The organism is Gordonia sp. 852002-50395_SCH5434458 (assembly GCF_001665905.1).
GTDB classification, from domain to species: Bacteria; Actinomycetota; Actinomycetes; order Mycobacteriales; family Mycobacteriaceae; genus Gordonia; species Gordonia jacobaea.
On sequence record NZ_LZTC01000098.1, the window covers coordinates 56689 to 113589 of the forward strand.

At 64.5% G+C, this 56901-nt stretch carries 59 protein-coding genes (2 of these 59 cut by a window edge); 28 read left to right on the forward strand and 31 right to left on the reverse strand.

Going from position 1 to position 56901, the window contains the following annotated elements; translation table 11 throughout:
• The 6 genes in view from A5785_RS21120 to A5785_RS21145 are tightly spaced (at most 44 nt apart) and all read left to right on the forward strand, a layout consistent with a single transcriptional unit that may run on beyond the window.
• On the forward strand, positions 1-556 hold the 3' portion of the coding sequence (locus A5785_RS21120) for a PDR/VanB family oxidoreductase (RefSeq protein WP_064869118.1). The gene continues 377 nt to the left of window position 1, outside the view; the window shows 556 of its 933 coding nt (coding positions 378-933); its start codon lies off the left edge, out of view; its stop codon occupies positions 554-556.
• Positions 557-600: 44 nt separating this feature from the next.
• Positions 601-2130 (forward strand): AMP-binding protein, encoded by a 1530-nt coding sequence (locus A5785_RS21125; RefSeq protein ID WP_064869115.1) that lies wholly within the window; start codon positions 601-603, stop codon positions 2128-2130.
• A gap of 44 nt (positions 2131-2174) precedes the next feature.
• Positions 2175-2933, forward strand: a complete 759-nt coding sequence (locus A5785_RS21130) for an enoyl-CoA hydratase-related protein (RefSeq protein WP_064869112.1) — start codon at positions 2175-2177, stop codon at positions 2931-2933.
• 3 nt (positions 2934-2936) lie between these two features.
• Positions 2937-4133: an FAD-dependent monooxygenase gene (locus A5785_RS21135; protein WP_064869109.1), complete on the forward strand. Its 1197-nt coding sequence runs from the start codon at positions 2937-2939 to the stop codon at positions 4131-4133.
• The gene (locus A5785_RS21140) at positions 4133-4447 is read left to right on the forward strand and encodes a hypothetical protein (protein WP_064869105.1); all 315 of its coding nucleotides are present in this window, start codon (positions 4133-4135) and stop codon (positions 4445-4447) included. Before A5785_RS21135 ends, A5785_RS21140 begins: the two co-directional genes overlap by 1 nt.
• Positions 4440-5567 (forward strand): thiolase family protein, encoded by a 1128-nt coding sequence (locus tag A5785_RS21145; protein ID WP_197494479.1) that lies wholly within the window; start codon positions 4440-4442, stop codon positions 5565-5567. The genes A5785_RS21140 and A5785_RS21145 overlap by 8 nt, the downstream gene beginning before the upstream one ends.
• A gap of 95 nt (positions 5568-5662) precedes the next feature.
• Here A5785_RS21145 and A5785_RS21150 read toward each other — a convergent pair whose 3' ends face one another.
• From A5785_RS21150 to A5785_RS21185, 8 genes are all read right to left on the reverse strand, one after another.
• Positions 5663-6298, reverse strand: a complete 636-nt coding sequence (locus A5785_RS21150; RefSeq protein WP_064869102.1) for a CoA transferase subunit B — start codon at positions 6296-6298, stop codon at positions 5663-5665.
• The gene (locus tag A5785_RS21155; RefSeq protein WP_064869182.1) at positions 6295-7059 is read right to left on the reverse strand and encodes a CoA transferase subunit A; all 765 of its coding nucleotides are present in this window, start codon (positions 7057-7059) and stop codon (positions 6295-6297) included. The genes A5785_RS21150 and A5785_RS21155 overlap by 4 nt, the downstream gene beginning before the upstream one ends.
• A 26-nt stretch (positions 7060-7085) precedes the next feature.
• Positions 7086-8282, reverse strand: coding sequence for a fumarylacetoacetase (fahA, locus tag A5785_RS21160; protein ID WP_064869098.1), 1197 nt, complete (start codon positions 8280-8282; stop codon positions 7086-7088).
• Positions 8279-9100, reverse strand: a complete 822-nt coding sequence (locus A5785_RS21165) for a hypothetical protein (protein WP_156525555.1) — start codon at positions 9098-9100, stop codon at positions 8279-8281. The genes fahA and A5785_RS21165 overlap by 4 nt, the downstream gene beginning before the upstream one ends.
• Before the next feature lie 65 nt (positions 9101-9165).
• Positions 9166-10362 carry a homogentisate 1,2-dioxygenase gene (locus tag A5785_RS21170; RefSeq protein WP_064869095.1) on the reverse strand — a complete coding sequence of 399 codons (1197 nt, stop codon included), beginning with the start codon at positions 10360-10362 and terminating at the stop codon, positions 9166-9168.
• 115 nt (positions 10363-10477) lie between these two features.
• On the reverse strand, positions 10478-11044 hold the full coding sequence (locus A5785_RS21175) for a MarR family winged helix-turn-helix transcriptional regulator (RefSeq protein WP_064869092.1): 567 nt from the start codon (positions 11042-11044) through the stop codon (positions 10478-10480).
• Positions 11045-11069: 25 nt separating this feature from the next.
• Entirely contained in the window at positions 11070-11396 is a 327-nt protein-coding gene (locus tag A5785_RS21180) for a DUF6114 domain-containing protein (RefSeq protein WP_064869089.1), read from the reverse strand.
• Complete coding sequence (locus tag A5785_RS21185; protein ID WP_064869086.1) at positions 11390-11899, reverse strand: DUF6230 family protein; 510 nt, start codon at positions 11897-11899, stop codon at positions 11390-11392. The genes A5785_RS21180 and A5785_RS21185 overlap by 7 nt, the downstream gene beginning before the upstream one ends.
• Before the next feature lie 245 nt (positions 11900-12144).
• Here A5785_RS21185 and A5785_RS21190 point away from each other — a divergent pair, with 245 nt between their 5' ends.
• The gene (locus tag A5785_RS21190) at positions 12145-12972 is read left to right on the forward strand and encodes an SDR family oxidoreductase (protein ID WP_064869083.1); all 828 of its coding nucleotides are present in this window, start codon (positions 12145-12147) and stop codon (positions 12970-12972) included.
• 13 nt (positions 12973-12985) lie between these two features.
• Here the strand turns inward: A5785_RS21190 and A5785_RS21195 are convergent, their stop codons facing one another.
• From A5785_RS21195 to A5785_RS21220, 6 genes are all read right to left on the reverse strand, one after another.
• Positions 12986-14569, reverse strand: coding sequence for a polyamine aminopropyltransferase (locus A5785_RS21195; protein WP_064869080.1), 1584 nt, complete (start codon positions 14567-14569; stop codon positions 12986-12988).
• The gene (locus A5785_RS21200) at positions 14566-14997 is read right to left on the reverse strand and encodes a DUF350 domain-containing protein (RefSeq protein ID WP_152929994.1); all 432 of its coding nucleotides are present in this window, start codon (positions 14995-14997) and stop codon (positions 14566-14568) included. Before A5785_RS21200 ends, A5785_RS21195 begins: the two co-directional genes overlap by 4 nt.
• 72 nt (positions 14998-15069) lie before the next feature.
• Positions 15070-15633 (reverse strand): DUF4247 domain-containing protein, encoded by a 564-nt coding sequence (locus A5785_RS21205; RefSeq protein ID WP_082946627.1) that lies wholly within the window; start codon positions 15631-15633, stop codon positions 15070-15072.
• A 34-nt stretch (positions 15634-15667) separates the two neighbouring features.
• Positions 15668-16195 carry a DUF2617 family protein gene (locus A5785_RS21210; protein WP_064869076.1) on the reverse strand — a complete coding sequence of 176 codons (528 nt, stop codon included), beginning with the start codon at positions 16193-16195 and terminating at the stop codon, positions 15668-15670.
• Complete coding sequence (locus A5785_RS21215; RefSeq protein ID WP_049697599.1) at positions 16192-16827, reverse strand: DUF4178 domain-containing protein; 636 nt, start codon at positions 16825-16827, stop codon at positions 16192-16194. The genes A5785_RS21210 and A5785_RS21215 overlap by 4 nt, the downstream gene beginning before the upstream one ends.
• A 131-nt stretch (positions 16828-16958) precedes the next feature.
• Complete coding sequence (locus tag A5785_RS21220) at positions 16959-18161, reverse strand: hypothetical protein (RefSeq protein ID WP_064869073.1); 1203 nt, start codon at positions 18159-18161, stop codon at positions 16959-16961.
• A gap of 328 nt (positions 18162-18489) precedes the next feature.
• Between A5785_RS21220 and A5785_RS21225 the strand changes: the two genes are divergently transcribed.
• The 9 genes from A5785_RS21225 to A5785_RS21265 all read left to right on the forward strand — a co-directional run bounded on the left by A5785_RS21225 (position 18490) and on the right by A5785_RS21265 (position 27895).
• Complete coding sequence (locus A5785_RS21225; protein WP_049697601.1) at positions 18490-19266, forward strand: ABC transporter ATP-binding protein; 777 nt, start codon at positions 18490-18492, stop codon at positions 19264-19266.
• Positions 19266-20162 (forward strand): ABC transporter permease, encoded by an 897-nt coding sequence (locus tag A5785_RS21230; protein WP_442902871.1) that lies wholly within the window; start codon positions 19266-19268, stop codon positions 20160-20162. Before A5785_RS21225 ends, A5785_RS21230 begins: the two co-directional genes overlap by 1 nt.
• Positions 20163-20190: 28 nt before the next feature.
• Positions 20191-21234 (forward strand): isopenicillin N synthase family dioxygenase, encoded by a 1044-nt coding sequence (locus A5785_RS21235; RefSeq protein ID WP_064869071.1) that lies wholly within the window; start codon positions 20191-20193, stop codon positions 21232-21234.
• Between the two features lie 13 nt (positions 21235-21247).
• Positions 21248-21904 carry a GntR family transcriptional regulator gene (locus A5785_RS21240; protein WP_049697604.1) on the forward strand — a complete coding sequence of 219 codons (657 nt, stop codon included), beginning with the start codon at positions 21248-21250 and terminating at the stop codon, positions 21902-21904.
• Between the two features lie 116 nt (positions 21905-22020).
• Positions 22021-23187 (forward strand): alkaline phosphatase family protein, encoded by a 1167-nt coding sequence (locus A5785_RS21245; protein WP_082937888.1) that lies wholly within the window; start codon positions 22021-22023, stop codon positions 23185-23187.
• A gap of 188 nt (positions 23188-23375) precedes the next feature.
• A complete protein-coding gene (groL, locus tag A5785_RS21250; RefSeq protein ID WP_007238086.1) occupies positions 23376-25001 on the forward strand; it encodes a chaperonin GroEL in 1626 nt (541 codons plus the stop codon).
• A 365-nt stretch (positions 25002-25366) separates the two neighbouring features.
• Complete coding sequence (locus tag A5785_RS21255; RefSeq protein WP_082937887.1) at positions 25367-26482, forward strand: linear amide C-N hydrolase; 1116 nt, start codon at positions 25367-25369, stop codon at positions 26480-26482.
• A 97-nt stretch (positions 26483-26579) separates the two neighbouring features.
• Positions 26580-27248, forward strand: a complete 669-nt coding sequence (locus A5785_RS21260; protein ID WP_064869067.1) for a DsbA family oxidoreductase — start codon at positions 26580-26582, stop codon at positions 27246-27248.
• 131 nt (positions 27249-27379) lie between these two features.
• Positions 27380-27895: a hypothetical protein gene (locus A5785_RS21265; protein ID WP_064869065.1), complete on the forward strand. Its 516-nt coding sequence runs from the start codon at positions 27380-27382 to the stop codon at positions 27893-27895.
• 6 nt (positions 27896-27901) lie between these two features.
• Here the strand turns inward: A5785_RS21265 and A5785_RS21270 are convergent, their stop codons facing one another.
• Complete coding sequence (locus A5785_RS21270; RefSeq protein ID WP_064869063.1) at positions 27902-28654, reverse strand: esterase/lipase family protein; 753 nt, start codon at positions 28652-28654, stop codon at positions 27902-27904.
• Positions 28655-28785: 131 nt separating this feature from the next.
• Here A5785_RS21270 and A5785_RS21275 point away from each other — a divergent pair, with 131 nt between their 5' ends.
• Complete coding sequence (locus A5785_RS21275; protein ID WP_064869061.1) at positions 28786-29916, forward strand: DUF4331 family protein; 1131 nt, start codon at positions 28786-28788, stop codon at positions 29914-29916.
• A 32-nt stretch (positions 29917-29948) separates the two neighbouring features.
• On the forward strand, positions 29949-30761 hold the full coding sequence (locus A5785_RS21280) for a tyrosine-protein phosphatase (RefSeq protein ID WP_064869059.1): 813 nt from the start codon (positions 29949-29951) through the stop codon (positions 30759-30761).
• On the opposite strand, the gene A5785_RS21285 is transcribed toward A5785_RS21280, so the two are convergent.
• The gene (locus A5785_RS21285) at positions 30758-31246 is read right to left on the reverse strand and encodes a PaaI family thioesterase (RefSeq protein ID WP_064869057.1); all 489 of its coding nucleotides are present in this window, start codon (positions 31244-31246) and stop codon (positions 30758-30760) included. The genes A5785_RS21280 and A5785_RS21285 overlap by 4 nt on opposite strands.
• A 96-nt stretch (positions 31247-31342) precedes the next feature.
• Between A5785_RS21285 and A5785_RS21290 the strand changes: the two genes are divergently transcribed.
• From A5785_RS21290 to A5785_RS21325, 8 genes are all read left to right on the forward strand, one after another.
• A complete protein-coding gene (locus A5785_RS21290; protein ID WP_231894136.1) occupies positions 31343-31888 on the forward strand; it encodes a TetR/AcrR family transcriptional regulator in 546 nt (181 codons plus the stop codon).
• 142 nt (positions 31889-32030) lie between these two features.
• On the forward strand, positions 32031-32708 hold the full coding sequence (locus A5785_RS21295; protein WP_049697614.1) for a DUF4166 domain-containing protein: 678 nt from the start codon (positions 32031-32033) through the stop codon (positions 32706-32708).
• Positions 32709-32746: 38 nt separating this feature from the next.
• Complete coding sequence (locus tag A5785_RS21300) at positions 32747-33187, forward strand: SRPBCC family protein (RefSeq protein ID WP_049697615.1); 441 nt, start codon at positions 32747-32749, stop codon at positions 33185-33187.
• Positions 33188-33372: 185 nt separating this feature from the next.
• On the forward strand, positions 33373-33891 hold the full coding sequence (locus tag A5785_RS21305; protein WP_064869051.1) for a DUF6764 family protein: 519 nt from the start codon (positions 33373-33375) through the stop codon (positions 33889-33891).
• A gap of 174 nt (positions 33892-34065) precedes the next feature.
• A complete protein-coding gene (gene ppk2, locus A5785_RS21310; protein ID WP_049698008.1) occupies positions 34066-35013 on the forward strand; it encodes a polyphosphate kinase 2 in 948 nt (315 codons plus the stop codon).
• Between the two features lie 52 nt (positions 35014-35065).
• On the forward strand, positions 35066-35878 hold the full coding sequence (locus A5785_RS21315; RefSeq protein WP_064869171.1) for a hypothetical protein: 813 nt from the start codon (positions 35066-35068) through the stop codon (positions 35876-35878).
• Entirely contained in the window at positions 35875-36774 is a 900-nt protein-coding gene (locus A5785_RS21320; protein ID WP_231894127.1) for an alpha/beta fold hydrolase, read from the forward strand. The genes A5785_RS21315 and A5785_RS21320 overlap by 4 nt, the downstream gene beginning before the upstream one ends.
• 74 nt (positions 36775-36848) lie before the next feature.
• A complete protein-coding gene (locus A5785_RS21325; RefSeq protein WP_082937878.1) occupies positions 36849-37583 on the forward strand; it encodes a rhomboid-like protein in 735 nt (244 codons plus the stop codon).
• Between the two features lie 32 nt (positions 37584-37615).
• On the opposite strand, the gene A5785_RS21330 is transcribed toward A5785_RS21325, so the two are convergent.
• Genes A5785_RS21330 through A5785_RS21340 form a run of 3 tightly spaced genes read right to left on the reverse strand, consistent with a single transcriptional unit; the run spans position 37616 to position 39887 of the window.
• Positions 37616-38488: an acyl-CoA thioesterase gene (locus A5785_RS21330; protein WP_064869048.1), complete on the reverse strand. Its 873-nt coding sequence runs from the start codon at positions 38486-38488 to the stop codon at positions 37616-37618.
• Positions 38485-38946 (reverse strand): cupin domain-containing protein, encoded by a 462-nt coding sequence (locus A5785_RS21335; RefSeq protein ID WP_064869046.1) that lies wholly within the window; start codon positions 38944-38946, stop codon positions 38485-38487. Before A5785_RS21335 ends, A5785_RS21330 begins: the two co-directional genes overlap by 4 nt.
• Before the next feature lie 14 nt (positions 38947-38960).
• On the reverse strand, positions 38961-39887 hold the full coding sequence (locus A5785_RS21340; RefSeq protein ID WP_231894126.1) for a fumarylacetoacetate hydrolase family protein: 927 nt from the start codon (positions 39885-39887) through the stop codon (positions 38961-38963).
• Positions 39888-40002: 115 nt separating this feature from the next.
• Here A5785_RS21340 and A5785_RS21345 point away from each other — a divergent pair, with 115 nt between their 5' ends.
• Positions 40003-40401, forward strand: a complete 399-nt coding sequence (locus tag A5785_RS21345; RefSeq protein ID WP_064869043.1) for a RidA family protein — start codon at positions 40003-40005, stop codon at positions 40399-40401.
• Between the two features lie 17 nt (positions 40402-40418).
• Here the strand turns inward: A5785_RS21345 and A5785_RS21350 are convergent, their stop codons facing one another.
• The 11 genes from A5785_RS21350 to A5785_RS21400 all read right to left on the reverse strand — a co-directional run bounded on the left by A5785_RS21350 (position 40419) and on the right by A5785_RS21400 (position 54056).
• On the reverse strand, positions 40419-41258 hold the full coding sequence (locus A5785_RS21350) for a PaaX family transcriptional regulator (protein ID WP_064869162.1): 840 nt from the start codon (positions 41256-41258) through the stop codon (positions 40419-40421).
• Positions 41259-41324: 66 nt separating this feature from the next.
• The gene (locus A5785_RS21355) at positions 41325-42959 is read right to left on the reverse strand and encodes a thiamine pyrophosphate-binding protein (RefSeq protein WP_082937876.1); all 1635 of its coding nucleotides are present in this window, start codon (positions 42957-42959) and stop codon (positions 41325-41327) included.
• Positions 42960-43054: 95 nt separating this feature from the next.
• The gene (locus A5785_RS21360) at positions 43055-44662 is read right to left on the reverse strand and encodes a phytoene desaturase family protein (protein ID WP_064869038.1); all 1608 of its coding nucleotides are present in this window, start codon (positions 44660-44662) and stop codon (positions 43055-43057) included.
• Positions 44659-45468, reverse strand: a complete 810-nt coding sequence (locus tag A5785_RS21365; protein ID WP_064869035.1) for a cyclase family protein — start codon at positions 45466-45468, stop codon at positions 44659-44661. The genes A5785_RS21360 and A5785_RS21365 overlap by 4 nt, the downstream gene beginning before the upstream one ends.
• Before the next feature lie 91 nt (positions 45469-45559).
• Complete coding sequence (locus A5785_RS21370; RefSeq protein WP_064869033.1) at positions 45560-46006, reverse strand: PaaI family thioesterase; 447 nt, start codon at positions 46004-46006, stop codon at positions 45560-45562.
• Positions 46003-48288, reverse strand: a complete 2286-nt coding sequence (locus tag A5785_RS21375) for an oxidoreductase (RefSeq protein ID WP_064869029.1) — start codon at positions 48286-48288, stop codon at positions 46003-46005. Before A5785_RS21375 ends, A5785_RS21370 begins: the two co-directional genes overlap by 4 nt.
• 11 nt (positions 48289-48299) lie before the next feature.
• Complete coding sequence (locus A5785_RS21380) at positions 48300-48539, reverse strand: hypothetical protein (protein WP_064869026.1); 240 nt, start codon at positions 48537-48539, stop codon at positions 48300-48302.
• A 49-nt stretch (positions 48540-48588) separates the two neighbouring features.
• Entirely contained in the window at positions 48589-49914 is a 1326-nt protein-coding gene (locus A5785_RS21385) for a phenylacetate--CoA ligase family protein (protein WP_064869023.1), read from the reverse strand.
• 214 nt (positions 49915-50128) lie between these two features.
• Entirely contained in the window at positions 50129-51928 is a 1800-nt protein-coding gene (locus tag A5785_RS21390; protein ID WP_064869020.1) for a flavin reductase, read from the reverse strand.
• A complete protein-coding gene (locus tag A5785_RS21395) occupies positions 51925-53151 on the reverse strand; it encodes a styrene monooxygenase/indole monooxygenase family protein (protein ID WP_064869017.1) in 1227 nt (408 codons plus the stop codon). Before A5785_RS21395 ends, A5785_RS21390 begins: the two co-directional genes overlap by 4 nt.
• Before the next feature lie 80 nt (positions 53152-53231).
• Complete coding sequence (locus tag A5785_RS21400) at positions 53232-54056, reverse strand: SDR family oxidoreductase (protein WP_231894125.1); 825 nt, start codon at positions 54054-54056, stop codon at positions 53232-53234.
• A gap of 257 nt (positions 54057-54313) precedes the next feature.
• Here A5785_RS21400 and A5785_RS21405 point away from each other — a divergent pair, with 257 nt between their 5' ends.
• On the forward strand, positions 54314-55327 hold the full coding sequence (locus A5785_RS21405; protein ID WP_082937875.1) for an AraC family transcriptional regulator: 1014 nt from the start codon (positions 54314-54316) through the stop codon (positions 55325-55327).
• Positions 55328-55367: 40 nt separating this feature from the next.
• Here A5785_RS21405 and A5785_RS21410 read toward each other — a convergent pair whose 3' ends face one another.
• A protein-coding gene (locus A5785_RS21410; protein WP_064869011.1) for a prolyl oligopeptidase family serine peptidase crosses the window boundary here: on the reverse strand, positions 55368-56901 show its 3' portion. It continues 524 nt past the right edge of the window; only the last 1534 of its 2058 coding nucleotides appear in the window; the start codon falls outside the window, past its right edge — the gene reads right to left on this strand; the stop codon is at positions 55368-55370.

Sequence of the window (56901 nt, forward strand, 5' to 3'; positions counted from 1 at the left end):
ATCCGCCGACCGCGCGTGGGTGCTGCACTACTGCGCCAAGAGTCGCAGTACCGCTGCCTATCTCGACGAGCTTGAGAAGCTGGAGGCGCAACGTCCCGGGCGGGTTCATCTCTATTTCTCCGACGAGGACAAACGTCTGGATATGGCGGCGGTGGTGGCCGGACTCGGACCCAGTGACGGCGCGTATTGCTGTGGTCCCGAACGGATTACCGCGGCCTTCTCGGGATACGCCGACGGACTTGGCGATCGCGCACATGTAGAGGACTTCAGTGTTGCCGAGGTGGCGGCGGGTGGATTCGTGGTCATGCTTGCGCGCTCGGAGATCGAGATCCAGGTGCCCGAGGATTCCACCATCCTCGACGCGGTCCTCGCGGCCGGTGTCGACCCGGACTACTCGTGCATGTCGGGTACCTGCGGGAGCTGCGAAGTGGCGGTGCTCGAAGGAGAACCCGACCATCAGGACTTCGTGCTGACCGATGAGGAGAAGGAGGTCGGTGACCGAATGATGATCTGCTGCTCCGGATGTCGTGGTAACCGACTGGTGATCGACCTCTGACGCCGGGCGTCCATGGAATAGAAGTGATGAGAGTAAGGAACAACATGTCTTCAGGTGGAATGGATTTCCACTCCCTGGGCCGGGTGGTCGACCATCGCGAGTTCGATGACGTGTCGCGTCGTATTGCCGCCGGGTTCGCCGAACTCGGCGTCGGTGACGGCGACGCCGTCGGACTGCTGATGGTCAATGAGATCGAGACCCTTATCTGCGCTGAGGCGCTGGCGTATCTGGGAGCCTTCACCGTGCCACTCAGCTGGCACAGCACTCCGGCGGAATTGGCCTATGTTCAACAGGATTCGTCGTTGAGCGCGCTCGTTGCTCACGATGCGCTGGCACAGACCGCCGTGGCGGGGACCACGTCGGATCTGCCGCTGGTCATCGTTGACCTGCCGGAGCCGACGGCGGCTGCCATGTCGATGTCGCCGTCGGTGATCGGTGAGCGTGGGTCGGTGTATCGATGGTCGGAGATGGTGGCATCGGCGACACCGTGGTCGGGTCCGCGTCGTGCGCCACGTCCGGCCGTCGTCTACACCTCGGGCACCACCGGGAAGCCAAAAGGTGTTGTGCGCGGTCAGCATTCCGATGACGAGGCACGCGCCCGCCAGGCCGCATCAGTCGGCTCGGTATGGGGGAGTGAGGACGGTATGCGGACACTGTTGGTCGCCCCGCTCTATCACTCCGCGCCAACCGCCTACATCCGTTCGGCGATGGGCGCTGCCCGCACTGGTGGCGAGATCCACTTCCTACCCAAGTTTGACGCCGAGACCGCGCTGGCGATGATCAGCGAGCATCGGATCACCCACATGTGGATGGTCCCGACGATGTTCATCAAACTCCTCGCGCTTCCCGACGAGGTACGTGCGAAGTACGACGTCTCATCGATCCGCAACATCGTGCACTCGGGTGCACCATGTCCGATCGGGGTGAAGCTCAGGATGATTGAATGGTTCGGGCCGGTGATCAACGAGTTCTACGGGTCCACCGAGACCGGCCCGGTCACCTATGCCGGTGCCGAGGACTACCTCGCCCATCCGGGTACGGCCGGCCGCGTACTCGACTTGTGCCGGATCGAAATCGTCGACGCCGACGGAAATATCTTGCCGCGCGGTGAGATCGGTGAGATCGCGGCCGCCAACACCACTTATCCCGATTTCACCTACCGCAACCGCGACAGTGAGCGTAACGATCTCGACGTCGCCGGTTTGATCCGGTCGGGCGACATCGGGCTCATCGACGCCGACGGCTTCTTGTTCCTCAAGGACCGCAAGAAGGACATGGTCATCTCCGGTGGCGTCAACCTGTACCCCGCCGAGGTGGAAGATGTCCTGCTGCAACTCGACAACGTTCGCGACGGAGCTGTCTTCGGTCTGCCCGACGAGGTCTTCGGGGAACGTCTGGTCGCGGCGGTGAGTTTGCATCATCCCGAATCCGACGTGGCCGATCGGCTCAAAGAGCAGTTGCGTGAACAGCTCTCGTCCACCAAGGTGCCGCGCGAGATCTTCGTCATCGACGACTTCCCCCGGTCGGAGGCCGGCAAAGTCGCCAAACACAAATTGCGTGCGCTCGTCGGATGAGCGCTGCACCACTGACCAATCAACCACCAGACAGGGAGGGCCCCATGAACGAAGTCCTGATCGAAAAGCCCGCCGACGGAATCGCGTTGGTGCGCATCAATCGTCCCGAGGTCCGCAACGCCCTCAACGCGGCGGTGCGCGCCCAGATCAACGAGGCCTTTAACAGTTTCGACACCGACTCCTCGGTCCTGGCCGTGGTACTGACCAGCACCGGCGACCATTTCGCGGCCGGCGGTGACCTGCGTGAGTTCGGTGCGGCGTCGATGGTCGACCGGATGACCGCGGAATACACCGACGGCATCGCGCGCTGCCGCAAGCCGGTGATCACCGCAGTGAACGGTTATGCGCTCGGCGGCGGGTGCGAGTATGCGATGAACGGCGACATCATCATCGCCGGCCGCGACGCGGTCTTCGGTCAGCCCGAGGTCAAGGTGGGCCTGGTACCCGGACTTGGTGGCACTCAGTACCTTCCGCGTGCCATCGGCATCTATCCGGCGATGCTGATGCTGCTCACCGGTGATCCCATCGACGCCGAGCGCGCCGCGTCACTCGGGTTGGTCAGTGAAGTGGTCGACGGTAGTGCCGAGGACCGCGCCCTCGAGATTGCCAAGAAGATCGCGAAGTTGCCACCGCTGACGGTGCAGACGATCAAGCGGGTGGTCCGCTACGGCACGCAGGTGTCGCTGAACAGCGCGCTGGAGATGGAGAAGATGGCGCATCAGCAGATGTTCGCCACCCAAGACATGCGCGAAGGTGCCACTGCTTTCTTCGAGAAGCGCCGCCCGAGCTTCGAAGGACACTGAACAATGAGTCAACACAACCAGATTGCGATATGTGGAGGCGGGCTCGGCGGTCTGACCGCCGCGCTGGCCCTGACCCGTCGGGGATTCGACGTCACCGTCTACGAACAGACCGAGCGGCTCGCGGAGGTTGGTGCCGGACTTCAACTGGCCGCCAATGCCACCCGGGTGTTCGCCGAACTGGGCGTGCTCGATCGCATTGCGGCACTGGCCTCGGTGCCGCAGGGCAAGCGGGTTCGCTTATGGGACAGTGGAGAATCCTGGAAACTGTTCGACCTGGGCGCCGTATCGCAGGAAAAGTACGGCTCCCCCTATCTGATGGTGCATCGCGCCGACCTGCAATCGGTACTGATCGATGCGTTCGCCGAGATCGCTCCCGGCCGACTGGTTTTGAGTAAGCGGTTGACCGGTATCGACCAGACCGGTGACCGGCCCACTTTGAAGTTCGCCGACGGCACCCAAGCGAGTGCCGATGTGGTGGTCGGCGCCGACGGTGTTCATTCAGTAGTTCGTCGTGAGCTCTTCGGCGCGACCGAGGCCACCTTCTCCGGGTGCATGGCGTGGCGCGGTGTTGTCGATGCCGGCACGCTGCCAGATGCTCTACGAGAACCGCAGGGCACCAATTGGATTGGTCCGCACGGACACGTAATCCAGTATCCACTGCGGGGTGGGAAGCTGGTGAACTTCGTTGGCATCGTCGAACGTGATGACTGGCGCCAGGATTCGTGGAACTCGGCCGGCGACAACGCCGAGTGTGCCCGCGACTTCGCCGGTTGGCATCACGACGTCCAGGCATTGATCACTGGCATCCCGACGCCGATGAAGTGGGCACTCAACCTGCGTCCCACCATGACTCAATGGAGCAAGGGCTCGGTGACCCTGCTCGGTGACGCCTGTCATCCGACGCTGCCGTTCCTTGCCCAGGGCGCCTGTATGGCCGTCGAGGACGGTATGGTGTTGGCTCGCGCGCTGAGCGAGATCGCCGACACTACAGCGGCATTGACCGCCTACGAACAGGCTCGAATCGATCGGACCACCGCGATCGTCGAGGGCTCGACGGCCAATATCGCGCGCTTTCACAATCCGGTTCTCGCCGATCCGGTCGCCGCGCGGGACTATGTGTCCAAGGAATGGGCCTCCGACGAGGTCTCCGACCGGTACGAGTGGCTGTTCCGTTACGACGCGGTGACGGTGGAGATCTGATGGCTGGCGACACGACAGCCACCGACGCCACCGACACCACCCTCGAGGGGTCGCGTGATCCTCGAACCGGCCAATGCTATTGGCCGAAAAGAACATTTAGCGTTGACGGGGAGCTGGTCAGGCTCGACGACGTCGAGCTGCCTTCCACCGGCGAGCTTGCGGCTTTCGTCTCCGCGGGCGATCGATGCTTCGGCTATGTCGATCTCCCCGGTGATGTCCGACTGATCACCGAACTCGGTACCGGACCACATGAGGTGGGCGCGAGTTATCGGGCCGTGGTGACCGAGAGCGGTAGGAGGTTTGATCGTGCGTGAAGTGTATGTACTCGGATCGGCGGTGTCTGCTTTCGGCAAGCATCCGACTGGCAGCGGCCGGCATCTGGCAGCGCAGGTGGCTGCTGATGCGCTCTCAGAAGCGGGAATCGACTTCAGTGCTGTCGACGGCGTGTGGGCCGGCGTCGCACTTGGTGCCAGCCCGCGCGCGGTCTTCGTGGCCAAGGAACTCGGTCTGACCGGAGTGCCGGTACAGCAGGTGGTCAACGCCTCGGCCAGCGGACTGGCCGCGGTGCACGAGGCGAGGATGGCCATCAGATCCGGCGACCACGACGTCGTCCTCGTCCTGGGTTACGATGTGCCCGAATATGATACGTCCGCGCAGGAGGCAATCGCGCGGCAGGGTTTCCTACCGCCGGTTACCCAATTCGCCTTATGGGCAGCCCAGCGCGAACAGGAGTTCGGCACCACGGCCGAGGATCTGGCACGGGTGGCGGCGAAGAACTGGAACTACGCGCGAAGTAACCCGCTCGCCGCGCGCCAGGCCGACGCCGAAGTGACCGTCGACGACATTCTCGCATCGAAAGTAGTTGCTGGACAGCTGCACTCAAAGATGTGTACGCCGTGGGGTGACGGTGCGGGAGCAATCGTGCTCGCCTCGGCCGAGGGAGCACGAGAAATCGGGGTCATTCCGACAACCGAACTCGCCTCGTCGGTGTTGCGCAGCGAGATCCACGGTCGGCACCACACCTTTGAAGGAGCGGTGGTGGGGCCACGTGAGATGACCACGCGCACATCCGAACTGGCTTTCGACGCAGCCGGCGTACGACCCCGTGATGTGGATGTGGTGCAAGTTCATGACGCCTTCGCCAACGAGGAACTCGAATACCTGGAGCTGATGGGGTTCGTGGGCCCTGGTGAGGCCGACAAGCTGTTGCGCGACGGTGCGTTCGGTCCCGGTTCACGCCGCCGCTTCGGCCTGCCTGAGGTGTCCACCGACGGTGGGCTGCTCGCACGCGGGCACGCCAGCGGCGGTACGGGTGTCGCCCAGATCCACGAAACTCGACGACGATTCGCCGAACACGGCGATCGGGTCGGGGTTTGTCATCTGCTCGGCGCCGGATCGGTGTGCGTGATGCAGGTTCTGCGAAGCGTCGACTGACCGCCGGATCGGTCATCGCTCCGGTTCATCGCGAACACGAATAGGGCGGCTCGGCATGATTGCCGAGCCGCCCTGCTGTGGTGTCGCTCTCCTGTTCAGCGAGTTTCGGTGAGGGCTGCCCCGGTGCGGGCTCGCACCTCGTCGACGCCGACACCCGGTGCCGTTTCCAGTAACACGAGTCCAGCGCTGGTGACGTCGATGACGGCGAGATCGGTGATGATGCGATGAACCACGCCACGCCCGGTCAGTGGAAGGCTGCACTCGTCGACGATCTTTGGCGCACCGGATTTGTCGGTGTGCTCCATCACCACGATGACGCGTCGGGCGCCGTGCACGAGATCCATGGCGCCGCCCATGCCTTTGACTATCTTGCCCGGAACCATCCAGTTCGCCAGGTCACCGCAGCGTGAGACCTGCATGCCGCCAAGCACGGCGGTGTCGATGTGCCCGCCGCGGATCATGCCGAAGGAGGTGGCGGAGTCGAAGAAGGACGCGGTCGGTCTGACGGTGACAGTCTCCTTGCCCGCATTGATCAGATCCGGGTCGACGTTGTCGCTGGTGGGGTAGGGCCCGGTGCCGAGAATCCCGTTCTCCGAGTGCAGGATTACCCGTACCCCGTCGGGTAGATGGTTCGGGATCAGGGTGGGCAGCCCGATGCCGAGGTTGACGTACTCACCGTCGCTGAGTTCGGCAGCGGCCCTCGCCGCCATCTGTTCACGTGACCAGCTCATGCCGACGGTTCCCCCTTCGCGCTGATCGTGCGTTTCTCGATGCGCTTCTCGGTGATGGCGGTCGTTACGATGCGCTGCACGTAAATTCCCGGTAGATGGACCTGCGATGGATTGAGTTCACCTGGGGCTACGAGTGTTTCGACCTCGGCGATGGTGATCGTGCCAGCCACCGCGGCGAGTGGGTTGAAGTTCATGGCTGCCTTGTTGAAAACGAGGTTGCCCTCGGTATCGCCGAATTGTGCTCTCACCAGGGCGAAATCGGATCGAATGGCTTCTTCCAGAACGTACTCGTGTCCGGCGAAGATCCGGACCTCCTTGCGTGGCGAGGCGACGGCGACGCTGCCGTCGGGTGCGTACCGGTAGGGCAAGCCCCCCTCGGAGATGGGGGTACCCACACCGGCCGGTGTGTAGAAGGCTGGAATACCCGCCCCGCCGGCCCGCATGCGTTCGGCCAGGGTGCCCTGTGGGGTCAGTTCCACCTCGACCTCACCGGAGAGGTATTGACGTGCGAACTCTTTGTTCTCGCCGACGTAGGAAGCGGTGATACGTCGTATCTGTCCGGCCGACAACAGAATTCCGAGTCCCCAGTCGTCGACGCCGCAGTTGTTGGAATAGATCTCCAGATCGCCGACACCGCGCGAGGCCAGCGCGTCGATCAGGTCGCTCGGGATGCCACACAGTCCGAATCCGCCGACTGACAGCGACGATCCGGCAGCGATGTCAGCGACGGCCGCCGCCGCAGACGGGAACACCTTGCCCATCGGTTCGGTACTCTGCGGGTCGTTGCTCATCGGGTTGGCCCTGATTCGGTCGGCGCCGATGCGCTGATGGTTCCCCGCACTTCACCGAATCCGATGCGGCCGCCGCCGATGCCCAGTGCCGACGCGGTGATCGAAACGGTGTCACCGTCTTCGAGGAAGGTCCGTTTGTGGCCATCCACGGCGATGGGTTCTGCACCGCCCCAGGTGAGCTCGATGAAGGCGCCACGTTGGTCGCGGTCCGGTCCGGAGATGGTGCCCGATCCGAACAGGTCCCCGGTCCGGGCTGCGGCCCCGTTGACTGTAGTGTGGGCGAGCATCTGCGCCGGCGACCAGTACATCTCGCGATATGGGGGATGTGAGACCACATCCCCATTCCATTCGACGGCCAGGTCGATATCGAGGCCCCACTTCTGGTTGCCCTGCAGATAAGGCAAGGGGGCTGGTGTCTGCGTAGGTGTGGCGACCCGGGCCGACTCCAGGGCGTCGAGCGTGACCACCCACGGCGAGATCGACGTCGCGAAACTCTTGCCGAGGTTGGGTCCGAGTGGGACGTACTCCCAGGCCTGGATATCGCGGGCCGACCAGTCGTTGAGAAGGACAACACCGAAGCAGTGATCGGTGAACTCGTCGGGGCTGATCGGGCTGTTCATCGGCGAACCGACGCCGATGATGAAGCCCAGCTCCGCTTCGATGTCGAGCCGGACCGACGGGCCGAACGAGGGCTGATCGTCGCCGGCGATCTTGCGTTGGCCGCGCGGCCGCACGATGTCGGTGCCGGACACCACAATGGTCGACGATCGTCCGTGATATCCGACCGGCAGATGTTTCCAGTTGGGCATCAGCGGTTCTGAGTCCGGACGGAATAATCGCCCCAGGTTGGTTGCGTGGTGTTCGGAGGCGTAGAAGTCGACGTAGTCGGCGACCTCGATGGGCAGATGCATCGTGGTGTGCGCGACATCGGCGAGCGCATCGTCGGCGACGTCGCCGGCCGCGAGCGCGGAGACCTGTTGCCGCACTTCGGTCCATCGTGAACGACCTTGTGCCATGAAGGGGTTCAGGCTGGGGTGGGCGAAGACGTCGTCGTTGAGTGCGCGGGCCAGGTCGATGATGGTGTCGGCGACCCGCACGCCGACCCGCGGTGGTGTGGTGGCGGTGGAGAAGACACCGTACGGCAGATTGTCCAGACCGAACAGTGAATCGTCGGGGATGTCGATAGTGGTCACAGGGTTGCTCCTTGGCGGACGTAGGAGGTCGGCAGCAGGCCGAGAGCGGCGAGGTCGTCGAGAGGCTCGATGACGCTGCAGGTGCCGAATGATCGGAACCGCGAGCGCAGGTTGACGATCTCGTCGGTGGTGAGCGTCGCGATGCGTTCGGCGATGCGGTTCCCGTTGCGGTCACCGAGAACCGCGATGAGTTCGTCGATGCCGGCGGCCTGGCCTGCCAGGTGCACGGCCAGCATCAGGTTCACGAACCCGTGCTGCTCGAAACCGGTTGTCGGATCGGTATTTCGGATTGCATGATGCAGCCCTGCTGTTGCTTTGAACGGGATGTCATGTCCGACCACGGTGCGGACGGCCGCGGCCAGTTCGGCCTCATCGGGATAGGCGTCGGCGTGCACTCCGCCGGTTCGGAACTTGGCTGCGAACGATGTGCCGCTCAGGGCGCGCAGAAATGACTCTCGACGTTCGTCTCGGGGGATCTCGACGAAGATCTCCACATCGGGCCGCGTGGCTGCGATGTCGTCGAGCGCAGTCACCAATGATGCCGGACTGTGGGATTCGTCGACGACGATCTCCAGGGCGCGCAACCGTACCCACCGGATGCTGCTGAGTTGTGCGAACGCCGCGTCGAGGGTGGTCGGTCCGCCGGGTACCGTCAGGCTCATCGAGAGTTCACCGTCGGGATGTAACATATTCGCCAGTTCGGTAAGCCGTGGTGCGGGAAAGATGAAGGGGCCGAGGGTATCTCGATACGATTCACTGCGGTGGGCGGAGTGCGCAGGGATCGCCGCTTCCAATGGGCTATTGCCCGGCGGGAACATCGCGGCGTCGTCGAAGAGTCCGGCGAACAGTTCGGTGGTGATGCCGTCGCGGTATGCGGTGGGTCTCACGTGAGCGCTCCCTGCCGCGCCCAGCTCCACGAGTAGTTGGCGTCCTCGCAGGCCAATGCGCCTTCGCCGAGTTCGAGCGGAGCGAAGGTGTCGACCATGACCGCGAGCTCATCGAAGGTCTCTGCGCCGATGCTGCGTTCGTACGCGCCGGGTTGCGGACCGTGTGCGTGACCGCCGGGATGGATGCTGATCGATCCTTGACCGATGCCGGATCCCTTGCGGGCCTCGTAGTCTCCGCCGCAGTAGAACATGATCTCGTCGGAGTCGACGTTGGAGTGGTAGTAGGGGACCGGGATGGCCAGCGGGTGGTAGTCGACCTTGCGCGGCACGAAGTTACAGATGACGAAGTTGTTGCCTTCGAACACCTGGTGCGCCGGTGGCGGCTGGTGGATTCGCCCGGTGATCGGTTCGAAATCGAAGATGCTGAAGGTGAACGGGTAGAGACACCCATCCCAGCCGACCACGTCGAAGGGGTGGTGGGCGTAGACCATTCGGGTTCCGACGACCCGTCCGCCGGAGCGGTGCTTGACATAGACGTCGACGTCGGTGCCGTCGGCGGTGATGAGTTCGCCGGGGCCGTGCAGGTCGCGTTCGCAGTAGGGGGAGTGTTCGAGGAGCTGACCGTACCGAGAGAGATACCGCTTAGGCGGCACGATGTGGCTGTTGGCCTCGATGGCATACGCGCGCAATGGTTCTACTCCCTCGGGTATCCACCGATGGGTGGTTGACGCCGGGATCAGGACATAGTCTCCTTGCCGCGCGTTCAGTGGGCCGAAGACGGTCTCGACGCGTGCGCTGCCGGACTCGATGTACACGATTTCGTCGCCGGTTGTGTTGCGGTACAACGGCGATGATGATGTGGCCACCACATAGGAGATCCGGACATCGGAGTTGCCGAGGATGAGTCGACGGCCGGTCACCACGTCCACGCCCTGGCCATCGGTCGGGAACAGATCGTGCAGCCGCAGGTGCCGCGGTTTGAGGGGGAGATTGGGGGTGGTGGTTTGGTCGGTGAGCTCCCAAACCTGCGCGTCGACGATGGCCGACGGGATGGTGCGGTGATAGAGCAGCGACGAATCCGAGGCGAATCCCTCCTCTCCCATCAACTCCTCGAAGTAGAGCTCACCAGACGGCGTTCGGTGTTGGGTATGGCGCTTGGGCGGGATGGTGCCCACTTGGCGGTAGAAGGACATGGCGACTACTCCTCGATCGACGTACTCCAGCGTGCTCTGAGTCACACTAGATAGTACATAGATTAACTAGTTTTGCGGCGCGAGACAACTGCCGATCTCGCGGTGGCGCGTCAGGTCAATTGCGGCCGCGAACGTCGAACTGGCGGCGGTTGGTGATGAGCTTGTCGAGCAGGAGGATCAAGATGCGCTGCTCGGCTTCGGTGAGTGCTCCTGCCCAAGCGAATTCGCGTTCGTTGTGCTCGGTGAAGACCTGCTCGATGGTGACCCGACCGTGATCGGTCAGCGACAGCTGGACCGATCGCCCGTCGTGCTCGTCGGGTCGGCGTCGTAGCAGGTCGGCGGACTCCAGCGTCTTGGTCAGATTGGAGACCGCTGCGCGACTCATACCGGTCAGGCGCGCTGCGGTCTTGGGCTCAACGGGTCCGGCGAGCCACACGACGAACATCAACCGGAACGCCGACCAGGACAAACCGTGGGGCCGGTGGACGGCAGACTCCAGATCGTAGGTCACCACGTTGGCCGCGCGATTGAGGGTGAGTAGCACCTGGGTGGCCAGCAGATACTCGGGGCCGACCTCCTCGGAGAGGCGCCGCTGGGCAAGCTCGATGAACGACCAGAAGTCGAGATCATCGGGGCCAGACTCGTGCTCCCGACTGCCCTGCTCTGGTTGGTCCACGGTCATGAGGCCAACTGTAGTGCCAATGTATTTAGTTCATGGATAAATCAGTTGCGGTGTCGTCGACGGCCCGGTCCGGCGTCGACACCAGCGTCAACGCCGCCACACCAGCCGGCACCCGGGCTGCGGCATTGGTCACAACCGATATCGCGCAGACCGCCATCAGCGCCGCCAGTAGTGCTGTGGACACGCCCGCGATCGTCGAAATGGTCACCAGCACATCGCCGATGTGCAGCGAAGTGATTGCGGGCAACGCGAGAAAGGCTGCCGAGAACGCCAACCAGACGCCACCGGCGAAGGGGCGTAGACGTCGCCAAAGCGCAAACCGTTCGCGCCTGGAGCCGGCTGGGATCAGCATGTGCGCTCACCCTTGTCGATCGTGGCGCTAAAGTTGTCCAGCCGCAGCGATGATGCGCGGATGGCAGTCGCGGTGACGTGCGCGGCGACCAGAGCCGACGACTCCGCGATGATGGCCGAGGTGAGCTGCGCGGCGCGCGGATCGGTGGTCGAGACGTCGGCCCCGATGATCAAGTTCTTGATCCCGATCTGACCACCCAGCGAATCGGCGTCGAGGACAAGGTTTTCCGCGTGGGTACTGGGACCGGGTGCACGGATGATGAGCGTCGCATCACCGACGAGGGGGATGTTGTGGGCGGCCATGGCAAGGCAGAGATCGGTGAGAGTGGCGGTGCCGAGCCGGACGGCCATGACGGGTTTGCTGCCGATCGTCGCGGTGAAGGATTGCCCGGAGAGCGCGATATTCATCGGCAGGTCACCGCGGGCGATGCCGGTGCCCAACAGTGCGGCCGCCCCGAACCCGGCCACGAGCACCGTCGCTGCGACGCGTTTGCGAATGCGCACCTCGCGCCTCCCGTCACCCACTGTTGATGTGACTGAAGGTAACGCATACCTGCCGGTGGTGACCCCGGCGGGCCGTCCGGGCTTGCTCACACTGTCGGAGAATGGTGACACGTAACTCACTGAGAACTGGGTATGGCACAATCACGTCGACACGCCGAGTGAACGATCGGTCAATGTTCGGGTCGGCCACGCGGGCGGGCTGTTCATGACGATCACTGAGTTCACCAACATCACAGGAGGTCAGGATGGCTGATCAGGCATTCAAGGGGCGGACCGCCGTCATTTCCGGCGGCAGCCGAGGGATCGGCCTGGCGATCGCCACCGCACTCGGGGCGCGCGGGGCGAACATCGTGTTGCTGGCCAAGACCGATACCCCGCACCCCAAGTTGCCGGGCACCATCCACACTGCAGTCGAGGAGATCGTGGCCGCCGGCGGCGCTGCCACCGGTGTGGTCGGTGACGTCCGCAACGCCGACGACGTGGCGCGCGCGGCGCACATCGCCGCCGACACCTATGGCGGCGTCGACATCTGCATCAACAACGCGAGCGTGTTGAACCTGACGCCGACCGAAGAACTGCCGATAAACCGGTTCGATCTCATGCAGCAGGTCAACGTCCGAGGGACCTTCCTGCTCACCCAGAAGTGTCTTCCGTACCTGCGAAAGTCGCCGAATGCGCACGTGCTCACGCTGTCGCCGCCGCTCAACATGAGCGCAGCGTGGCTCGGCAAGCACCCCGGCTACATGCTGGCCAAGTACGGAATGACGCTTGCGGCAATGGGTTTCGCCGCCGAATATGCCGACGCCGCCGTTGCGAGCAACTGCCTGTGGCCGGAATCGACCATCGCAACCGCCGCGGTCCGCAACCTGCTCGGTGGTGACGAAGCCGTCGCGCACTCCCGATCGCCGCAGATCATGGCCGACGCCGCTGTCGCCGTGTTCTCCAAGGACTCCACGCAGACCGGCCGGTGCTACCTCGACGTCGAGGTACTGGCTGAGGACGGTGTCACCGACTTCTCGATCTACGGCGGGCAGGACCCGATCGAGTACGACATCTTCGTCGACCCGCGGTAGCCGTTCTCCCGGATCAGTAGGTGGCCCACTCGCCCTGGGCGTAGCGCAGGATCCGCGGGTCCATGAGGGTCGACGGTGGCATCTCGAGTGGCTGTCGGTCGAGTGGGAACACCGCGGCCGCAGACAGTTCGGCTTCGCTGAGGAAGCGCATCGGCCCCGGAGCGCGCAGGTGGAGCTTCGGGGGCGTGCCCTCATCGGCGAGAAAGAATCCCCAGTCGCCGAACGACGGGACGTCGACGTGGTACGGCGTCACGGCGAGCCCGGCAGAACGCAGCGTCGACCCGATGCACCAGTACGACTTCGGTGCGAAGTACGGTGAGCCGGACTGCACGACGATCCGCCCGCCCGGTGCGGAGTGGGCCTTCACGAGTGAGTAGAACTCGGTCGAATACAGCTTGGCCGTTGCTGATTCGTCTGCGTCGGGCATGTCGACGATGATCACGTCGTACCGCTCGTGCTGCTGTCGCAACCATGTGAAGGCGTCGGCGGTGACGATGTTCGCGCGCGGATCGTTCATGGAGTTGCGGTTCAACTCGAGCAGTCGGGAATCAGTGCGTGCGAGGTGAATCATCGCGGGATCGAGTTCGACGAGCGTCGGCCGAACACCGGGGTAGCGCAACACTTCTCGTAGGGCGAGGCCGTCGCCGCCACCGAGGACGAGTACCGACGCAGGCGTCGACCCGCCAACGCTGCTGCGGGCCACCGCGTCGGCCATCGCGGGGTGGACGAGTGCTTCGTGATAGCGGTACTCGTCGCTCGATGCGAACTGCAGGTCCCCGTTCAGATACAGCCGCGTATCGCGCCCGGAGCCGATGCGTCGCTCCGTGATCACGATGTCCTGATACTGCGTACGTTCTGCTGCGACGATCGGGTCTCGATACATCGCCTGACGAGCGGTCACCTCAAAACGGTCGGCATAGACCAGCGCGGCAACCAATACCGCGATCACCGCGACAGCGGCCACACTCAGCACAGCGAACCCGGTGCGCGTCAGCGACTTCCGAAACATCACGAAGACCAGGAAGCAGCCGGCGATGGCGTTGACGAGGCCGACGACGATCGCGCCGCGCAACTGTCCGAACACGGGCAGCAGTACGAACGGGAAGCACAGCCCGCCGATGAGTGCTCCGATGTAGTCGGCGGCGAACAGGTCGGCGACCGCAGAACCCGCCTCCTGCTTGCGAATACGCTGCAATAGCACCATCAGCAACGGAATCTCCGCGCCGATGAGCAGACCCAACACGAAAGCGACCACCACAAGGGCCTGGGTGTACAACGACAGATATGCGAACGCCGCGTACAGCGCCAGCACCGACAATCCGCCGAGTAGTGCGAGCGCGAGCTCGATGGCTGCGAACGCCGTGACCGCGTGGCGCTGTAGGGGTTTGGCTGCCAGCGAGCCGATGCCCATCGCGAAGACCATGACCGCCAAGACGATCGACGCCTGTGTTGCTGTGTTGCCGATCAGATACGAGCCGAGTGACACCAGCGCCAACTCGTACACGAGCCCGCATGCCGCGCAGACGAATACGACGGCGAGCAATCCGACACGGGCGAACCGTGATCGGGGAGCGGTGTGTTCGGCCAGCAGTGTCACAGTATGGCAGCGGCGATGATCACTGCGATGCCGACGTGCGAGATGCCGTGGACCCACACCGCGGGATGGCTTTCTGCCCCGATGACGATCTCACCGAGCTTGCCCGGGGTGAACAGGTCGATGACGAAGAACGTCGCGCACATCACCGCCAGACCGATCAGCGTGTAGATGACGGTGTAGGTCAACCCGACCGCGAGACGTCCCTCGCTCGCTGCGATCGCAGCGGTGACGATGATCGCGACGGCAATCAGATTGGAGCCGACGAGGATTCCCGCATTACGGTTCCGGTCGATCCACAGCTGATGACGCAGGTTGCCGGGCGTCAACGCGTCGATGACCGCAAAAGAGATCAGCATCAGCAAGACCCCGACACCCGCGTAGGCGGCGGCGTAGTAGGTGTTGGTGAGAATCGCGTCGGCCGAGATCATGTGTGTACTCCCGTGTCTGATGCTTGCTCTGGTCGGACTTCCGTGTGCTGGCACAAACTGCACCGCGGTGTCTTACTTTCCGGTTCCACTGCCACCGCCGCGGTTGGAGCTTCCCGACCCGGAGAAGTCGGGCGTCGGGACCCAATAGCCGCCGACGTAGCTGTGATAGTGGTTGTAGCCCGACCGGTAGTCGCGGCTGACCATCACCTTGGTTTTGTCTGCGGCATAAGGGAAAAGGCCGATCAGGTAGCCCGGGTACTGCAGAAACTGCGTACCTGCGACGTTGCCCGCCCCAGCAGTGTCGCCCGCGCGCTGGTCGGTGGGATTCTGGGCGGACGCGAGTTGTGCTGACACAGTCGACGGGTCACCATCGGCGATGTATGCGTCGACGTCGGACTCGTCGAGCGAACTGTCGCGCTGATAGTGCGACGTGACGTACGCCCGCGCGTCCCCTCCGCCCGATCCGCGAAATGCGCTGACCGCGCACGAGCCGAGCGCGATCAACGCGACGATCACGATGAGCGCGATGATCGTGTTGCGTATCCGCCGCAGCCTCCGGGTCGGATCAGCCTGGCCCTGTCCCCGTGGCCCGCCGGACCGGCAGGGTCCTTGCGGGCCACCCGGGCGCCAGGCCATTGCCCTCCCGGGTCGTCGCCTCCCGGCGGGTAGGTCATGACCGGACCGCCAGGGCGTCACGGTCGATTCGGCTCGACGTGACCACCACCTCGCCGGCCTGTGGATAGGTGTGCCAGGTGCGCCAGATGAGCGCGTCGTCGTCGGTGTCGGCGGTCACTGCCGTCACCGCGAGCTCGTTGCCGGGGAATCGCCCGAGGAGTGCGGGCAACCCGGCGCGCGCATGTCCTTCGACCTCGGATTCGATCTGCTCGAGCAGGTCGGCCATCGCATCGGAGCTGCACTCGATGATTCGCGACGAGAACACGTAACCGTCGGCCTGAAAGCTGTCCGGCAGTGCGGTGGTGATGTCTGGCAGGCAGGCGACCGTCTCGCACAGTTCGTGCGCGTCGTCGGTGATGACAATCTGATGGCTGGCACCGAGGAGTCGGATGGAGAACGTCAACGCCCCGATCGTGTGATCTGCCGCTGCGAGCGGCTCACGCTGCGCGGCGGTCAGCGAGAATCCGAGCTGACCTGCCCGGGTGTCGGAGAACGCGACGTCGAGGTCGGTGAACGGACTCACCGCTGCTCCGGGCCCGGATTCGACGGGTAGATCCGGTACTCCGAACGATCGAGCACCTGGCCGCGTGCGCATTCCCACCCGCTGCCGTAATCCTCGAAGGACAGCCTGTCGCCACCCGCTTCATAGTCGTGATAGCGCATCCGGCCGACCTGCGCCAGACCTGTCGTACCGAACGACGTGAACTGTGCTGAACCCGCTTCGTCGTTCGTATACCGCCGACCTTCGAGATCGACGTAAGCCGGTCCGGGGGTCACGGTCACGCCGCTGAGCTCCTGCCAGAGAACCACTTCGAGATCCGGATCGTCCTCCACCGAGATCCAGGCCTTCCGGCCGAGACCGGTGTCGAGGAAGTTCTCGGCCCACGAGAAGCCGTCCTGTGAGAGCTTGAGCGCGCCCCGGACCGCGAATGTCTCTCCGCGGATCTCGACGAGGTCGCCCGGTTTGAGCTGGCGAGGATCGCCGCGCACGGCGTCGTCGTCTGCGGTCGAGAAGGGATCACGCGGCTGGTACGTGCGCGAATACAGCGCGTCCCGCTCGGCTTGCTCGCGCTTTCGTTTGCTCAAGACGTTGAACACGAGCACGACGACGATGATCGCCAGCAGAGCGATGACGATGATCAGCAGGAATTCCATTGGTCAGAGGATAGTGCGTCGGGCCGGACATTCGGGGCACCCAGTGTCGGTACCGCGAATGACATCCAGCCCGACGCACCGTCGTTACCGAACCCCTGACCTACTGAACCCAGTTCTGCTGAACACCGGTCTTACTTGACGTTGGTGTCGATGAACTGGGTCGAGTACAGTTCGTTCGCGGGGATCTGCGCGGGCAGATCGGATCCGGAGTTGTTGAGCACCGGGATCAACTGATTGATCGACTCCTGCGCCTTCGCCATGTCGATGCCGCCCCACACACCCGCGGCGTCCGGGCCGATGACACCTTTCTCCTTGAGGATCTTGGCCGAGTACGACGCCTCGCCCTCGCTGTAGGTGCTGAACGAGACGTCCTGCGAAACCCAATCGGTGATGGTCTTGTTGATCGCGTCGGGCGAGTTCACGTAGTTCTTGCCGGTCTGCTGGATCATCGGGATCAGCTTCTGCAGGCAGGGAGTCAGCTTCTCCATCTTGTCGGGCCGCACACTCACATTCGACGCGTAGACGTCGTAACCGGCGTCGCGGACCATCGCGTAGGCGACGGGCTTGTCCCACGACGGGGTCTCATGCTCGTAGGTGTACGGCTCGGAGTTCACGAAGCCCTGCTGCGCGATCGACGGGTCACCGACGAATCGTGCTGGCGCGCCGTCGTATCCGGTGTCGAGCTGGCTCTGCTTCAGTAGCCCCTTGGCCACCAGCCATTGCGGGAACACCTGCTCCTTCGACACGACGACGGTGGCGTCGGACTTGCCGATGTCGGCGATGGTGCGCCAGTCGGGGTGCTTTTCCGGGTCCCACATCAGGATCGACGGGTTGTACTGCAGGAGTGGCGTCAGTGCTACGACCCGCTGCTTCGAGGCAGCTGAGACGAGCTGGTCGCCGTGGACGAGTCCGAGGTCGATGCTGTCGTCGGCGTGCATCACCGAGGGCACCGACTGGAATCCGATCGCGGGACCGCCCGCCCGCAGGGTGATGTCGACGCCGGTGTCCTTGCCGTCGTAGGCGAGCGGGCCGGTGGCCGACTTCTGATTCGCGTCGACGGTGTATCCGGGGCCCATCAGCCCGATCACGCCGGCCATATCCGACTGCGGCTGCCACTGGAGTTGCACCACAACATTTTTCGGGCAGACGGACGCGAGGTTGTATTCGGCCGGTGCGGACGGCAGCGACTGCGCCGAGCTAGACGACGTCGACGACGAGTCGGTGCACCCGGCGAGTGCGGCGACACACGCGGAGGCGGTTGCCGCTACGACGGCTGCGCGTACTGACAGTCTGCGACGTCGCGAGGCGACGTGGGACGGCGAAGCTTTGGACACGGTGGAACTCCTCTTGCGGAAGGGTGAACGAGACCGACGACGCCGGCCCCTGGAGTGGATTACATGTAAATGTAGGGGCTGCTGGTGGATCGCGCGAGTCTGGTGCATGTAGCGCCGATTGGCCGGTCTGGCATCGGAAAACTTCTTCTGACATGCGCTTTGATAGTGTCTCACCTGCGTGTACCGGGTTCGAGCCCGCGGTTCTGTCACATATTGTTTACGTCGGGACACGCGAGCGCAATGCATGTAACCAACAATCAGAAAGCGGAGTAAGTCCGACTCTTACATGTAGGCGCTCCCATGTGCCGTGGCTCTGATGGATGTACACATGAACCTGATCGACACCGTCAACGACACTGACGCGAGGCATCTCACGAAGGGTGTGATGATCTCGGCGTCGGGAGTATCCAAGCAGTTCGATTCCGGCACAATCGCTCTCGCCGACGTCGACCTCGACATCGCGCGTGGCGACTTCGTCGCGATCGTCGGTCCCTCCGGCTGTGGCAAATCGACGCTCCTGCGCATGGCTGCGGGATTGGAGGCGCCGACAACCGGTAGCGTCGCGCTGGCCACCGATTCGGTCGGCGTGATCTTCCAGGAACCCACATTGCTGCCGTGGCGTTCTGTGCAGGCCAACGTCGAACTATGTGCCGAGATCGCGGGTGAGTCACGTTCGGAGCGTCGGGAACGTGCTGCCGCGGCCATCGATGCCGTGGGCCTCGCCGGCTTCGAGAAGCAACTCCCGCGCACGCTCTCGGGCGGCATGAAGATGCGAGTCTCGTTGGCGCGCATGCTCACCAAAGAACCTGAGGTGATGTTGCTCGACGAGCCGTTCGGTGCGCTCGACGAGATGACTCGCCTCGACATGCAGGCAGAACTGTTGCGGCTGTACGGCGATCGGGGATTCACCGCGCTGTTCATCACCCACTCGATGCCCGAGGCGGTGTTCCTCGCCAACCGGGTGATCGTGATGTCGGCCCGACCGGGCCGAATCGCCGCGGACATCCGCATCGACCTTCCTTATCCCCGTCAACCCGACGTGCGCTTCGACCCGGCTTTCACGTCGTACGTCGCCGCGATCTCCGAAACACTCCGAGGTGCCTGATGACCATCATATCGACTGCAATGACACAAGATTCGACGTCGAGCACCGCTGTCACCACAGCGTCGCCCGCTCCCTCGGCCTCGGGAACCGCGCCGGGCGGTAAGGCAACATCGTCGACGAGAACGCGGCTACGCACAGCGGTGCGCATGGTCGCACCGCCCGCGGTGTCTCTCGCTGCGGCGATCGGACTCTGGTACCTGGTCAGCATGGTGATCCTCTCTCCGCAGCGGCGATTCCTCCTTCCGCCGCCGCACGAGGTGTTGACCAACTCGTTGCTCGACAAGGCTCACGTCAACCCGATGCTGGAGGCACTCTGGGTCACCGCGAAGGTGAGCCTCGTCGGGTTCCTCTTCGCCGCTGTCATCGGCATCGCGATCGGCGTGCTGATGAGCCGCGGCTCTCTGATGGAGCGCGCGATCTACCCGTGGGCCGTTGTGCTGCAGGTCATTCCGGTACTCGCGATCGTCCCGCTGATCGGTCTGTGGTTCGGGTACGGCATGGTGGCACGCACCATCGTGTGTGTCATCATCGCGATCTTCCCGATCATCGCCAACACCCACTTCGGGCTCACCTCCGTCGACCGCGGCATGCACGAGCTGTTCACGCTGTCGAAGGCCTCACGCACCCAGCGATTGGTGAAACTCGAGTTCCCCGCGGCACTTCCGGCGATGATGACCGGATTCCGCACGGCGTCGGGGCTCGTGGTGGTCGGCGCGATCATCGGCGACATGTTCTTCGCGAAGGGCGAACCGGGAATCGGGACCCTGCTCGACGTCTACCGCGCGCGACTGCAATCCGACGATCTCATCGCGGCCATCGTGCTCGCGTCGTTGTTCGGCATCGCCGTCTTTGCGGTGTTCAGCATGCTCAACGCCGCCGTCGCACGCCGCCGCTAGCCGCCGACTCTCACAAGGAACTCCAGACATGTTCACCGTTCCCATCATCGACATCTCGCCCTACGCCGACCCGCAGAGCACGCCAGAACAACGAGCACAGGTGGCACGTCAACTCGACGAGGCCTCTGCCACAGTCGGATTCATGCAAATCGTCGGACACGGAATCTCCCAGAGCGTCGTCGACGGTCTCACCGAGGCCCTCGACGCGTTCTATGCACTCCCGCTCGACGTGAAGAAGAACTGCGTGCGGCCGGGTGCCAATCGTGGCTACAGTCCGCCCAAGAGCGAGTCGCTGAGCATGAGTCTCGGTGTGGCAGCGGCGAACCAGATGAACGACTTCTATGAGGCGTTCACGGTCGGCTCGGAGCAATCCTGGTATGCGGCAACGGATCTTCCCGAGTCCAGCTATCCCGACAACACCTGGCCCGATGACGCGGTGGCGAGCTTCCGGCCGGCAGTCGAGGAGTGGTTTTCCCAGGCGCGAGGCGTGTCACGAATCCTGTTGCGTGCCTTCACCGAAGCGCTCGGACTTCCGGATGGCTACTTCGATGCGCTCACCGATCACTCGATCGACGCGTTGAAGATGAACAACTACACGCTGCCCGAAGGCGAGATCGAACTCGCGGGCGAGTTGACCGGGATGGGCGCCCACACCGACTTCGGCATCCTCACCGTGCTCTGGGCCGATCGTGTGCCGGGATTGCAGGTCCTTGATCGCGACGGCATCTGGCACGACGTGCAGCCCGAGCCCGGTGCTCTCATCGTGAACCTCGGCGACGCCATGGCCCTCTGGACCAATGATCGCTGGTTGTCGACCATCCATCGGGTCGATCCGCCCGTCGTCGACGGAAGGATCATCCGACGACGTTCCGCGGCCTTCTTCTTCGACGGCAACTTCGACGCCGTCATCGAAACACTGCCCGGATGCGCGCGCACAGATCAGCCCGGGTACCCGCCGATTACCGTCGCCGACAACATCAACGCCAAATTGGCCGGAATGAAACAGGGGGTCGCGCCACAGGCCGCTGATCGGGAGGCGCAGCGGCTGACGTCGGCGCACACGGCGCGATAGGGCGTTACGCTCGATGACCGTGACGGTTGGAGGCGGTGAGGGCGCATTGCTGACGCAGTCGGTGGTGCGCCGACTCCGCGACGAGATCTTCGCCGGGCAGATGGCCCCCGGCACCCCGCTGAGCGTGCCGGGACTCGCTGCGCGTCTCGAAGTGTCGCGCAGCCCGGTCCGCGAGGCGGTGCAGCAACTCGTCGTCGAAGGACTCGCCGAGTACACACCGCGTGTCGGCGCCAAGGTCGCCGCGCTCGACGAGGCGAGTCTGCGCCACGTCTTCGAGGTTCGCGAGGTGCTCGACGGTCTCGCCGCCCGCCAGGCCGTCGAACGCGTGACTTACGCCGAGATCGACGACCTGTGGGAGCAGGTGCGCACTCAGGAGGCCCTGCTCGCCGAGGCCGCAGATCATCACCGAGACTCCCAACTCGACCTCGACTTCCACACCGCGGTGCGGTCCCTGTCGGGCAACAAACCGCTGTGCGACGCGTTGTTCAAACTCGACACGCAGTCGCACCTGTACCGCTCCGATATGTGGCAGCACGACGTCAACCGACGTCTCGCGGTGGCAGAGCATCATCGAATCGTCAGTGCGCTGGAAGCAGGCGACGCCGCCGGGGCGCAGATCGCGGCACAGGCACACGCCGCCGGGGTCTTGGTTCGGTTGCTCAGATCGTGACGGGCGCAAGCGTGACGGGCGCAAGCGTGACGGGGACAGGCGCGACGGGGGCAGGCGAACTCACCGAGCTGCCGCCGCAGCTGTGGGGCGAGTACCCCGACACGCTCGCCGACGTGATGCCCTGGATCGGGCGGTCCCTCGGCGTCGACGCCCTCGGTGGCGATCTGCCGGCGGCAAGCGAGCGCAGTCGCCTCCCCGAACTCGACGCGGCGTCGGTGGTGCTGCTGCTCGTCGACGGCCTCGGCGAACGGCAACTCGCCGCCCACGCACACCTCGCACCGACACTCACCGGACTGCAGGGCACCGTGCTGCGGGCGGGCTTCCCGTCGACAACGGCGACATCGATCACCAGCCTGATGCGCGGCGAACCGGCAGGCGAGCACGGGATCATCGGCTACAGCTTCGTGCCGGACGACGCGGCCCGCAGTCACGGTCCGGCCCGCACGCTGAACATGCTGCGCTGGACACTCGACAGCGCCGACGGCCCGTCGGCCTACGACGTCTATCCGCCGACCGCACTTGCCCCGGGAGAAGGGGAGGGCGCGGTGGGCGCGCTCGAGCGGTCGGGGGTGCGCGTCTTTCAGGTGATGCCCGGCGAGTTCAAGGACACGGGCTTCACCTCCGTCGCCTCCGGTACCGCGGGCAGACATCTACCCGCCAAGGCTCCGGCCGAGGTTCGAGCAGGCATCACCACCGCGCTGACCAGAACGCTGCCCCGCTCACACCGGCCGCGAGTCGTCTACGCATATCTCGCCGACCTCGACACCGCCGGTCACATCTACGGTCCGGGCTCCGACCCCTGGTGCGATGCACTGCGAACCGTCGATTCCCTTGTCGCCGACGTCCTTACCGACCTTCCGTCCGACGCCACCCTCGTCGTGACCGGCGACCACGGGATGCTGCGCGCGGGAAAGGCCATCGACCTCGACGCCGAGCCTGCGTTGTCGGCGGGCGTCGCACGGATCGCGGGCGAGGCGCGAGTGCGCCACGTCTACGCGATCGACGGGGCCGTCGACGACGTCGCGGATGCCTGGCGCGATCTCCTCGGCGACGACGCGCACGTCGCGCCGCGCGAACAGGTTCTCGCCGAACACTGGTACGGACCCCGCACCGCCGATCGAACCGCTGCGCGAATCGGCGCTCTCGTCGTCGTGGCGAAGGACCGTACGGTGCTCACCCGACCGGCCGCTGAGCCGGGGGAGTCGCGCATGCTCGGGCACCACGGTGGCTGGACCGCCGATGAACTGCTGGTGCCGCTGCTGATCGGCAACGATCCCGCGTAGACCGCTCCTCACCGTTGACCTTGCACTCACCGGGGTCGAGTGCTAAAACGGACGTTGGCACTCACGGATCGTGAGTGCTAGGTCGGGACGGTGAGATCGGTACCGAATGACACACCGGTCGTCCGTCGCGGGCACCGAGTCCGGCCATACAAACCTAGTGTCACCCCCTATCGGAGGATCACTTACCCATGGCCAAGCAAATCGCGTTCGATGAAGAGGCCCGTCGCGGCCTCGAGCGGGGTCTCAACACCCTCGCCGACGCAGTCAAGGTGACTTTGGGACCCAAGGGTCGCAACGTCGTTCTGGAGAAGAAGTGGGGCGCCCCCACGATCACCAACGATGGCGTGTCCATCGCCAAGGAGATCGAGCTCGAGGACCCCTACGAGAAGATCGGTGCCGAGCTCGTCAAGGAGGTCGCCAAGAAGACTGACGACGTCGCTGGCGACGGCACCACCACCGCAACCGTTCTGGCTCAGGCACTCGTGCGTGAGGGTCTGCGCAACGTTGCCGCAGGCGCCAACCCGATGGGCCTCAAGCGCGGCATCGAGCAGGCTGTCGACGCCGTCACCGAGTCGCTGCTGAAGAGCGCCAAGGAGGTCGAGACCAAGGAGCAGATCGCTGCGACCGCTGGTATCTCGGCAGGCGACCCCTCGATCGGCGAGCTCATCGCCGAGGCGATGGACAAGGTCGGCAAGGAAGGCGTCATCACCGTCGAGGAGTCCAACACCTTCGGACTCCAGCTCGAGCTCACCGAGGGCATGCGCTTCGACAAGGGCTACATCTCGGGCTACTTCGTGACCGACCCCGAGCGCCAGGAAGCCGTCCTCGACGACCCGTACATCCTGCTCGTCTCGGGCAAGGTCTCGACCGTCAAGGATCTGCTCCCGCTGCTGGAGAAGGTCATCCAGTCGGGCAAGCCGCTGCTGATCATCGCCGAGGACGTCGAGGGCGAAGCCCTCTCGACCCTGGTGGTCAACAAGATCCGCGGCACCTTCAAGTCTGTTGCCGTCAAGGCTCCCGGCTTCGGTGACCGCCGCAAGGCCATGCTCGCCGACATCGCCATCCTCACCGGTGGCGAGGTCATCAGCGAAGAGGTCGGCCTCTCGCTGGAGGGTGCCGGTCTCGAGCAGCTCGGCCAGGCTCGCAAGGTCGTCGTCACCAAGGACGAGACCACCATCGTCGACGGCGCGGGCGACGCAGACGCCATCGCCGGACGCGTGTCGCAGATCCGCACCGAGATCGAGAACAGCGACTCCGACTACGACCGTGAGAAGCTGCAGGAGCGCCTGGCCAAGCTGGCCGGTGGCGTTGCAGTCATCAAGGCGGGCGCGGCCACCGAGGTCGAGCTCAAGGAGCGCAAGCACCGCATCGAGGACGCCGTCCGCAACGCGAAGGCTGCCGTCGAAGAGGGCATCGTCGCCGGTGGCGGCGTGGCTCTGCTGCAGTCCGAGCCTGCCATCGACTCGCTGACCCTCGAGGGCGACGAGGCGACCGGTACCAACATCGTGCGCGTCGCGCTGTCGGCTCCGGCCAAGCAGATCGCCGTCAACGCAGGGCTCGAGCCCGGCGTCGTCGCCGACAAGATCCTCAACTCGCCGCTGGGCACCGGCCTCAACGCCGCCACCGGCACCTACGAGGATCTCCTCGCCGCAGGCATCAACGACCCGGTCAAGGTCACCCGCTCGGCCCTGCAGAACGCAGCGTCGATCGCGGCTCTGTTCCTCACCACCGAGGCCGTCGTCGCCGACAAGCCCGAGAAGAACCCGGCCCCGGCCATGCCCGGCGCCGACGAGATGGGCGGAATGGGATTCTGATCCCGTCTACGACGGGGATGGGATTCTGATCTCGTCTTCGACGAGGATGGGATTCTGATCCCCACCGCTGCATAGCGAACACACCGAAGGCCGGTCACCCGAAAGGGTGGCCGGCCTTCGGCGTTCCCGTCGACCGGGCGCTGTATCCCGTCGAGTGGGCGCTGTATCCGGTCGAGTGGGCGCCGCATGACTGAATTCGAGACGCCGCGGAATGATTCTGAGACTTATCGCGCGCCGGGCTGATTCACGCGGCTACCGTGAAGTAAGCGACCCACGATTATTCGTGGGATGCTCGGATCGATATTTCGCACGTCGCGGTGAAGTGTCTCGTCGGTGTTGTCAACAACGAACGGAAGTGGATTCCTGTGTGTACACGGGTGATGTGGCCAGAGGCCAACGGTTCTGTGATCGTCGGCCGCAACATGGATTTCCACCAGGATCTCCACACCAATCTCTGGAAGCTCCCACGCGGCGTCGACCGTAATGATCGCGTCGAGGGAAAGCTGAAGTGGACGTCGAAGTACGGCAGTGTGATCGCCGGCGTCTACGACATCCTCTCGACCGACGGGGTCAACGAGAAAGGTCTGGCGGGCCACATCCTGTGGCTGGCCGAATCCGAGTACGGTGACCCCGACCCCGACCGCCCTCAGCTCGCGATGTCGGTGTGGCTGCAGTACTTCCTCGACAACTTCGCGTCGGTGGCAGAAGCCGTCCGGTGGGTAGAAGAAAACAACCCGCAGGTTATCCCCATGACGGACCCGACCGGCGGCAGCAAACCTGCGATCCACCTCGCGATCGATGACGCGACGGGCGATTCGGCGATCTTCGAGTACATCGACGGGAAGCTGGACGTGTATCACAGCGAGGACTACTGGGTGATGACGAATTCGCCCAGCTACGACCAACAACTCGAACTCGTGAAGAAGTATGAGGGTCTCGGCGGCGACCAACCCCTACCGGGTACATGCGCCGCTCCCGACCGTTTCGCGCGCGCCACCTTCTACGTGCACAACCAGCCAGAGCCGAAGTCGCGCGTGCAGGCCACCGCCGCCATGGCGAGCATTATCCGGAATGCTGCGCAGCCGTACCGGATTCCCGAACCCGGCAAGCCAGATGCGTCGACGACGCTGTGGCAGGTCGTCATCGACCTGACCAACCCGCGCTACATCTTCGAGTCCGTGACATGCCCGAACGTCGTGTGGGTCGATTTGAAGGACCTCGACTTCACCGAGGGTTCCGGCGACGCCAAGCTGGATCTGGTCAAAGGTCTCGCGGTCGAGAATGGGCTTTCGGGCAATGTGGCCCACAAGTTCGAAAAGCACAAGTTCCATATCGTTTCCATCGAGCAGGCAAAACTGATCGGCGAAGTAGCCGCCAAGGCAAAAGAAGGCTTGGACTCAACGAAGCCGATCGAGGATCGCATCAAGACGGTCCAGGAAAAGGTGGACGCAAAGCTCGCGGAATTCGTCGACGCGACGTGAGGCGGTGTGACCTGACAGGGTCACACGTTCCGTGCACATTCAGCGGTACCGGCGGCGCCGCGGAATGTGGCACCGACGCCTCGGCGTTGCACAGAACATGAGTACTTTACCCATCGACGTCTGGTCGGATATCGCTTGCCCGTGGTGCTACATCGGCAAGCGGAACCTCGACGCCGCGCTCGCGCTCCTCGACGACTCCGACGACGTCGACCCCAACGTCGTTTCTGTCGACTTCCACAGCTACCTACTCGCTCCCGACACACCGCCGGAGACAGACGCTCCCGAGATCGATTTCCTGGTGCAGAGCAAGGGAATGCCTGCCGATCAGGTCAGGCAGATGTTTGCCCACGTCACCCAGGTCGCTGCCGATGCCGGCCTGCACTACGACTTCGACATCGCGCGCCACGCCAACACCCGCAAGGCCCACGAACTGCTGCACTACGCCAAAAGTGTTGGCCGGCAGGCTGATATGGCCGAGCGTCTGTTCGCCGCACACTTCACCGAAGGAAAGCACATCGGCGGCATCGACGAACTCGCCGACCTTGCGGCCGAGATCGGTCTCGACCGAGACGACGTCGAAAAGGCTTTGCGCGCAGGGACGTACGCGGACGCCGTCGACGCCGACCTCGACCAGGCGAGTGCCTACGGAATCAGCGGTGTGCCGTTCTTCGTGATCGACGGTCGCTACGGCGTCTCGGGTGCTCAACCGCCCGAGGTGCTCGCGCAGGCCATCGGCCAGGTCCTCGCCGAGCGCGCTGAAACCTAGAACTCGTTACATTGATTCACCAATGTAATCCGATCGAATCACTTTGCTGAAGTTTCGTATCTTCGGGTGACACGAGTCGGCGCACGGACTCAATACGGTGGGTGCACAACAACTCTCACCGAAGGGGTTCCATGTCTCTCAACAGGTTTCGACGTTTCGCATTGGTGATCGGGGTTGCCTCGGCGCTGGGTGCGCTGGGCGTACCAGGGGCGGCCGTCGCCGATACCTCGACCGGAAGCAGCGTCGACACGGGGTCGGCCGAGGACCTGCTGAAGGCCGTGCCGCCGGAGGTCATCGAGCAACTCGGGCTCGGGAGCACCGGTGGCGGTTCGCCCAAGGTTCAGCAGTGCAATCAGTCGACGAAGTCGGGTGGGCAGGGCGTGACCGAGACCAAGCACATCATCGGGCGTACCGGTCCGACATCGTTCACCCTCAACTACGACACTCGAATTCAGCCGGACAAGATCGACGTGTTCTACCAGGGCCGGCTCATCCGCAGCACCGGATATGTCGGCGACCGCACCAACAAGGGCAAGGGCAGCATCGTGGTCAACGTGCCGCCGGGTGTCGCCAACTACGTGACGGTCAAGGTCACCGGGCCGGAGAGCGGCACCGTCTGGGATTACACAGTCAATTGCCCGCGCTGAACCAACTCAGCGCTGCGGTCGAAGTGAGTTCTTGGCGGTCAACTGGCCGTCGGGTTGATCGACGAACTGTCCGTCGCAGTGTCCGGCTGCTGCACGCGAAACGGCTTGGAACACTGCGGGATTGACGGCATCGGCCGTGTGCTCGGTGTAGCCGGTCGGTGCGACGAATGCGGGCAACGGCGTGATACGGCACTGGCCGCCGTCGAGGTCGCCGGTCACCCATTCGTAAGCGCTGCGAATGCGGTAGTACCTGGTGGGTCCGGGGGTGTCGTCTCCTGCATTGAGGTCACGCAGGAACGCACTGCCCGGGCACAATTGTCCGTCGGCGCCGGGTTGGTTGCATCCGCCCGGCGAGCCGTATTCCGGTGTGCCGACGGCGATTACGTTGGCCACCTTCGACGCGCCGCCGAGGTTCTTCACGTAGTAGCGCGTCGTCACGCCGCCGACGCTGTGTCCGACGAGCGACACAGGCGTCGACGGTCTGGCCTTCTTCTCTGCGTCGACGGCCCTGCTGATGGCGCGCGAGTCGGAGAGGAGTTGCGTGCCCATGAGGTCGAGGACGCGCACCCGGTAGCCGTCACGGCGCAGCGCGTCGGCCATCAGCGTGTACGGAGCGGCTCCGAACGATTGGCCGGGCACGATGAGGAGTGTTCCGCGCGGCGCAGCGGCATCTGCGGTCGTCGTCGGCGCTGCCAACGCAACCCCGGCGGCAGCGGCGGTGAGGGCGACGATCGCGGCAAGGCGGCGAAGAATTCTCATGCGGGCATTCTAAGCCATGCTTAGCCTTGCCTTACTAACCTGTGCGGTGAACCCGCTCGCAGGGCCGTCGTCGGCGACGGTCGGTAGCGTTGGTCTCCGAAGCCGATTTCGGACCAGCGAGGGGAATTCCCATGTCGCACCACAACTCTGGGCCGCGGGCCCATCAACTTCCCGAAGCCGACATTACCGACATGTACGCGTTCACGGTCCCGGGGGCGCAAGGTCGGCTGGGCCTGGTGCTCAACCTTGTGCCGTGGACGCCCCCGAACGGACGCTTCTCGGATGCTCTGATCTATCGGTTCCGCATCCGCCCGATCACTGCCGACGCGTCCGAGCCCGCGTTCTTCTCGGTGGCCGACGCTGAGGCAGAGGTCACCATCGACTGCACGTTCACCACCCCGGACGTCGCCCAGACCGGCACCTGCACGGTGTCCGTCGGTGGCAACCCCACGGGTACGTCGGTCACGTTCGCGGTCGACGACGAGGCGGGCGGTGCGACCGACGGGCTGCGCGCCTTCGGAGGCCCCCGGTGGGATCCGTTCTTCAGCGACGCAACCGCGCTGGTCAACACCATCTCGACCGGGAAGCTCTCGTTCACCGACCACGGCAGCATCCTCGGTGACGGCAAGAACGTGATGAGCATCGTCGTCGAAGTAGACCTCGGGCCGCTCGTCGGCGACGGCAGCATTGTCGCCGTCGTCGGGGAGAGCGTCATCGGCGGCAAGATCCCGGTCCGGTGGGAGCGATTCGGTCGACCCGAGTTCGAGAACGCGATCCTCGGCATGAAGAACTACGACCCCGTCAATCGCGATCTGGAGATCCGCGACCTGTTCAACGCCGAGGACGCGTTCGCGCTCGGCCCCGACTACCTCGGCGCCTACCACGCGCGACTGAACGCCAACCTCGCCTACTGGGACGGTCTCGACGGCAACGTCGACTGGCCGGTCGACGCCGACGGCAACCACCCGCTCGCCGAGATGCTGCTCGCCGACTTCATGATCGTCGACGCGTGGAAGCCCTTCGGCGACAACACTTTTCTCGAGATCGAACGCGCCGTCCGCGACGGCCGACCGCACGAGACGATGGGCGGACGCTCGCTCAACGACGACTGCATGGACACCCTGTACACCTACCTCGTCAACGCTGCGAAGGGGCCGCGCATCAGCGATCACGTCGACGCCCCGACCCGCCTCGCAAGTGACACGTTCCCGTACCTCGCCCCCGCCAATCCGAATCCGCCGGAGGCGCCCGGGTCTCACTGAATCGCGACAGGTCATCTGGAAGACTCGGTGCCATGCCCTTGAAGCCCGGTGCGCCGAGTCCCGTCTCCAGTCTGCCCAACCTGCGCGACCTCGGCGGCTACCGCGGGCACGGTGGCAGGGTCGTCGTATCCGACCGGCTGTACCGCTCGACGGATTTCCGTTCGATGGCTACGGCCGATCTGCCTACTTTCGAGAGTCTCGGTGTCCGCACGATCTACGACCTGCGTTCGGAGGCCGAGCGGACCGCACTTCCCGATCCGGCGCTTCCCGACGTCGCCGACATCCACCTCGACGTCCTTGCCGATTCGACAACCGCGGTGCCGGCAAATCTGCAGCAGTTCTTCTCCGACCCGGAGACCGTGAAAATGGCCTCGCGCGAACTCGCGGGCGGTAAGGCCGCCGACGCCATCGCTGCCACCTACCGCGGAATGGTCTCGCTACCGAGCGCTGTGCGCTCCTATCGCGGCTACTACCAGGGGCTCCTCGGCGAATACGACGGGCCGTCGCTCTTCCACTGCACCACCGGCAAGGATCGCACCGGCTGGGCCGCGGCGTCGCTGCTGGCGCTTCTCGGCGTCGACAAGGACGACATCTATCACGACTACTTGCTGACCAACGAGCGTCTGATCCCGGCGTTGAAGCCGATCTTCGACGACTTCGCGGCTGCGGGCGGCGACCCGGACGTCCTGCTCCCGGTCCTCGGCGTCGACCCGTCCTACCTCGACGGCGCGTTCGACGAGGTACGGCAGAAGTACTCCGACATCGAGGGTTACTTCGTCGCCGGACTCGGGTTCGACGACGCCGCGCTCACCACGCTGCGCGACACCTATCTCGTCTCGGCCTAGCGAAACACGATGCAGGTGGTGCTGCCGTGCGCGACCAGCCTGCCGTCGGCCGAGAACACCTTGCCCTCGGCGGTGGCGGTGCGCCCGCCGACGTGGATGATCTCGCCGACACCGGTGAGTTCGCCGTCGTCGGTCTGCACAGCTCGGATGTAGTTGACCTTCAGTTCCAGCGTCGTATAGCCCGCGCCCGCGGGGAGTGTGGTGTGGATCGCGCAACCCATCACGGAGTCGAGCAGCGTCGCGCAGATGCCGCCGTGGACGGTGCCGAGCGGATTGGCGAAGTCGGGCTGCGGGGTGACGGCGAAGCTGACCGAACCCTCGTCGACTCGGACGGGGCGCATGCCGAGCAGGCGTCCGATGCTCGGGCGTCCGTCGTCGGGATTGTCGGCCCAGGCGCGAAGCAACTCCAGTCCGGACATGGTTGCGAGCTCGCTTGGTGCTGCTGTATCAGCGGTGGATGGCTCCATGACTATGTATCCTTGCATAGAAGCGATCAACTATGAAGACCTGCATAGTCGAGTTCTGGGAAAGGCGGCGTGACGGTGGCTCACGATGACGGGGAACTCGGCCCGCGAGACCGGATGATCGTGTACGCCGCGGATCTGATCGGACGAGACGGCGTACCGGGAACGTCGATCGGCGACGTTCTCGCGGCCAGCAAGGCGCCACGCGGTTCGATCTATCACCACTTCCCGGGCGGGAAGTCGGAGTTGATGAACGAGGCCGTGCGGTATGCGGGGGAGTTCATCTCGTCGCGAATCGCCGACACCCACGCGGGTTCGGCCGCCGACGCCGTGGTCTCTATCGGAGACGTCTGGCGCAAGATGCTGGTCAGCACCGATTTCCAGCGCGGCTGCCCGGTACTCGCGGGGGGACTCGCGCGGCGGGCCGAGCCGACGACGGCCGACGAGTCAGACGAGATCTTTCGACGCTGGCGCCACCAGATCGCGGCACGTCTCGTCTACGAGGGAGTCGACGACGCGCGCGCAGACTCACTGGCGAATCTGATCATCGCGGGTATCGAGGGGGCCGTCGGACTGTCGATGACCCAGCGCAGCGTCGAACCTCTTGATCTGGTGATCGACGAACTCTCCCGACTGTGCGAATCCGCAGTGGTCGTGGGCTGAAACAGCCCACCGCGTCGACCGTCGCAGGCAATACTGCCCACCTCGGGCCGGAGGTCTCTACACGGTGTTGTGCGCCACATAGTAGGTTCTCCCACAGGCCCGGGCGGATTGTTGCCTCGGGCAAGCTTGGGGGGAGGGAATCGTGACGCCGGTGTATCGGGAGGCGCTGGGTTCCGACTTCGACAAACTGCACCCCAACGTCGCATGGCGGTATTCGATCGACTCGACGTCGGGTGTGGCCCAACTCGGCAGCGGAATCTACGAATCGGTGTACGTGTCGTCGGCGCTGCCGCCACCGCTCGTCTGGTTCTACGCCAAGCGCAACGCGTTCCCGGCGCGGTCGAGCCGAATGGTGCCATTCACCCAGAACCAGTACTGCTACGTCGACGAACTCGGCCGCGAATCGTTGGCCGTGCTGCGCACCTTCTCCTACACCAACGGCGACCGCGCGCTGAACTCGCTTCTGGTCGACGGCAGGTCCGGACTCGTCGACTACTTCGGCGACGGCCCCGACCTGCTGTGGCCCATCGAGCCGTCGGTGACGCGGGCCGGCGAACTGCTTCTCGAGAGCGGGCCGATGCGCTGGCTCGGTCGCGGACCCAAGGTCGGGATGAAGGGCATGTTCGCCACCCAGATGAAGTACATCGAGGGATGGGACGACGAGCATGAGCGCTTCCGCTGCGACGCCACGGTCCGGAATCCGGTCGTCGGCGAGGTCATCCACTTCCGCGGGTGGTTCACCGCCGTCGACGTCGCCTGCGGTCTACGTGATATCCCGGACGAGGCGTGGCCGCTTCGCCTCGTCGACCGCGAGCATTGACGTCATCCTGATCACACGCACAAGGTAGGTTGCTCAGCATGGCCGTCTCAGCAAAGACCGAATTCGATATCGCCGCACCGTTATCGGTGGTGATGGAAGTCCTGATGGACATCGAGTCACTCCCGGAATGGTCCGGCCCCCACAAAGCAGCGCAGATCGTCAGCACCCACGATGACGGCACGCCGGACGAGGTCTCGATGACCGTCAATGCGGCAGGCATCAACGACGATCAGTCGGTGAATTACTCGTGGACCGACACCACCTGCGAGTGGACGCTGATCAAGTCGACGACGCTCTCGGAGCAGCAGGGCAAGTACACGTTGACCGATAACGGTGACAGCACCCACGTCGAATTCGAGTTGCTGGTCGACCTCAAGATCAAACTGCCAGGACTCATCGTGAAGCGGGGGCAGAAGGTCGCCGTCGACACCGCGCGCAAAGGCTTGACCGCCGAGGCGGAGCGTCGCGCAAAGGCTTGAGCCACATAGCTTTTCGTACTTCCTGGCAACGACGCCGGAGTCCCGAGATGGGGGACCCGGCGTCGTTTCCTATCCGTTACCTGAGAACGTGGGTTGCGCGGTATTCCTGATGGCGGTTGCGGGGTACGCTGATCGGGCTGCCCGCGTCTGCGTGACGCCCGATCATCTTCTGGAGGCCAAATAAATTGCGTATCAACACTTTTGCCGTCCGTGTCTTCGCCGTCGTCTGCGGAGGTGCGGGATTAGTTGCCGGGTTCGCGCTCGGTGGCGGTGATGCGCACGCGGGCACAGAATGCAATGCCGCCAACGGCTCTTCGGTACAGCACATCTCGGGCACGAGCGGTTGCGGTGCGCGCGCGGGAGCAGGCAGCTCGGCAAGCGCGACCGACGCGTCGTCGAGCGGCACCGCGGTGGCAGTCGCCGACGGTGGAGGGCATGCCCGCGCACACAATCTGCAGCCGGGATCGACGGCGCTCGCGGGAGCCAACTCGGGCGGTAACGCCTACTCGGTCACCACCGGCCCGGGCGCGATGTCGATCGCTCAGGCGCGTCGCGGGAGCAACTCGGTCGCCGTCGGCGGATGGGGCGGCCAGGCGGTCGCGACGGAGCGGGGCGTCTCGTGCTCCGGCGGGTTCGCGGCGGCAGCCGACTCGGGCAGCGGCAAGGCATGCCTGCGCTCGGGATCGATCAGCCTGCGCAACTGAACGTCTACTTCGACTGAACCCGCGCTACTGAAGTCTTGAGTACCGGGCCGACTGCCGGCGCTCCCAACGGGGGGCGTCGGCAGTCGGCCTTTCGGGACCAACGCCACGTTCTCGCCGAAGCCGAGTTCACCTCATTGCCACGCGGTGTTTGCCGGATACGAATATCTTTGGGTGGTGACCGAGTTACACGATCTCGAAGCCGTCGGCCCCGATTTCAGCAAGTTGAACGGACGTGAGGCCCTCCAGCAGCTCGTCGATCTGAAGGACACCACGCAGTTCACGGTGAACGACGATGACGACGACGACCCGATCCTCCTCACGCTTCCCGAGCGCAATGTGGTGGACACCTGGCGTGAGGACTACCCGTACGACGAGCGCATGAGCCGTCGGGAGTACGAGATCACCAAGCGTCGACTGCAGATCGAACTGTTGAAGATGCAGAAGTGGTCCAAGCAGACCGGCCAACGTCACCTGTGGCTCTTCGAAGGACGCGACGCCGCAGGCAAGGGCGGCACCATCAAACGTTTCAACGAGCACCTCAACCCGCGCGGCGCGCACACCGTCGCGTTGGAGAAGCCGAGCGAGCGCGAATCCACGCAGTGGTATTTCCAGCGTTACGTGCAGCATCTGCCCGCAGGCGGCGAGATCATCTTCTTCGACCGGTCCTGGTACAACAGAGCGGGCGTCGAGCGGGTCATGGGATTCTGCACCGACGAGCAGTACGACGAGTTCATGCGACAGGCCCCCGGATTCGAGAAGATGCTCGTCGACGACGGCATCAGCTTGATCAAGTTCTGGTTCTCGGTCACGCCGCTCGAGCAGCGCACCCGGTTCGCGATCCGACAGATCGACCCCGTCCGGCAGTGGAAGCTCTCGCCTATGGACCTGGCCTCCCTGGACAAGTGGGACGCGTACACCGCGGCCAAGGAGACGATGTTCGAGCGCACCGACACCGACCACGCGCCGTGGACCGTCGTGAAGAGCAACGATAAAAAGCGTGCCCGCATCAACGCGATGCGCTACGTGCTGTCGCTGTTCGACTACGAGGGCAAGGACGAAGAATTCGTGGGCCAGCCCGATCCGCTGATCGTCGGGCGTGCCCGCGACCTGGTCGGGGAGTGACCGCCGCCGAACGCACATCGAGAGGTCAGCATCGACCGGTAGCGTCATAGCCGTGCGAACCTTCCTCAGTGGTCTGGCGACGATCGTCGCGGTCGTAGCCATCGTTCTTGCAGTGCCCGCTGTGTGGATCAGCGAACGAATCGTCAGCGACGACGGCTTCAGCTCACTGATCGAGCCGGTCGGTCACGACCAGGCGGTCAAGGACTACCTCGCAGGCCAGATCACCGACGAGATCGCTTCGCGCACGTCGATTTCGGGAGCCGAGTCCGTCGTGCGGCCGCTCGCAAACGCCTACACCAACAGCTCGCAGTTCCCGGCCGACTTCGCCGACGTCGCGAAGCAGCAGCACCAATGGCTGTTCGACGAGGCGTCGGACCCGAATGCGCCGATGCAACTCGACATCACACCGATGGTCAACCGCGTGCTCGCGAGCGCGCGCGTCGGTGTCACGGTCTCCGGCTCCATCACGATCCCGGTCTCCAGCGGCAACACCGGGCTACACGCGGGCGCATATCACCGGGCGGGCGAGCAGATCACCACGATCGGCAAGGTGTCGGTGATCGTGGGGATCATCGCTGCGGTCATCGCGCTGCTCGTGGCGAGGCGACGTGGAACCGTGATCGCGTGGCTGGGCATCGCGGCGGTCATCGCGGGCGTGGTGTGCTGGGCGGGCGCGAACCTCTACGGGACATATGTGAAAAACGACCTCTCGTCGTCGGAGAACAGCGCCAAACCAGTCGCCGACGTCGTGATCGACACCATCTCGCAAGAACTGCAATGGACAGGCGTGATCTCGATGCTGGTGGGTGCCGGCATCTTCGTGTTCGGCGTCGTGGTGCGTCTGGTCTTCGGCGGAAGGCGTTGACCTTCTCCAATGCGGGTGCCGGCTTCTCCACCCCGCAGCGCGCTCCCGACGTCATCGACGACGTCGTGCTCGCCGACGGCACTCGCACGCCGCTGCGGATCTTCGTCGCAGACTCGGTCGCCCCGACGCCGCTGATCGTTCTCTTTCCCGGACTGGGAACTCCGGCAAGCTACTTCGACCTGTTCGCCACCCGCTGCGCCGCCGCCGGGGTGTCGGTGGCGTGCGCAGACCTGCGCGGGCAGGGGGCAAGCAGGCCGCGCCCGTCACGCGCCAGCGCGTTCGGCCAGCAGGAGATGGTTGTCGACGACGTGCCGTCGGCAATCGCCGTCGCCCGACGACAGGTCCCCGAAGGCCCGCTATTCGTCGCCGGTCACTCGATGGGCGGACACATTGCGTCGCTGTATGCGGCGCGACAGGCGCACCTCGGTGCCTACGACAGTCATCGACTGAGCGGCCTCATTCTCATCGCCTCCGGTGTGCCGTTCCACAGGCTCTACCGCGGCGGCTCGGGTCTGCGGGCCTCGTTGGGGCCGCTCGCGATGTACCGCATTTCGCATGCTGTCGGCTTTTGGCCGGGAACGGTTGTCGAGGGCTACGGCAGGCAGTCCCGCGTGCTCATCCGCGATTGGACGTATCTGAACAGGCACGGCCGATTCAGTCCCCGCGGCGCCGACATCGACTACGAGGCCGCTTTCGGCGAGATCGACATCCCGGTGCTCGCGGTGACGATCGGCGCCGACACCGACGCACCGCCGCAGGTCATGGGCGCCATGACCGCGAAGTTCACCCGCGGCGCCGTCGACCATCGGCACATCGCAGCACCACTCGGGCACAACCGTTGGGCGCGCGATCCGGCCGCGCCTCGCCTGGTCAGCGAGTGGCTGCACGAGCTGTGAGGTTCCTCCGAGGATGACCTCGGTCAGCGTCGATCGCGGGCGCAGCAGCCGTCGGTGCGTCACACTTGAGCACGATGACGCAGGCAACCGGTGACACGACGACGAGCCGGCGACCACGACGTGTGGCCGCCCACCTCGTGTCCTGCCTTCGCAGCGCACCACTGACGTTCCTGTGGCTCGCGGTCTTGTTGGCGACGACCATCGCGCAGCACCTGATGAGCCCGGCCGACCTCGATCGCGTGCTCGGCGCACGCTCGACCAACCTCGAACACCTCACGCACGATCCGATCCACGTCCTATGGACCAGCCTGTTCTGGATCGACGGCGCGTTCTGGCTGCCCTGGGCGGTGGCCTTCTGCATCTTCCATGTGCCGGCCGAGCGGTGGCTTGGCTCGTGGCGCTGGCTCCTCGTCGGAGCATCGGCGCACATCATCGCGACGTTCGTCAGTCAGGGTGTGCTAGGGCTCGCCATCCACGAGGGCGTCCGCAGCGCCGACATGATCCACGTGCAGGATGTCGGCGTCAGCTACTTCTTCGCCGGGGTCGTCGGTGTACTCACCTATCGGATCGCGCGACCCTGGCGATGGATCTACCTCGCGGGAGTGTTCATCTACTACGCCGTTCCGGTGATCACCGACCTCAGTTTCACCAACATCGGCCATCTGAGCGCCGCGCTGATCGGGCTGGCGTGGTATCCGATCACGCGCGGTCGCGGCGAGGCGTGGGACCCCGTCGCCTCGGCCCGTCGGTGGCGTGAGCGTTGGCGTCTACGGCATTCAGACTCAGTCGAACCGGCTGCACCGCAGTAGCTTACGGCGGCAGCGCAGGGGCGTGTCGCCGATCAGTCGCGAGCCGGGAAGGCAACCATGCCCTCCTGGACGACGGTCGCCAGCAGCACGCCGTTCGAATCGAAGATGCGGCCGGTCGCCAGTGCCCGTCCGTTCCCGCTGATCGGTACGTCCTGAACGAGCGCGATCCACTCGTCGGCACGGCCGTCGTTGTGCCACCACATGGCGTGATCGAGACTCGCGGTCACCACGCCGTCGTCGGCCCAGGCAAAGCCGTGGTAGCGCAGTGCGGGTTCGAGGAGGGTGTAGTCGCACAGGTAGGCAAGTGCCTGCCGGTGGACGGCGGTATCGTCCGGCAGTGGTTGAAAAGCTTTGAGCCACACCACCTGTTGGTGTACGCGCGGTCCGGACACGGACGTGTAGACCGCTCCGGGGTGGTGCCGGATGTCGAAATGCCGTTCGTGTGACCAATACTGCGCGTCACGTACCCGGCTTCCGGCCAGTAGTTCGGCAGAGGTGGGCAACGACTCCGGATTCGGTAGGTCCGGCGCCGACAGCTGATGTGATACCGACTCCGAACCGATGTGAAACGACGCCAAGCCGGTGAAGATCTGCTTGCCCTTCTGCGTGCCGGTCACCGCGCGGGCGGAGAAGCCGCGCCCGTCCCGCGTAGCGTCGACGGTCCACGTGGTGGATTCGTTGACGTCGCCCGGCCGGAGGAAATAGCCGTGGAAGGAATGGATAGACCTGTCCTCACCGACGGTCCGTGTCACCGCGGTGACGGCCTGTGCCACCACCTCGCCACCGTACGCACGGCCGGAGGGGATCACCTGGTGTCGCGCCGAAAAGGCGTACTCGCCGGTGTCGGCCCGTTCACCGCCGGTGAGATCGAATGCGTCGAGAAGGCTGAACGTCGAGGTGCTCATGCGCGCGAATACCCTTCTAAGAGAGCATCATCGACGTCGTCGAGGTTGATCACGATGTTGTCGGGCGTGCGTGCGGTCAGCCAGACCAATTCGTCTGTGGTGCTCATGTTTGCCTCGACGTGAGGCATGAACGGGGGCACGAAGACGAAGTCGCCCGCACTCATGTCGATGTAGTCGGAGTAGTTGTCGCCGAAGTAGATTCGAGCGTGTCCGGTCAGCACGTAGCCGCCGGTCTCTGCCTCTCCATGGTGGTGCGGCAGCGAGCGGTAGCCGGGTTCGTTGGAAACCTTGCCGTACCAGATCTTGGTGGCAGGGGTGTGCTGCGGGCTGACCCCGGAGACGCGCACGGCGCCGCCGGATTGTGCTGTCGCCTGGTGCTCTTGGCCGTGCCTGGTGACGACGGGCACGGTGCCGCAGGGGAATTCGGGTGAAGCAGCGAGCTTCTCGGAGGTGGACATGGTAGGTGTGCCTCTCAGTTGGCGGTCGAGTTGAGGACAGTCGAGTTGACGACGATGCGGTTCTCGCACCGTCCCAATCCCTCGATCTCGGTGACCACGACGTCACCGTGGCTCAGCGAGCGTGGCGGCGAGCATGCCGCACCTACGCCTGCGGGTGTGCCGGTCAGAACCACGTCGCCCGGTCGCAGGGTGGTGAAGGTCGAGATGTAGGAGAGGAGGGCCGCCGCATCGAACACGAGATCGGCGACGTCGGACTCCTGCTCGACACCGCCGTTGACCGTGCAGCGGATGTCATGGCCGTCGGCGGGGTCGAAGGCGTCGGCTCCAACCAGTACCGGACCGAGGGGAGTGGTGGCATCAAATGCTTTGCCCGGCAGCCACTGTCCGGTGTGGCGCTGCCACGGTCGGACCGAAATGTCGTTGGCGACCGTGTATCCGGCGATTGCCGTACGCGCGGTCGTGGCGTCGGCGTTGCGGATCGTCGCACCGACGACCACCGCGAGCTCCGCCTCCCAATCGAGTCCCTCGGCAACCGCGGCGTCGAAGACGACGTCGTCACGTGCGCCGGTCAATGTGTCCGCGAACTTTGCGAACAGCGTCGGATGCTCCGGTGTCGGCCTACCCATTTCGGCGATATGGCCCGCGTAGTTGTGACCGCAGCAGAGGATCTTTCCGGGGCTCGTGACCAGCGGCGCGTAGTCGGCCTCGGCGACAGGAATGGACTGGGCGGCAGGTTCTGATAGAGCCTCGCCGGCCAGCTGTGCGCGCCAATCGGGTTCGGCCAGAAGCGCTCCCACATCTGGAGCAGACAGCAGCGTATAGGTGTCACCGGTGCGTACGGCGCAGCGTGTGCTCTCCGAGACACGCAGGGTCGCCAGGATCGTCGGATGTGGTCCGCGCCCGCCGCTTTCCGCATCGCCGTCCGCGCTCGTTCGGGTCACACCGGTCTCCTCGGGTCCTTGTGGAACAGGCAACACATATAGCGTGCAATTGACGCCAGTGACAACTACGATATACGACGTATCGATGTCGCGCACCAATTGAGGAGAAGTAGGCATGACCGTCTCGTTTGTGAATCCCCCTGAGTTGCTGAAGCCCTCCGGCTTCTCGCATGCCACCCGCCACGGCGGTCTGATCTTTCTTGCGGGCCAAACGGCGTTGACCGCGGAGGGGAGGATTGTCGACGGAGGTATCGTCGAGCAGTTTCGCCAGGCGTTCGGCAACGTGCTCGCTGCGTTGGAAGCCGCCGGTGGTGATCCGGCCGGGCTGCTCTCGGTGACCATCTACCTCACCGACATCCCCGACTATCAGGCCCACGGGAAAGAGATTGGACGCATCTGGCGTGAGATGACCGGAGTGAGCGACTATCCCGCGATGGCGGGCATCGGCGTCACCTCGTTGTGGCAGCAGGAAGCGATGATCGAGATCCAGGGGATCGCTGCTGCTGCAAGCTGATTCGGTGCGCCGTTGAGCTAGGAGATGTGCACGATCGACTGCACGTGTTCACGTGCTCTTGGCTGCAGTGATGCGTCGATCTCGCTGAAGAGTTGGGCGGCGTCGACTCCCGGCCATCCTTCGGGAAGCACTTGCAGTGGCAGACCGGGGTCGAGGTAGGGCAGTCGACGCCAGGTGGTCAGCATCGGGACGTATTCGACAAAAGCGCGACGGGTGCCGATCTCGCCCGAGATGTCTTGCGCCAGTGGGGCATAGTGATCGAGAAAGGCGGTGTACTGGTTCGCCAACTCCTCGAGGTTCCACCAGGACGCGACCTTTGCCGCGGCGTCGTCGGTGAGTACGCAGTGATCGAATAGACTTACGTAGGGCTCCATCTCGTTGCGCTGCAACATTTTCCGAACCTCATCGAGGATGACGGCCGGGGCGATCCACACCCCGGGCGCAGCTATCCCGAATCCGAGTCGGGTCAGCGCTGTGCGCAGTGCGTGCCGTTTGTCTCGCTCGGACTCGGGTATCGAGAAAACCGCGATCACCCACCCGTCGTCGAGAGTCGCGCGCCGACGACCGAAAATGCGGTCGTCGCCGTCGTTGATGGTGTCGAGAACTGGCTGCGACAGTGAGTATCCAGCCTGACCATCATGGCGGACGCTGGTCAGAATGTTCTTGCGCTTGAGTCGTGAGATCGACGAACGGACCGACGGTCCGTCGACGCCAAGATCTTCCATCAGCCGGACGACGGAAGCCACCGAGAGCCAATTGTTCTCGGGTCGGGCATACATCGCGAACAGAGTCACGATCAGGTGGCGCGGCGCCGGAGCTGTGAGGTCGGCTCCGTGTGGTGTGGCGACGGTCGTCATATTGACACCATACGACACGCCGGCGGCATGCGGCGCGTCTGTCGATGCGCCGCATTGCCACCGGAGTCAGTGATTGGCGAACGCCTCTTTCAGCCACCACGCGCCACCGTCGGAGGCGATCTTGGCGTCGATGACCAACGGCCCCGTCTGGGTGCCTGACTCGACCGCGGTGATCCACGCGCGGACCGGGTCCAGGTCTGCAATCGAACGTACGGTGACTCCTGTCGCGCCGTATCCTCGCGCGATCGCCGCGATGTCGACGTCGGGAAATGTCACCGTGGACATGTCGGCATCTCCGAAGTGATGGACCTCGGCGCCATACGCGGAATCGTTGTACACGATCACGACGAGCGGAATGTTCAGGCGCACAGCTGTTTCCAGCTCGGCGATGGCCATCAGGAAACCGCCGTCGCCGGTGCCGAGAACGGGGAGCCGATCGGGTTGCGCGGTAGCGGCGCCGATCGCCGTGTACAGCCCCAGTCCGATGGACTGGAAGGCCTGGGTGAAACAGAAACCGAACTCGTCGGGCACCCCCAGATGTGTGGACGGGTACCCCATGAAGTTTCCGGAGTCGATCGAGACGATGCGCTCGGCGGGCAGGATGTCGTCGAGCGCGATGCTCAGCAGTCGGGGATCAACCCGTTCAGGAGTGGAGATGTCGTCGACGGGCACATCCCGCCAGCGCGACGATGCGGCGATGCGCGCCGCGATATCCGGTGTGCGGTAGCCGACAGATGCTGGCGCGCCGGTGATTTCGAGTTCGGTGAGAGCGTCGGCCGCGGTGAGTGCGCAGTCTCCGACCAGGCCGAGTCGGACCGGCCGGTGCGCACCGATGGCGTCGACTTCGACGTCGACCTGCGCGACGACGGTCTCCGGGCCGATCAGCGCACCGTGCCGCATCGTCCAGTTATTGAGTGCGCAACCCCATCCGACGATGAGGTCCGCCTCGGTCAGTAGCTCTGCTGTTGTCGGAGAAGAGAATCCGCCGGAGATGCCCAGTGAGAAGGGATTATCCGTGAACAGGCCGTTGGCCACCGCCGACGTGGCGACGAGTGCACCGGTCTGCTCTGCGAGCGCCGCGATCTGAGCCCCGGCATCTCGCGCGCCGCGTCCGGCGACGAACACGGGACGCTGCGCGGCGTTGATGAGAGATACCAACTCCGCCAGCCCTTCCCGGCTCGGACGTACCCGTTGGGCTGTGATGTCCGCAGTGACCGGGCCGACGACGGTGGCGGGCGTGGCAGCGACGTCGATCGCAACATTGAGGACCACCGTCCGACGCTGTGTGACCGCGGTCCGGACGGCTCGTATCACGTCAGCGACCACGGTTCGCGGGCCGTGCACGCGCATGCTGACGGCTCCTACGCTGGTAACGAGTGCGTCCTGATCGATCCGAAAATTCGAATGCAGATCCGACGCAGGGGCATCCGCGGTGAGCACCAGCATCGGTGTGCGACTCTTCGCGGCCTCGCCGATCCCGGTCATCGCGTTGGTCAGTCCGCACCCCTGGTGCAGCGAGACCACGCCGACGTTGCCGGACATGCGGGTGTAGGCGTCGGCCATGGTCGCCGCACCACCCTCGTGGCGGGCAGCGGTATACCCGACGCCGCCCGCGCGCAGGGCGTTGGTCATGTCGAAATTGCCGCTGCCGACCACACCGAAGACGTGTCCGACGCCGAGGTCGGCGAGGACGCTGCCCACCACCTCGGCGACCGTCGGACCGTAAGTGCGACAGCCAGATTGGGGTTGCTGGCCGGAGTCGTCGGATGGGGTGATGGTGGTCTGGGGTAGTGATGTCACGAGAAGAACCTTGCGATCGGGTTGCGTGAGCGCGGGGCCAGCAACTGTTGGGCGACGAGATGTCCAGACCCGCCGCCGAGCCCAGGGCCTGGATGGGTGGATGCCCCGATATGCCAGAGGTGGTCGATTCCGGTGCGGTGGCGTCCCTGCGAGGTGATCGGTCGCCAGCGAAGATTCTGGTCGAGTTCGGCACTGCCGCAGTAGGGATCACCGTTGACCGCATTGGCATTGTGGCCCGCGAGATCTGTCGGCGAGATGATGTTGCGAGCCACGATGGTCGACGTCAGGTCGGGTGCGAGAGCGGCGATGCGTTCGAGGACGCGGTCGGCGTACGCTTCGGCGACCGCCGATGTCCAGGTGCCGGTGGTCGAGATCTCGCCCGCCGCATCGGCAACCGGTGCAAATGGCAGCTCCTGCAACTGAATCCAGAGGGTGGCAGCCCCGTCCGGGGCGCGCGACGGATCGAGCAGTGACTGCGCTCCGACGACGATCGTCGGTTGGTCCGGCAGCACACCTGCCTGCGCTTGGGCACACGCGATCCCGATCGTCGACGCCCCCTCGGTGACATGAATCAGCGGCACCTCGCGCAACCGTTCGTCTGACCATGCCACCGGCCGATCCAGAGCGAGGTGGATCTGCATGGCCGCTCGCCCGTACCGGTAGCCCCTCGCCTGTTCGAATACCTTTGGCGGCACCATATCTCGGGGCAGTAGCTCGTTGTAGAGCGCCTGCGGCGTGACCCCTGCGACCACAGCATCCCGAGCGAGCCACTCGTCGTCTGCGGTGCGGACTCCCGCCGCGACGCCGTCGCGCATCACGATCTCGGTGACAGGGGTGCTGCGCACCACTGCCACGCCGTGATCGTCGAACAACGCGGTGAAGGCGTCGATGAATTTCTTCGCGCCGCCACGTACCACCGGCAACCCGAATTGGTGCATGGTGCCCGCCATCACGGGAAGCATCACGCCGCCGGTCGCCGAGTCCGGACCCAGGCCGGCGTGCAGCAACCACGGAGACCAGAGTCGGTCGGTTTCCCAACCGTCGAATCGAGAATCCAGATAGCTGCGGCCGCTGGACAATCCGTCGCGTACCAAGGCCTCGGTACCGGCGGCGCGCTGACTGCCGAGGGTGCGCATGGCCAGTCTGGCCATCGACGATGGGTCGAGTTCGGTGCCGAGTGCACCGAAGATGGTGCCTGCTCTGGCTTCGAGATCTCCGAGCATCCCGAGGTAGGCGTCCTTGTCCTCGGGATGCTCGAAAGCAGCCAGCGTGGCGTCGATGTCGCGGTGGGCGACAGCGACGCGGCCGTCGGGCCCTGCGCCTGCGGTCACCGGGCCGTCGGTGTTGTCGTAGACCAGTCCGCGCGCGTGTAGCTCGTCGCCGAGCGCCCCGTAGGCGGCTCCTGATACGAACAGCGGATGCCACGACGAGAAGGTGTCGTGGATGAATCCCGGTGCGGTTCGTTCACCGGACTCGATGAAACCGCCGATCTCCGGGTTGGCCTCGATCAGCGTCACCGAGCGCCCGGCGAGTGCGAGTTCGGCCGTCACGACCAGCCCGTTGATGCCCGAGCCGATCACCACCACATCGCTGATCGAACTCATGCCGACGGCGCTTTCTCGACCAAGGCCAGCACCCGAGCCGGACTTCCGGTGCCGCCGACGATCGGCAGCGGCGCAACGACGATGACCGCACCGGTGGCGGGAAGCCGGCCGAGGTTGCGCAGCGACGTGACGCCGTACTTGTCGTTGCCGAGGAAGTGATAGTGCACGGGGAAGGCGGGTTCGAAACCGCCAGCCATTCCGGCGTCGACACCGACCGTTTCCACGCCGAGTCCGGTGATGGGCCGCTGGGTGGCCAGCCACTCGGCGCATTCGACGGAGACACCCGGTGTGTGCGAACCGGTGTCGTCGACGTTGAGGAACTCGGCTTGCGAGCCGCCGCGTGTCTCCCAGCCGGTGCGCAGCAGCAGCCAGGCGCCCGCGGGCAGGGTCCCGTTCGCAGCCTCCCAATCCTCGACGTCGGCGACGCTGAGTAGGTAGTCGGGGTCGGTGGCCACCTTGTCGGTCAGGTCGATCACCGCGGCGGGTCCGATCAGTCGCTCAACGGGGATCTGCGACACGTCGTGGCCGTCGCGACCGCTGATCCAGTGGATCGGGGCGTCGAGGTGGGTGCCGATGTGCTCACCGGTGTGAATGTTGTTGTGCCGCCAGAAGGGGCCGGGTTCGTTGTAGGCGCTGACCTCCTCCAGACTGAAGTCGATCAGATTCACGAACGGGTCGGGAAGCACCAGGGCGGGCGTCTCGCTGCTCAGCGGAGTTGTGAGGTCGAGTACCGTCACCGAGCCGTCGGTGAGGGTGGCAAGAAATGATGCGAGCGTTGCCGACCCGGTGGTGAGTGACTCGGTCATGGCAGAACCTTTCGTCGGTCAGTGATAAAGGCGCGGTGGTGGATGGACGCCGCGGTCTTTGGATGCGGTGGGGTGGATGGTGGGAGCGAGTCTATGCGGGGGTGGCTGCGGCAGGTTGCCGATCGCTCGTGAGGTAGTTGGTGACGCGAACGGCCGACAACAGTGAGCCGTCGTCTGCGCGCAGCTCCACCTGGTGCACGGTGAGGCGTCTCCCGAGCGAGAGTGCCCGGCAGTCGGCATGGACCTCGCCCGCGTCGGTGCCGCCCACGTGACTGGCGGCGAGCTCGGTGCCCAGCGCGATACGTCCCGGGCCCGCGTGTACCGCCGCCGACAGGGAGGCGATGGTCTCGGCGAGCGCCGCGTACGCGCCGCCGTGTACCCGTCCGCTGACCTGGGTGTTGCCCGCAGCGGGCATCACCGCCCGAGAATGCTCAGCCGAGAGTTCGACGACGCGGATGCCCAGGGTGCGGTCGAGCGCCCCCTGGCGGTAGCCCAGGGCGTCGAGGACGATGTCGCCATCCGCCTGCTCCGTGGTCACGGCGTCTGCTCTCGTCGACGGGCGCTGCGGCCGGACCGATACTGCGTGGGCATGGGACCCGCCCGATAGCCCTGGTCCAGTGCGGCATTCAGCGTCCAATAGGGATCGACCAGGTGCGGTCGGGCGATGGCACATAGGTCCGCTCGACCCGAGAGCACGATGGTGTTGACATCGTCGACAGACGCGACAGCACCGACGGTGATCGTTGGAATGCCCAGCACGTTGCGGATGCGGTCGGAGAACGGCGTCTGATAGAGACGACCGTAGGCGGGCTTGGCGTCGACCGAGGTCTGGCCCGTGGATACGTCGATCAGATCGGCGCCGTGCTCGGCGAAGATCGTCGACATGGTCATCACATCGTCGTCGGTGATGCCACCGTCGACCCAGTCGGTTGCGCTGATACGCACGCTGATCGGGCCGTCGAACACCTCTCGGACGGCGTCGAGTATCAGTGCACCGAAGCGTGCGCGGTTGGCGATGGAACCGCCGTATTCATCGGTGCGCGTGTTGGTCAGCGGAGACAAGAACGCCGAGAGCAGATAGCCATGGGCATAGTGCAATTCGATCATGTCGAAGCCTGCGGATACCGCCAACCGCGCAGACTCCCGGTAGGCGTCGACCATGGCGAGAATATCGTCGACGCTCATCTCCCGAGGTACCTGACTGTCGCTGCGATACGGTTGCGGTGAGGGGGCGATGATCTCCCACGCACCCTCCTCCAGCGGGTCGTCGATGCCCTCCCACATCACCTTGGTCGCACCCTTGGGTCCGGAATGACCAAGCTGCAGAGCGATTTTCGCGTCTGATGACTGGTGTACAAAGTCGACGATCCCTGCCCACGCGTCGCGTTGCGGCTCGTTCCACAGGCCAGGACATCCCGGCGTGATCCGACCATCGGGTGTGGGTGCGGTCATCTCGGTGATGACCAGGCCCGCCCCGCCGACCGCACGTGATCCCAAGTGCACGAGGTGCCAGTTGTTCGGGACGCCGTCGATGGCGCTGTACTGCGCCATCGGGGAGACCACAACCCGGTTGGGCAGGGTCAGTCCACGAATGGTGAACGGATAGAACATCGGTGGCGTCGACGCCGGTACCCCGACGCCTGCGCGATTGTCGGACTGAGCGAACCACTCGTCAAGGCGCCCAACGAACTTCGGATCGCGCATCTTGAGGTTGTCGTAGGTGACGCGTTGGCTGCGGGTGAGTAGCTGGAACACGAATTGCTCGGCCGGGATCGAGCGGTAGCGATCGATGTCCTCGAACCACTCCATCGACGTCTGTGCTGACCGCTGCAACGACGCGGCGACGGGCATACGTTCGCGCTCGTAGGTGTCGAACGCATCGGTGACCTGGTCGGGTTCGGTGACCCCACGCAGGGCGGTGGTCAGCGCGATGGCGTCCTCCATCGCCATCTTGGTGCCGGAGCCGATCGAGAAATGGGCGGTGTGGGCTGCGTCGCCGATCAAGACGGTGTTGCCGTCGTGCCAGGACTCGTTACGCACCACGGTGAAGTTCAACCAGCCGGAGTTGTTGCCCAGCAGCGGATGTCCGTTCAGATAGTCGGCAAATACCTCCTCGCAGAACTTCAGCGACGCCTCGTCGGTCTCGCCGGGACGGCGTGGCTGCTCGGCGTACACGTCGAGTCCCGCGTTACGCCATGTCTGCGGAGAACACTCGACGATGAACGTCGAGGTGTGCTCGTCGAACGGGTAGATGTGGGCCCAGAACAAACCATGTGGGGTGTCACGAAAGACAAAACGGAAGCAGTCGACTGGTGCGGTGGTGGCAAACCACGCGTACTTCGACGGACGTCGATCGAGACTCGGCTCCAGCGACTCGGCGATCGCGGTGCGCGTGGTCGAGTTCACTCCGTCGGAGGCGATTACGACGTCGCTCGTCGAACGCAACTCCTCGAGCGGGGGTGCGGTGGTGGAGAACCGCAGGTCGACCTTCAGCTCGGCCGCGCGCTCGGCGAGCAGCAGCAGCAGTTGCTTGCGGGCCATCGCCGCAAACGAATGTCCCTCGGAGCGTTCGTGATAGCCGCGATAGTCGACGTCGATGGGTGACCAATACCGGTAGTACGTGCGCATCCGGTCGAGCAATACCGCGTCGGCCGCCTCGAGGTTGGCCAGCGTGTCGTCGGAGAACACCACACCGAAGCCGAATGTGCTGTCAGGTGCGTTGCGTTCGTAGACGGTGACCTCATGCGAGGGGTCGTCGAGTTTCAGCAGGATGGCCGAGAGCAGCCCGCCTGGGCCGCCGCCGATGATGGAGTACTTCATTTCGGCTCCGTTCAGCAGCTCAGGTCGGTGAGGGGTTCGAACTCGACGGCGAGATCGGTGAGTGCCACACCGACTGCACTCAGCGCGACCCGCGCGTTGGACGCCACGCAGGGTGCCAGTGAGTCGTCGGAGACGAGGTGTTTGAGCTTCGCGTAGACGTTGAGAAGCGTGTCTTCGGCGAGATCGAGCGGCGTACCGAGCAAATCGAGGGATCTCGATTCGCCGGTGATCGCGGTGACATTGGGGGACATGGATTTTGCCTTTCTCAACAGGCGAGGTGGTAGGCGATGAGTCGGCGACTCAGCGGTTGTCGACGAGACGTTTGGCCTTGAGTTCGAAGCGCGGCAGGCTACCTGTATTGGCGCGTTCGAACTGAAAGCGCAGCCCTTCGTGGGCGTCGGCGAGCTCGCGGCTCAATTGTGTGGCCACGCTGTTCCACTCGTCGTCGGTGACAGCGACGAACGGCTCTGCGGCAAGGGTGATCTCGTCGCGGATGTCGCGGCGTTCGATCCGGATCTGGAACTCGTCGATCTCGGTGTAGCCGCGCACGATGCTCTCCACCGCACGTGGATACACATTGGTGCCGCGCACCAGCTTCATGTCGTCGACTCTGCCGAGGATTCCTCCCTCGTAGATATCCCATGTGCGGCCGGTGCCTGCACGTGTATGGGGCACCTTGACCACCAGATCTGCACTGCGATAACGGATCAGCGGAATCGTGCTGCGGCCGAACGAGGTACACACGCGTTCGCCGCGCTCTCCGTAGCCGACCTCCTCGCCGGTCTCTGGATCGATGACCTGCTCGATGAAGTGGTCCTCGATGATGTGACAGCCACCGGGCTGATCGATGGGCTCGAACATGAAGATCGTCGACACCTCGGTCATACCCGCTGTGTCGAAACACTTGGCTCCCCATTGGCTTTCGATCAATGCCTTGGTCTCGGGAATCGAACCTGCAGGCTCCCCGGACAGGATCACGGTGTGCACCTTGCTGGCGGGCAGGTCGATTCCCAGGGCCTGGGCTTCCTGTGCCAGCCGGAGTGCGTAGGTCGGCGTCGAGGCCACAACAGTGCAGTCGAAGTCGATGATCTGTCTAATGCGCTGGGTGGTAATCTGTGCGCCTCCGGGGATGGTGAGCGCGCCCAGCTTCTCCAGTCCGTTGTGCAGGCCCCAGAAGCCGATGAAGGTGCCGTAACCGAAAGCGACATAACCGATGTCGTGAGGACGTATGCCCGCACCCCACAGGGCGTAGCACCACATTTCGGCTGACCACGCCCAATCCTTGCGGCTGTCGAGCGCGCGGAGCGGGGTCTTGCCGCTGGTCCCGCTGGTGGTGTGCATCCGGATCGCACGAGTGTGATCGGCGACCGGCAATTCTCCGTAGGGCGGACACTGTTCCTGGCTGTGCATCCAGTCCTCACGTGTGAGGAACGGGATTCGATTGATGTCGGCTCTGGTCTTCAGCTGCTCGGGCGCGAAACCCGCTGCGGCAAAACTGCGTTGATAGAAGGGGCTGCGTGCTGCGGCCCATTCGGTCAGGCGGCGCAGCTTGGTCAGTTGCAAGGAGTCGAGCTCGGAGCGGTCGAGCTGCTCAGTCTTCGGATTCCAGAAGGGTTGGTCGTTCACTGTGGCTCATTCCCGTCAGGTGTGCTGATCAGACTGGGGACAGAAGGTGGATGGGTGGACGCCGGCAACGATGACGGATCGGCTTATTCGATATTGCGTCAAATTGACTGCCGTCGCAATACCGATATACGAGCTTTTACCGGCCCGTAACGCATCCCGTCGGTGGTATGAGGCGCCCGAGGCACGTCGTAATCGAATCGGCGATACTCCATGGTCAGGCGTGGTCGGGATGTGTTGCGACGAGTCGGTAGCTGCCTGAGTGGAACACCAGAGGTTCTCCGCCGGGTGCGCTGAACTCCTCGACCTCTCCGAGGAAGATCACATGGTCTCCCGCGTCCACGCGCTGCACGGTTCGGCACTGGAACTGCGCGACAACGCGATCGAGTAGCGGTGTGCCGTCGATGCCCTCGGTGTGTTCCACACCTGCGAACTTGTCTTCTGCGGGTGTCGCGAACTGACGGGACAGGTCGTGCTGGTCTGCGGCGAGGATGTTGACCGCGAACCTGCCGGCCGCACTGAGATCCACCAGACTCGGCGCGTTTCTGGCAGGACAGAAGGAGACAAGGGGTGGGTCGAGCGACACCGACGTGAATGAGTTGGCGGTGAGCCCGATCTTTCGACCGTCCGGCGATCTGGCGGTGATGACGGTGACTCCCGTGGCGTAGTGCCCGAGCGCGCGCCGGAGTTCGCGACGATTGTGCACGGACTTGGCCTCGCGGCGGGCGGTGTCGAGTAGACGCTGCGCTTGTGCGGGGGCGAACCACCAGTCCGAGACGGTGCGGGGGTCGTCGAATCCGCGGACCACGGCATCGGCGACGGTCGGCCACTGTGTCGCTTCGGCGAATACCGTCTCCACATGGTCGGGGATACCGGCGAGCATGCTGTTCGTCCAGGAGACCGACCATTGCCCCCAGCCTCGCCAATACTTCTCGAAAGTTCTTCGCATCCAAGCGGAGTCGAAGGGGCGATCGCCATGCGAGGTGATTGCCTGGTGGTAGACATGCGCCGAGTGCACGGCATTGTTGCTGCCCTGCCCTGTCACCGGATCATTGAGGACCACAACGTCGGCCATGCCGAGAACATGCCGTCCGTTGCACAAGGTGGCCACAGGGTGGCGCACCCGCGGGACCACCGCACCGTGCAGCGTCGCGTTCATGTCGGTGAGTGCGATATCGCCTGCGCGGCGGGCGATGTCGGGAAAATGCCCTGTCAAGGCGGCGCGGATGTACTCGAGACGCTGCCCAGGGGAATCGAGCCCTGGGGCGTCCGGGGCGCCTCGCGGGTCGAGCGGTCCGCCGGGAACCGCTTCGATCAAGATGATCTGGCAGGTTCCGCTGGTGGACAGCGCAGGCATCGTGAGGCACTCGCCGACGCCCGCCACCGACGTCATCGTCAGTTCGGCGCTCGGATCGGAGGACATGCCGGTCACATAGGCCATCGTGGATATGCGCTGTGGCGCATCGTAAATCGTGCGCGATCGGTCGATCTCAAAGACCTCCGACAACGCGCCCTTTCCGCTGGCCACGATCGTCAGATCGTGTGTGGCGGTCAGCTCTTGAAGGTCAACGGTACCGACCTCGCCCAGCCGAATCCTGCCGTCGAGGGCAACGAAGTCATCGATCCAGCGCGCGCACTTGAGTCGCTGATCCACCGATGCGGCGGGGGAATCGAGGTGACCCACGAATGACGTCGTCGAATTCGCTGGATCAATGCAGTTGGCGGAATCGCCTGTGCCCGTGTCATCGCCTGTGCCCCTGTCGATCGCGCCCTCGCTGACAGTGATTGCCATGCGCTCGATGGTGGGGATCTCGCCCGACCAGTGATCGAGGCCGAGGTCTGATTCGACGGCCAGGGCCGAGGAGAACATGCACTGACTCGACAACACCGGACCGGTGCGGATTTCTGCGGCGGTGCGATCGGTGGCCAGCGTGACGTCGTATCCGTCGCGGCGTAGCGCAAGTGCCAGCAGCGCGCCGGACTGCCCTGCGCCGACGATGGCGATACGTCGACTCATGACGCGACCGGAGTGAGGTACTCCGAGGCTGCCAGTGCGGGATCCATGAACCAGTTGAAGAAGTCTCGCGGGTCGTCGAATCCGTTGACGAATCGGCGAGTTATCCGATTGTCGGCCGCCGCTCCACCGAGGAGTGCCAGGACGTGCTCGGGGGGAGGTGCAAGCAGCGCGTTGGTCCAGTCGACCACGTATTTGGCGTAGTCCCAATAACGTTCGAAGGTGTCCTGCATGAAGGTCGCGTCGAATGGCGCGTCGCCGTGCTCGAGGATGCTCGCGAGATACGACGCCGCGCACTTGCTGGCGTTGTTGCTTCCCTGTCCGGTGATCGGATCGTTGAGCACCACGACGTCTGCCATTCCCAACACCGGGGCGCCCGAGGGCAATGTGGCGACCGGGTGCCGGACAGCAGGCGTGAATCGGCCGGCGAGAGTGCCGTTGGGATCGGTCAGCTCGATGCCCGCTGAGCGCTCGGACTCCCACGGAGTGAACGTGTCGACAACCCACTTGGCGCGCGCGAGATGCTCGTCGGGACCGGTGATATCGGACCAACAGTCCATCGGGCCCCCCGGAATCCCCTCCATCACCATGATTTCGCAGGGTCCGCTGGTCGTCAGCGCCGGGAAGACGAAATACTCGCCGACACCGGGGATCAGATTGAACGCGACCGACGAGTACGGGGTGCGCGGCGTCATCCCGGTGACGTACGTCAGGGCAAGGGCGCGCGCGGGTGCGGTGTGGACGGAGCGGATGTCGTCGCGCGAGAACAGCTTCGCGATCTCACCCTTGCCCGCGGCCACAATCACAAGATCGCTTGTAGAGGAGTACTTTTCGAGGTCGTCCAGGTCGGCGGAATCGATGACAAGCGTGCCTCCGCGACGGGTGAACTCGTCCATGAACTTCGGCATCTTGACGCGCTGGTCGACCGACTGGGCGGGCAGGTCGAGTCGTGAAGACCAACTGAAGGCCGGTGTGCCGTCCGGGCCGGGCACAGCGAAGCCGACACCTTCGACCGGTGGACACTCTTTGCTCCAGAAGTCCAACCCCAGTGCTGCTTCGCGAGCCAACGCGGAGCCGAACATGCATTGGCTGGAACTGACTCGTCCGGCCGCGATCTGATCCGGAGTGCGATCGGAGACGATGGTGACGTCGTATCCGTTGTCCAGCAGCCCGATTCCGAGCTGCAGGCCGGACTGTCCGGCGCCGATGATGGTGATTGTCGACATGGTGTCTTCCTTCGTGATGATTGTGGTGCGGATGGTTGTGGTGAGATCGGGTGGTTTCGCCAGATGGGTTGGCGCGAAGACTATTCGGCGAGCAGAGGGATGGCGGGTTCCGAGCGCTCGGGACCGATGGCCGAGTATCCGCCGTCGGCGGCCCAGTCGGCACCGGTGACGACCGATGCGGCGTCGGAGGCGAGAAAGCTTATGACGTCGCCGATTTCAGATGGGTTGCCCACTCTGCGAGTCAGGTGAAAAGGTGCAGCGACCGCGTCTGTCTTCGCGCGGTCGTTTCCGGACATCTCGCGCATGATCTTCGACCAGGTCCAACCGGGACTCACCGAGTTCACGCGAATGCCGTCGGCGGCATAGTCCATCGCCATCGAGCGGGTCAGTTGTACGACGGCAGCCTTGCTGGCGGGGTAGACCCAGCGTCCGGTTTGCGCGACTGTGGAGGAGATCGACCCGAAGTTGACGATGGCGCCGCCGCCGCGCTTGCTCATATGTGGGCGCACGGCTTCTGACAGCAGAGCGGCACTGACCAGGTTGACATCAAGTGCGCGTAGCCAATCGGCGCGTGTGGTCGCCATGCCGTCGTCGACGTAGCTGCACGCCAGGTTGACCAGAATGTCGATCCCGCCGAATTTCCCGACGGTGGTCGCGACCAACTCTGCAAGCGAATCGTCCTCGGTGAGATCGGTTTCGACGAAATCGATACCGGGGTCGGTATCCGCTAGCTGCTTGCCGCGATCGACGTCGATATCCGCGACGACGACCGTGGCCCCGGCGGCGCGCAGGCTGTGTGTCACTCCCCAGCCGAGGTCGGTGGCACCCCCGGACACGATGGCTATGCGGTTGGACAGCGGGCGTGCCGTGCGATCGGCGTCGGTAGGCAGTGGGGCTGATGTCACGGGATTCTCCGATTCCTTGGACGAGCGGTGGCGGGCAGACTGCGCGGGCCACGTGGGGTGTCCGGCGCTGCGGTGACCACCAAGCTAGGAATGCGGGGGCCGGGCGTCTATGCGCCGTGCGCAGGTGTTATCCGCTTCGCGCACGGCCGCGACAAGTTGACGGCGATGAATCTCAGGTGGAACGCAGAGTTAACACGATTCCGTGACGCCAGTCAGAAAATCGCAGTAGCCTTGCGCTACGAGCAGGGAGAAGTGCCATGACAATCACCACGGACGCCGCGCCTGCGGCTGAAATGTCCTGGGTCCCGCTACGTCGATTCGAGCTGGCGTCGTCTGCGGACGTCGATAACGCGAGATCAACTGTGGCCGAGGCCTTCTGTCGGCATCAGCTCTCACCGATCGATACCTCCGACGGGTTCGCGGCTCAGTTCAATGGCGTGCAATTGGGCAGCGTCGGGCTCTACTACCTCGATTACGGAAGTACCGTACGGATCGATCCCAGAGAACTCGACGACTTCTATCTCGTACAGATCCCACTCGCGGGGTACGCAAGCATCCACGGTGGTGGGTGGGAGGTGGAATCGGGACCGGGTGTCGCGTCGATACTCCAACCGACGCAGCAGGTATCGATGCGCTGGCGAACGGGCAACCGACAGCTTCTCGTGCACATCGACAGCGACGCTCTGCACGACCGGCTACGTCGACGCCTCGGCTATATTCCGCGCGAATCGGTCCGATTCGACTCGGCCATGCGACTCGACGGCGATGCCGAACGCGCGTGGGTTCGGCTCGTTCGGACACTCGTCGACAACGTCGATCTCATCGGCGCGGATCAGGGACACCTCGCCGTCGGCGAACTCGGCGACGCGGTCATGAACCAGTTGCTGCTCAGCCACCACAACAACTACTCCGACCGCCTGCACGAGCAACGTACCGACGTGGTGGTTCCACGCCCTGTGCGCCGCGCTGCGGATCTGTTGGAGGCGCGGATGTCCGCGCCGGTGAGCATCCCCGATATCGCCGGCGAGGTCGGACTGAGCGTGCGCTCGTTGCAGTTGGGATTCCGCACGCACTTCGGGACGACGCCGTCCGAGCATCTCCGGTCCCTCCGCCTGGCGCGCGTTCACGCCGAACTCCGGGCTGCAGATGCCACGGAGACAACGGTGTCCGACGTCGCGCTGCGATGGGGCTTCACACATTTGGGGCGCTTCGCCGCCGCATATCGCAGTGAGTTCGGTGAGACACCCGCCTCGACGTTGAGGCGCTGGTGACCCTGGCTACGCAGAAGCTCCGTACGGCCCCGACGGGGTATCAGGACACCGGTGGCTCGGCCTCACCCAACGTCTCCCAGAGAAACTCGTAGGCCAGCGCCGACTTGTATGCCGCCTGCTTGTTGTCGGCGGCGCCGCCGTGGCCGCCCTCGATGTTCTCGTAGTAGTCGACGGTGTGGCCGTTTTCTTCAAGCCGCGCAACGAGTTTGCGCGCGTGACCCGGGTGTACACGGTCGTCGCGAGTCGAGGTCGTCACAAGGATCGGCGGGTAGTCGACCTCGCGTCGGATGTTCTGATAGGGCGAGAACGGCTCCATGAACGCCCACTCCTCGGGGTCTTCCGGATTGCCGTACTCGGCAACCCACGACGCTCCCGCGAGCAGAAGGTGGTAGCGGTACATGTCGATCAGCGGCACCTGGCAGACGAGTGCACCGAACAGCTCGGGGTAGCGGGTGAGCATGACGCCCATCAGTAGTCCGCCATTCGAACCACCCTGTGCACCAAGCTGTTCCGGGGTCGTGATGCGTCGAACGACCAGATCCTTCGCGACGCTGGAGAAGTCCTCGTAGACCAGATGGCGCCCCGCCTTCTGTGCCACGGTGTGCCATGCGGGGCCGTACTCGCCGCCGCCGCGGATGTTGGCGATCACGTAGATGCCGCCGCGTTCGATCCATGCCCTCCCGGCAACCGTCAAATAGCCTGGGGTGAGAGCATTTTCGAAGCCGCCGTACCCGTAGAGCAGCGTCGGTCCGCTCGTGACGTCGGTACGTCGAACGACGAAGTAGGGGATGAGCGTGCCGTCGTCGGAGGTCGCGAAGTACTGTTCGGTGGTCACTGCCGATGCGTCGAAGAACTCGGGGCTGTGCTTGATCACGGTGGCGTCGTCGGAGCCGATCGTGCCGTGCAGCAGGCTGGGCGGTTCGGTGAACGACGTGGCCGACCAGAACACTTCGTCGCTGTGATCGGGATCGGTGTCGAGCACGGAAATCGTTGCCAGGCCCGGTAATCCGGCTACCTCGACGGGCGACCACTCGCCTACGGTCAGCACCGTGATCGACGTGTGTACGTCGTGCAGCGTCGTGATGATCAGGTAGTTCTTGGTGAACGTGAAGTCGACGAGGCTGGTGTGGCCATCCGGCTCGAAGAGCACTGTGGCGTCGCGGTTGCCGTCGAGGTAGGCCTGATAGTCGAAAGTGAGGAGTGTGCCGGGCGCGTACGTCGGACCGTCGGGACCCGTCGGCGACCATTCCGAGCGCGTCATGACCAACAGCCAGTCGCGTCGTACGCCCGCGTACGCGTCGGTGGGGACGTCGATGAGGACGAGCTCGCCGTCACGGTTCTCGAAGAGCAGAGAGTTGAAGAAATCCGTTGCGCGAGAGACAAAATGACGTTCGAAGCCGGGGGTGTCGTCGTAGACGGCTCGAATCGAGATGTCTGACGGTTCGCCGGTGAAGACGGTGACGGCGTCATCGAGAGGGGTGCCGCGAGTCCAGCGTTTCGCGATGCGCGGGTATCCCGATTCGGTCAGCGAGCTGTGCCCGTCGGGTGCGGTACCGAAGTCGGTGCCGACGTAG

Excerpts from the sequence above, each read along its gene's own strand:
- A5785_RS21260 (WP_064869067.1), top strand. The coding sequence starts at position 26,580 with ATGAGTACTTTACCCATCGACGTCTGGTCGGATATCGCTTGCCCGTGG.
- A5785_RS21375 (WP_064869029.1), bottom strand. The coding sequence starts at position 48,288 with ATGAAGTACTCCATCATCGGCGGCGGCCCAGGCGGGCTGCTCTCGGCC.
- A5785_RS21345 (WP_064869043.1), top strand. The coding sequence starts at position 40,003 with ATGACCGTCTCGTTTGTGAATCCCCCTGAGTTGCTGAAGCCCTCCGGC.
- A5785_RS21395 (WP_064869017.1), bottom strand. The coding sequence starts at position 53,151 with ATGTCGACAATCACCATCATCGGCGCCGGACAGTCCGGCCTGCAGCTC.
- A5785_RS21200 (WP_152929994.1), bottom strand. The coding sequence starts at position 14,997 with ATGATCTCGGCCGACGCGATTCTCACCAACACCTACTACGCCGCCGCC.
- A5785_RS21275 (WP_064869061.1), top strand. The coding sequence starts at position 28,786 with ATGTCGCACCACAACTCTGGGCCGCGGGCCCATCAACTTCCCGAAGCC.
- A5785_RS21180 (WP_064869089.1), bottom strand. The coding sequence starts at position 11,396 with ATGCTGATCCCAGCCGGCTCCAGGCGCGAACGGTTTGCGCTTTGGCGA.
- A5785_RS21150 (WP_064869102.1), bottom strand. The coding sequence starts at position 6,298 with ATGAGCTGGTCACGTGAACAGATGGCGGCGAGGGCCGCTGCCGAACTC.
- A5785_RS21330 (WP_064869048.1), bottom strand. The coding sequence starts at position 38,488 with ATGAGCACCTCGACGTTCAGCCTTCTCGACGCATTCGATCTCACCGGC.
- A5785_RS21335 (WP_064869046.1), bottom strand. The coding sequence starts at position 38,946 with ATGTCCACCTCCGAGAAGCTCGCTGCTTCACCCGAATTCCCCTGCGGC.
- A5785_RS21325 (WP_082937878.1), top strand. The coding sequence starts at position 36,849 with ATGACGCAGGCAACCGGTGACACGACGACGAGCCGGCGACCACGACGT.
- A5785_RS21285 (WP_064869057.1), bottom strand. The coding sequence starts at position 31,246 with ATGCAAGGATACATAGTCATGGAGCCATCCACCGCTGATACAGCAGCA.
- A5785_RS21205 (WP_082946627.1), bottom strand. The coding sequence starts at position 15,633 with ATGGCCTGGCGCCCGGGTGGCCCGCAAGGACCCTGCCGGTCCGGCGGG.
- A5785_RS21190 (WP_064869083.1), top strand. The coding sequence starts at position 12,145 with ATGGCTGATCAGGCATTCAAGGGGCGGACCGCCGTCATTTCCGGCGGC.
- A5785_RS21175 (WP_064869092.1), bottom strand. The coding sequence starts at position 11,044 with ATGACCGTGGACCAACCAGAGCAGGGCAGTCGGGAGCACGAGTCTGGC.
- A5785_RS21280 (WP_064869059.1), top strand. The coding sequence starts at position 29,949 with ATGCCCTTGAAGCCCGGTGCGCCGAGTCCCGTCTCCAGTCTGCCCAAC.
- A5785_RS21170 (WP_064869095.1), bottom strand. The coding sequence starts at position 10,362 with ATGTCCTTCTACCGCCAAGTGGGCACCATCCCGCCCAAGCGCCATACC.
- A5785_RS21165 (WP_156525555.1), bottom strand. The coding sequence starts at position 9,100 with ATGTTCCCGCCGGGCAATAGCCCATTGGAAGCGGCGATCCCTGCGCAC.
- A5785_RS21270 (WP_064869063.1), bottom strand. The coding sequence starts at position 28,654 with ATGAGAATTCTTCGCCGCCTTGCCGCGATCGTCGCCCTCACCGCCGCT.
- A5785_RS21125 (WP_064869115.1), top strand. The coding sequence starts at position 601 with ATGTCTTCAGGTGGAATGGATTTCCACTCCCTGGGCCGGGTGGTCGAC.
- A5785_RS21360 (WP_064869038.1), bottom strand. The coding sequence starts at position 44,662 with ATGAGTTCGATCAGCGATGTGGTGGTGATCGGCTCGGGCATCAACGGG.
- A5785_RS21155 (WP_064869182.1), bottom strand. The coding sequence starts at position 7,059 with ATGGGCAAGGTGTTCCCGTCTGCGGCGGCGGCCGTCGCTGACATCGCT.
- A5785_RS21405 (WP_082937875.1), top strand. The coding sequence starts at position 54,314 with ATGACAATCACCACGGACGCCGCGCCTGCGGCTGAAATGTCCTGGGTC.
- A5785_RS21140 (WP_064869105.1), top strand. The coding sequence starts at position 4,133 with ATGGCTGGCGACACGACAGCCACCGACGCCACCGACACCACCCTCGAG.
- A5785_RS21365 (WP_064869035.1), bottom strand. The coding sequence starts at position 45,468 with ATGACCGAGTCACTCACCACCGGGTCGGCAACGCTCGCATCATTTCTT.
- A5785_RS21225 (WP_049697601.1), top strand. The coding sequence starts at position 18,490 with ATGAACCTGATCGACACCGTCAACGACACTGACGCGAGGCATCTCACG.
- A5785_RS21215 (WP_049697599.1), bottom strand. The coding sequence starts at position 16,827 with ATGGAATTCCTGCTGATCATCGTCATCGCTCTGCTGGCGATCATCGTC.
- A5785_RS21245 (WP_082937888.1), top strand. The coding sequence starts at position 22,021 with ATGCCCTGGATCGGGCGGTCCCTCGGCGTCGACGCCCTCGGTGGCGAT.
- A5785_RS21240 (WP_049697604.1), top strand. The coding sequence starts at position 21,248 with ATGACCGTGACGGTTGGAGGCGGTGAGGGCGCATTGCTGACGCAGTCG.
- A5785_RS21135 (WP_064869109.1), top strand. The coding sequence starts at position 2,937 with ATGAGTCAACACAACCAGATTGCGATATGTGGAGGCGGGCTCGGCGGT.
- A5785_RS21380 (WP_064869026.1), bottom strand. The coding sequence starts at position 48,539 with ATGTCCCCCAATGTCACCGCGATCACCGGCGAATCGAGATCCCTCGAT.
- A5785_RS21390 (WP_064869020.1), bottom strand. The coding sequence starts at position 51,928 with ATGAGTCGACGTATCGCCATCGTCGGCGCAGGGCAGTCCGGCGCGCTG.
- A5785_RS21290 (WP_231894136.1), top strand. The coding sequence starts at position 31,343 with ATGATCGTGTACGCCGCGGATCTGATCGGACGAGACGGCGTACCGGGA.
- A5785_RS21300 (WP_049697615.1), top strand. The coding sequence starts at position 32,747 with ATGGCCGTCTCAGCAAAGACCGAATTCGATATCGCCGCACCGTTATCG.
- groL (WP_007238086.1), top strand. The coding sequence starts at position 23,376 with ATGGCCAAGCAAATCGCGTTCGATGAAGAGGCCCGTCGCGGCCTCGAG.
- A5785_RS21265 (WP_064869065.1), top strand. The coding sequence starts at position 27,380 with ATGTCTCTCAACAGGTTTCGACGTTTCGCATTGGTGATCGGGGTTGCC.
- A5785_RS21350 (WP_064869162.1), bottom strand. The coding sequence starts at position 41,258 with ATGACGACCGTCGCCACACCACACGGAGCCGACCTCACAGCTCCGGCG.
- A5785_RS21235 (WP_064869071.1), top strand. The coding sequence starts at position 20,191 with ATGTTCACCGTTCCCATCATCGACATCTCGCCCTACGCCGACCCGCAG.
- A5785_RS21230 (WP_442902871.1), top strand. The coding sequence starts at position 19,266 with ATGACCATCATATCGACTGCAATGACACAAGATTCGACGTCGAGCACC.
- A5785_RS21130 (WP_064869112.1), top strand. The coding sequence starts at position 2,175 with ATGAACGAAGTCCTGATCGAAAAGCCCGCCGACGGAATCGCGTTGGTG.